This window comes from Vibrio sp. 2304, assembly GCF_033339475.1.
Taxonomy (GTDB): Bacteria; Pseudomonadota; Gammaproteobacteria; order Enterobacterales; family Vibrionaceae; genus Vibrio; species Vibrio alginolyticus.
The window spans coordinates 488,382-546,052 of sequence record NZ_JAWOUQ010000001.1; the positions used below are offsets into that span (position 1 = coordinate 488,382).

50 protein-coding genes and 2 pseudogenes (1 of these 52 only partly in view) are annotated in these 57,671 nt (G+C 44.7%); 24 read left to right on the forward strand and 28 right to left on the reverse strand.

Features of this window, described 5'->3' with window-relative positions; translation table 11 throughout:
• The 5 genes from R7P64_RS02270 to R7P64_RS02290 all read right to left on the reverse strand — a co-directional run.
• Positions 1–1,338: VWA domain-containing protein (locus R7P64_RS02270; protein WP_318123133.1), on the reverse strand; the 1,338-nt coding region annotated here is incomplete at its 3' end.
• Positions 1,331–2,335 (reverse strand): vWA domain-containing protein, encoded by a 1,005-nt coding sequence (locus R7P64_RS02275; RefSeq protein WP_213968270.1) that lies wholly within the window; start codon positions 2,333–2,335, stop codon positions 1,331–1,333. The genes R7P64_RS02270 and R7P64_RS02275, both read right to left, overlap by 8 nt.
• The gene (locus tag R7P64_RS02280; RefSeq protein WP_054574933.1) at positions 2,328–2,804 is read right to left on the reverse strand and encodes a DUF4381 domain-containing protein; all 477 of its coding nucleotides are present in this window, start codon (positions 2,802–2,804) and stop codon (positions 2,328–2,330) included. Before R7P64_RS02280 ends, R7P64_RS02275 begins: the two co-directional genes overlap by 8 nt.
• Positions 2,805–2,841: 37 nt before the next feature.
• Positions 2,842–3,768 (reverse strand): DUF58 domain-containing protein, encoded by a 927-nt coding sequence (locus R7P64_RS02285; protein WP_064354905.1) that lies wholly within the window; start codon positions 3,766–3,768, stop codon positions 2,842–2,844.
• A gap of 13 nt (positions 3,769–3,781) precedes the next feature.
• Positions 3,782–4,738, reverse strand: a complete 957-nt coding sequence (locus R7P64_RS02290) for an AAA family ATPase (protein WP_005383914.1) — start codon at positions 4,736–4,738, stop codon at positions 3,782–3,784.
• A gap of 310 nt (positions 4,739–5,048) precedes the next feature.
• On the opposite strand from R7P64_RS02290, the gene R7P64_RS02295 reads away from it, so the two are divergent.
• The 8 genes from R7P64_RS02295 to R7P64_RS02330 all read left to right on the forward strand — a co-directional run bounded on the left by R7P64_RS02295 (position 5,049) and on the right by R7P64_RS02330 (position 13,949).
• Positions 5,049–6,965, forward strand: coding sequence for a methyl-accepting chemotaxis protein (locus tag R7P64_RS02295; RefSeq protein ID WP_017821859.1), 1,917 nt, complete (start codon positions 5,049–5,051; stop codon positions 6,963–6,965).
• Positions 6,966–7,021: 56 nt separating this feature from the next.
• Positions 7,022–7,222, forward strand: a complete 201-nt coding sequence (locus R7P64_RS02300) for a restriction endonuclease subunit S (RefSeq protein ID WP_005375165.1) — start codon at positions 7,022–7,024, stop codon at positions 7,220–7,222.
• A 246-nt stretch (positions 7,223–7,468) separates the two neighbouring features.
• Positions 7,469–8,137 carry a LuxR C-terminal-related transcriptional regulator gene (locus tag R7P64_RS02305; RefSeq protein WP_021707603.1) on the forward strand — a complete coding sequence of 223 codons (669 nt, stop codon included), beginning with the start codon at positions 7,469–7,471 and terminating at the stop codon, positions 8,135–8,137.
• A gap of 228 nt (positions 8,138–8,365) precedes the next feature.
• Positions 8,366–9,022 carry a LuxR C-terminal-related transcriptional regulator gene (locus R7P64_RS02310; protein ID WP_213986957.1) on the forward strand — a complete coding sequence of 219 codons (657 nt, stop codon included), beginning with the start codon at positions 8,366–8,368 and terminating at the stop codon, positions 9,020–9,022.
• Between the two features lie 206 nt (positions 9,023–9,228).
• A complete protein-coding gene (locus R7P64_RS02315) occupies positions 9,229–9,819 on the forward strand; it encodes a calcium-binding protein (RefSeq protein WP_005375168.1) in 591 nt (196 codons plus the stop codon).
• 152 nt (positions 9,820–9,971) lie between these two features.
• Positions 9,972–11,690 carry a type I secretion system permease/ATPase gene (locus R7P64_RS02320; protein ID WP_005375169.1) on the forward strand — a complete coding sequence of 573 codons (1,719 nt, stop codon included), beginning with the start codon at positions 9,972–9,974 and terminating at the stop codon, positions 11,688–11,690.
• The gene (locus R7P64_RS02325) at positions 11,665–13,005 is read left to right on the forward strand and encodes an HlyD family type I secretion periplasmic adaptor subunit (protein ID WP_005383906.1); all 1,341 of its coding nucleotides are present in this window, start codon (positions 11,665–11,667) and stop codon (positions 13,003–13,005) included. The genes R7P64_RS02320 and R7P64_RS02325 overlap by 26 nt, the downstream gene beginning before the upstream one ends.
• Before the next feature lie 95 nt (positions 13,006–13,100).
• The gene (locus tag R7P64_RS02330) at positions 13,101–13,949 is read left to right on the forward strand and encodes a mechanosensitive ion channel family protein (protein ID WP_158173213.1); all 849 of its coding nucleotides are present in this window, start codon (positions 13,101–13,103) and stop codon (positions 13,947–13,949) included.
• A 95-nt stretch (positions 13,950–14,044) separates the two neighbouring features.
• Here R7P64_RS02330 and fhuB read toward each other — a convergent pair whose 3' ends face one another.
• Genes fhuB through R7P64_RS02350 form a run of 4 tightly spaced genes read right to left on the reverse strand, consistent with a single transcriptional unit; the run spans position 14,045 to position 19,868 of the window.
• Complete coding sequence (gene fhuB, locus R7P64_RS02335) at positions 14,045–16,012, reverse strand: Fe(3+)-hydroxamate ABC transporter permease FhuB (RefSeq protein ID WP_318118372.1); 1,968 nt, start codon at positions 16,010–16,012, stop codon at positions 14,045–14,047.
• On the reverse strand, positions 16,009–16,938 hold the full coding sequence (locus R7P64_RS02340) for an iron-siderophore ABC transporter substrate-binding protein (protein ID WP_052767716.1): 930 nt from the start codon (positions 16,936–16,938) through the stop codon (positions 16,009–16,011). Before R7P64_RS02340 ends, fhuB begins: the two co-directional genes overlap by 4 nt.
• Positions 16,929–17,714, reverse strand: coding sequence for an ABC transporter ATP-binding protein (locus R7P64_RS02345; protein WP_005383893.1), 786 nt, complete (start codon positions 17,712–17,714; stop codon positions 16,929–16,931). Before R7P64_RS02345 ends, R7P64_RS02340 begins: the two co-directional genes overlap by 10 nt.
• Before the next feature lie 51 nt (positions 17,715–17,765).
• The gene (locus R7P64_RS02350; protein ID WP_318123135.1) at positions 17,766–19,868 is read right to left on the reverse strand and encodes a TonB-dependent siderophore receptor; all 2,103 of its coding nucleotides are present in this window, start codon (positions 19,866–19,868) and stop codon (positions 17,766–17,768) included.
• Between the two features lie 145 nt (positions 19,869–20,013).
• On the opposite strand from R7P64_RS02350, the gene R7P64_RS02355 reads away from it, so the two are divergent.
• The 6 genes and pseudogenes from R7P64_RS02355 to R7P64_RS02380 all read left to right on the forward strand — a co-directional run bounded on the left by R7P64_RS02355 (position 20,014) and on the right by R7P64_RS02380 (position 27,178).
• Positions 20,014–21,867 carry an ABC transporter ATP-binding protein gene (locus tag R7P64_RS02355; protein ID WP_031780854.1) on the forward strand — a complete coding sequence of 618 codons (1,854 nt, stop codon included), beginning with the start codon at positions 20,014–20,016 and terminating at the stop codon, positions 21,865–21,867.
• Between the two features lie 237 nt (positions 21,868–22,104).
• Complete coding sequence (locus R7P64_RS02360; RefSeq protein WP_195723049.1) at positions 22,105–23,139, forward strand: ATP-binding protein; 1,035 nt, start codon at positions 22,105–22,107, stop codon at positions 23,137–23,139.
• Positions 23,136–23,834 carry a response regulator transcription factor gene (locus tag R7P64_RS02365; protein WP_154203989.1) on the forward strand — a complete coding sequence of 233 codons (699 nt, stop codon included), beginning with the start codon at positions 23,136–23,138 and terminating at the stop codon, positions 23,832–23,834. Before R7P64_RS02360 ends, R7P64_RS02365 begins: the two co-directional genes overlap by 4 nt.
• Before the next feature lie 151 nt (positions 23,835–23,985).
• Positions 23,986–24,639: a potassium channel family protein gene (locus R7P64_RS02370; protein WP_005375180.1), complete on the forward strand. Its 654-nt coding sequence runs from the start codon at positions 23,986–23,988 to the stop codon at positions 24,637–24,639.
• 1 nt (position 24,640) lies between these two features.
• A pseudogene (locus tag R7P64_RS02375) lies at positions 24,641–26,004 on the forward strand (TrkH family potassium uptake protein).
• 247 nt (positions 26,005–26,251) lie between these two features.
• On the forward strand, positions 26,252–27,178 hold the full coding sequence (locus tag R7P64_RS02380) for a LysR substrate-binding domain-containing protein (RefSeq protein WP_005385892.1): 927 nt from the start codon (positions 26,252–26,254) through the stop codon (positions 27,176–27,178).
• Between the two features lie 93 nt (positions 27,179–27,271).
• On the opposite strand, the gene R7P64_RS02385 is transcribed toward R7P64_RS02380, so the two are convergent.
• The gene (locus R7P64_RS02385; protein ID WP_138939664.1) at positions 27,272–29,008 is read right to left on the reverse strand and encodes a BCCT family transporter; all 1,737 of its coding nucleotides are present in this window, start codon (positions 29,006–29,008) and stop codon (positions 27,272–27,274) included.
• 318 nt (positions 29,009–29,326) lie between these two features.
• On the opposite strand from R7P64_RS02385, the gene R7P64_RS02390 reads away from it, so the two are divergent.
• From R7P64_RS02390 to R7P64_RS02415, 6 genes and pseudogenes are all read left to right on the forward strand, one after another.
• Positions 29,327–30,514 (forward strand): aromatic ring-hydroxylating oxygenase subunit alpha, encoded by a 1,188-nt coding sequence (locus R7P64_RS02390; protein ID WP_017635305.1) that lies wholly within the window; start codon positions 29,327–29,329, stop codon positions 30,512–30,514.
• Between the two features lies 1 nt (position 30,515).
• A complete protein-coding gene (locus tag R7P64_RS02395) occupies positions 30,516–31,952 on the forward strand; it encodes an aldehyde dehydrogenase family protein (RefSeq protein ID WP_318118374.1) in 1,437 nt (478 codons plus the stop codon).
• 142 nt (positions 31,953–32,094) lie between these two features.
• Positions 32,095–32,256: pseudogene (locus R7P64_RS02400) on the forward strand (rubredoxin); the annotation flags it as partial.
• Positions 32,245–33,528, forward strand: coding sequence for an NAD(P)/FAD-dependent oxidoreductase (locus R7P64_RS02405; RefSeq protein WP_318118460.1), 1,284 nt, complete (start codon positions 32,245–32,247; stop codon positions 33,526–33,528). The pseudogene R7P64_RS02400 and the gene R7P64_RS02405, both read left to right, overlap by 12 nt.
• Positions 33,529–33,540: 12 nt before the next feature.
• The gene (locus R7P64_RS02410; protein ID WP_318118375.1) at positions 33,541–34,857 is read left to right on the forward strand and encodes an FAD-binding oxidoreductase; all 1,317 of its coding nucleotides are present in this window, start codon (positions 33,541–33,543) and stop codon (positions 34,855–34,857) included.
• Positions 34,854–35,204, forward strand: coding sequence for an ethanolamine utilization protein EutQ (locus R7P64_RS02415; RefSeq protein ID WP_213961222.1), 351 nt, complete (start codon positions 34,854–34,856; stop codon positions 35,202–35,204). The genes R7P64_RS02410 and R7P64_RS02415 overlap by 4 nt, the downstream gene beginning before the upstream one ends.
• Before the next feature lie 226 nt (positions 35,205–35,430).
• Here the strand turns inward: R7P64_RS02415 and azu are convergent, their stop codons facing one another.
• From azu to norR, 4 genes are all read right to left on the reverse strand, one after another.
• The gene (gene azu, locus R7P64_RS02420) at positions 35,431–35,883 is read right to left on the reverse strand and encodes an azurin (protein ID WP_005375211.1); all 453 of its coding nucleotides are present in this window, start codon (positions 35,881–35,883) and stop codon (positions 35,431–35,433) included.
• A gap of 335 nt (positions 35,884–36,218) precedes the next feature.
• Positions 36,219–36,869, reverse strand: a complete 651-nt coding sequence (locus R7P64_RS02425; protein WP_149191619.1) for an HAD family hydrolase — start codon at positions 36,867–36,869, stop codon at positions 36,219–36,221.
• A gap of 269 nt (positions 36,870–37,138) precedes the next feature.
• Positions 37,139–37,657, reverse strand: coding sequence for a transcriptional regulator (locus tag R7P64_RS02430; protein ID WP_318123137.1), 519 nt, complete (start codon positions 37,655–37,657; stop codon positions 37,139–37,141).
• 399 nt (positions 37,658–38,056) lie between these two features.
• The gene (gene norR, locus R7P64_RS02435) at positions 38,057–39,589 is read right to left on the reverse strand and encodes a nitric oxide reductase transcriptional regulator NorR (protein WP_318118376.1); all 1,533 of its coding nucleotides are present in this window, start codon (positions 39,587–39,589) and stop codon (positions 38,057–38,059) included.
• 190 nt (positions 39,590–39,779) lie between these two features.
• Between norR and norV the strand changes: the two genes are divergently transcribed.
• The 4 genes from norV to R7P64_RS02455 all read left to right on the forward strand — a co-directional run bounded on the left by norV (position 39,780) and on the right by R7P64_RS02455 (position 43,885).
• The gene (gene norV, locus R7P64_RS02440) at positions 39,780–41,282 is read left to right on the forward strand and encodes an anaerobic nitric oxide reductase flavorubredoxin (protein WP_318118377.1); all 1,503 of its coding nucleotides are present in this window, start codon (positions 39,780–39,782) and stop codon (positions 41,280–41,282) included.
• A 10-nt stretch (positions 41,283–41,292) separates the two neighbouring features.
• The gene (gene norW / locus R7P64_RS02445) at positions 41,293–42,441 is read left to right on the forward strand and encodes an NADH:flavorubredoxin reductase NorW (RefSeq protein ID WP_318123138.1); all 1,149 of its coding nucleotides are present in this window, start codon (positions 41,293–41,295) and stop codon (positions 42,439–42,441) included.
• 42 nt (positions 42,442–42,483) lie between these two features.
• Positions 42,484–42,822 (forward strand): DUF1971 domain-containing protein, encoded by a 339-nt coding sequence (locus R7P64_RS02450; RefSeq protein ID WP_318103678.1) that lies wholly within the window; start codon positions 42,484–42,486, stop codon positions 42,820–42,822.
• A 184-nt stretch (positions 42,823–43,006) separates the two neighbouring features.
• Positions 43,007–43,885 carry an NAD(P)-dependent oxidoreductase gene (locus tag R7P64_RS02455; protein ID WP_017821261.1) on the forward strand — a complete coding sequence of 293 codons (879 nt, stop codon included), beginning with the start codon at positions 43,007–43,009 and terminating at the stop codon, positions 43,883–43,885.
• 195 nt (positions 43,886–44,080) lie between these two features.
• On the opposite strand, the gene R7P64_RS02460 is transcribed toward R7P64_RS02455, so the two are convergent.
• The 14 genes from R7P64_RS02460 to R7P64_RS02525 all read right to left on the reverse strand — a co-directional run.
• Positions 44,081–45,520, reverse strand: coding sequence for a catalase (locus R7P64_RS02460; RefSeq protein WP_017821260.1), 1,440 nt, complete (start codon positions 45,518–45,520; stop codon positions 44,081–44,083).
• Positions 45,521–45,812: 292 nt separating this feature from the next.
• A complete protein-coding gene (locus R7P64_RS02465) occupies positions 45,813–46,430 on the reverse strand; it encodes a glutathione S-transferase (RefSeq protein ID WP_318123140.1) in 618 nt (205 codons plus the stop codon).
• A gap of 14 nt (positions 46,431–46,444) precedes the next feature.
• Positions 46,445–47,479 carry an NADP-dependent oxidoreductase gene (locus R7P64_RS02470; RefSeq protein WP_170893371.1) on the reverse strand — a complete coding sequence of 345 codons (1,035 nt, stop codon included), beginning with the start codon at positions 47,477–47,479 and terminating at the stop codon, positions 46,445–46,447.
• Positions 47,480–47,630: 151 nt separating this feature from the next.
• On the reverse strand, positions 47,631–48,230 hold the full coding sequence (locus R7P64_RS02475; RefSeq protein WP_005385858.1) for a TetR/AcrR family transcriptional regulator: 600 nt from the start codon (positions 48,228–48,230) through the stop codon (positions 47,631–47,633).
• A gap of 50 nt (positions 48,231–48,280) precedes the next feature.
• Complete coding sequence (yqfB, locus tag R7P64_RS02480) at positions 48,281–48,601, reverse strand: N(4)-acetylcytidine aminohydrolase (protein WP_005385855.1); 321 nt, start codon at positions 48,599–48,601, stop codon at positions 48,281–48,283.
• A 67-nt stretch (positions 48,602–48,668) separates the two neighbouring features.
• Positions 48,669–49,064, reverse strand: a complete 396-nt coding sequence (locus R7P64_RS02485; protein WP_033906760.1) for a VanZ family protein — start codon at positions 49,062–49,064, stop codon at positions 48,669–48,671.
• A gap of 2 nt (positions 49,065–49,066) precedes the next feature.
• Positions 49,067–50,374 carry an oligosaccharide flippase family protein gene (locus R7P64_RS02490; RefSeq protein ID WP_213867405.1) on the reverse strand — a complete coding sequence of 436 codons (1,308 nt, stop codon included), beginning with the start codon at positions 50,372–50,374 and terminating at the stop codon, positions 49,067–49,069.
• A gap of 8 nt (positions 50,375–50,382) precedes the next feature.
• Positions 50,383–51,414 carry a glycosyltransferase family 4 protein gene (locus R7P64_RS02495; RefSeq protein ID WP_005385852.1) on the reverse strand — a complete coding sequence of 344 codons (1,032 nt, stop codon included), beginning with the start codon at positions 51,412–51,414 and terminating at the stop codon, positions 50,383–50,385.
• Entirely contained in the window at positions 51,411–52,244 is an 834-nt protein-coding gene (locus tag R7P64_RS02500) for a putative capsular polysaccharide synthesis family protein (RefSeq protein ID WP_005385851.1), read from the reverse strand. Before R7P64_RS02500 ends, R7P64_RS02495 begins: the two co-directional genes overlap by 4 nt.
• A 15-nt stretch (positions 52,245–52,259) precedes the next feature.
• Positions 52,260–53,507, reverse strand: a complete 1,248-nt coding sequence (locus R7P64_RS02505) for an O-antigen ligase family protein (RefSeq protein ID WP_318118380.1) — start codon at positions 53,505–53,507, stop codon at positions 52,260–52,262.
• The gene (locus tag R7P64_RS02510; RefSeq protein WP_053303827.1) at positions 53,473–54,525 is read right to left on the reverse strand and encodes a glycosyltransferase; all 1,053 of its coding nucleotides are present in this window, start codon (positions 54,523–54,525) and stop codon (positions 53,473–53,475) included. Before R7P64_RS02510 ends, R7P64_RS02505 begins: the two co-directional genes overlap by 35 nt.
• A 2-nt stretch (positions 54,526–54,527) precedes the next feature.
• Positions 54,528–55,337, reverse strand: a complete 810-nt coding sequence (locus R7P64_RS02515) for a putative capsular polysaccharide synthesis family protein (protein WP_053303826.1) — start codon at positions 55,335–55,337, stop codon at positions 54,528–54,530.
• Positions 55,315–57,495, reverse strand: coding sequence for a polysaccharide biosynthesis tyrosine autokinase (locus R7P64_RS02520; RefSeq protein ID WP_318118381.1), 2,181 nt, complete (start codon positions 57,493–57,495; stop codon positions 55,315–55,317). The genes R7P64_RS02515 and R7P64_RS02520 overlap by 23 nt, the downstream gene beginning before the upstream one ends.
• 15 nt (positions 57,496–57,510) lie before the next feature.
• On the reverse strand, positions 57,511–57,671 hold the 3' end of the coding sequence (locus tag R7P64_RS02525; RefSeq protein ID WP_005375265.1) for a polysaccharide biosynthesis/export family protein. Its footprint extends 373 nt past the window's final position; 161 of the gene's 534 nt are visible here — the last part of the coding sequence; its start codon lies beyond the right edge, outside the window; its stop codon occupies positions 57,511–57,513.

The window sequence follows — 57,671 nt, forward strand, 5'->3', positions numbered from 1 at the left end:
CTGTTTTAGCTTTTCTTCTACAACCGATAGGTTTTTCTTCGCGGCTTCAAAGTTAGGCTTTTCCTCTAGCAGCTTTTTATACAAATCAGCCGCATCTTCTAATTGACCATTTTGAGCGAGCGAGTTGGCGAGGTTATAGCGGCCGTTAAGGGAGGCATCATGAGAAAATGCTTTGATAGCGGCTTCGTAGTCACCTTTTTGATAACTGGCGGCTCCTTTCCAGCTTGGGTTTGTAAATAGGTTTTGCGCCTGTTCATACTCACCTTGCTTGTAGAGTTCCGCTCCTTGTTGGTCGGCATTTAAGAACGGATTAGCTTCTGCATGCGGTGTCCACGTTACTGGGACTACAGTCGCAACTACCATCCAAATCAGGCCGCGTCGAAACAGTAAAGCCGCAGGAAGAAGTAACAACGGCAGTAACCAAAAGCCACTGTTGAGACGAGAATCAGTTTTAACTTCTTCGCTTTGGGTCGCAGAAAGCTGGCTACCAATGTTATTGGTAAAGGCCGCGATGTTTTCAACATCACGGTTGGTGTGTTGAATAGGAACAAATAGGCCACCAGTCTTATTCGCTAGCGTTTGTAGATTTTTCAGATTTGTTTTCGCTACGACGGTTGTGCCTTGTGCAGTTTTTAGCAGAGAGCCATCGGGCAGCGCGATAGGCGCACCGTTAGGAGTCCCGACGGCAAGAACAGAAATGCGAAACTTTGTACCTTGGACTAAATCTAACGCGCGAGACAGCTCTGACATATCAAGATCATCCGCTAACACGATGATATCGCCTTGTTGCGTGCCTGCTTGAGAAAACTGATTGATCGCCAGTTCAATCGCGGCAGGCAGGTTTGCCCCTTGAAAAGGCATCAGCTCTGGTGACAAATTTTCGATAATGCCAGCAAGCGTACTGGAATCAGTTGTCAGTGGACTTAAGTTATAGGCATCGCCAGCGTAAGCAATAAGTCCAGTGGCTCCCTCTTTCCATTTAGGCAGCAAATCGAGCGCCTTATAACGTGTTTGTGCTAGCCGATTGGGTTTGATGTCTGTAGCAAACATAGAGCGAGACATATCAAGCACCAAGATACGACTTTGGTTTAACTCAAAGCTTGGTCGAGCGTTAGACTGCCAGCTTGGCCCCGCTAATGAAATGCAAGTTATTGCCCAAGCTAAACCCCATAGAGTGAAGTAATGCTTAGACTGCGTGTTTTGTCCGAGCATCCGCGCTAGGTGAGGGGCAATCAGTGTGGACTTTTGGGCTCTAAATTTGTGATTAAGCAAGAGTGCGATAGGGAGCACGATGAGCCCCAAAAGCCAATAAGGATTGAGGAAAATAAACTCAGCCATGTTTTCTCCTTAATAGGAATAACAATACCGATAATACAAATGCAGCGCTTAATGGATATGGAAACCATTCAGACTGTGGGCGCCAAGTTTGTGTGTCGCTAGATACGGGTTCTAGCTGGTTGATGGTGTCATAAATCTTTTCGAGCTCTTCTGTATCTCGCGCTCGAAAATATTGTCCACCTGTCACCTCTGCCACTTTAGTCAGTGTTTGTTCATCTAAGTCGGCTGCGGTGTTGACTTTGCGAGTCATGAAAAACTCTTTCACCATCATTTCACCAGCGCCCACGCCCACGGTGTAAATAGTGGCGTTGTATTTTTTCGCAATTTTCGCTGCTTCTAGCGGCTCGAGCACCCCTGCAGTATTGCTGCCGTCACTGAGCAAAATCATGACTCGTTGGGGAGCATCACTGTCTACAAAGGTTTTTGTGCCTAAACCAATACCATCACCAATGGCGGTTCGTTGACCAACCAAACCGATGACGGTTTGATTAATCTGTTGCATGACGCTTTTTCGGTCTGCAGTGAGTGGTGTTTGCAAATAAGCATGGTCGCCAAACAAAACAACTCCGAGACGGTCACCTTTTCTCTTTGCTACGAAATCAGACAGAACTTTTTTGACTGCTGTGAGGCGATCGATATATTCGCCGTTGAGTTCCATGTCTTCCTGCTGCATCGAACCGGACAGATCGACGACTAACATCAAGTCCCGATACTTGGGTTGGAATTCAACGGGATCGCCAAACCAAACTGGACGCGCACAAGCGACGACAAGAAGGCCCCAGATCGCGATTGAAAGTGCTTTTTGCAGCGCTTGCTTAGGCTTGCTGCGATTCTCATTGGTTGGTAAGTACGCCAATTTGATCTCGGCTTGTTGAGATTCTTGTGGCAGGAACTTGTATACCAGCCATGGGATGGGCAAAAAAAACAGTGCCCACCACCAGACAAATTCAATGTTTAGCCATTGGGCAAGATCGGTTATGAGTGTTTGCTCAGTCACGGTTATTTGCCTTTTTCTTTGGTGGCAAAGCGTAGGTTATCCAAAAGACACAATCGTCTACCAAGCTTTGATGCTGCCCTTGGGAAGAATTCTGATACAACGCTTCTTGCCACTGATGTTGTTTGTCTACGAATCGACTTTCTTTGGTATGGCTATCGAGAAATTCATACCAAGCGATTCCGGTTAATGGTGCGATCTCTTCACGCGGAAAGTAACTCAATGCTGCCTGGCGCAATATTTCCAGAGCAGAAGAGGGGGTATGAGGCGCGGTAGGTTGAGTTAAAAGTGTTAATGCTGTCTTTTTTGCGCGTAAGTGTTTTTTACGCCATCTCACATAAAGACAAATGCCGAAAACGAAGAGCAAGGTGGCTGCAAGCACCACCCACCATCCCCAAGCGAGCGGAAACCAATCCGGTGCGTTTGGCAAAATCAAAGGTTCAAGGTTTAGGCTTTGGTTGTTTGTTGTCATTATTATTACTGCTTAATAAATACTGCTTGTCAGTTTGTTAGCTTAATTGTGAAATTAAGGGCCAGCCACTTGATAGCGTGTTAAATGGAATTGCTATTGAATGGCATTGCTGCTTAATGGTTTCTTGATGTTGGGTAAAGTGGCTTTCGAGTTCTCTTCGTTGTCCTTTAGAGCCAAAGTTAAACCATTGACTATGCTGCCCATCCGAAGCTTTCACTTGACCTCTAAAGTCTGTTTCGCCTCTTTCTAACGGATCATAAAACTGAACGGCCCTTACGCTATTGTGTTGTTTGAGTCGACGTAGTTGTGCCAGTTCCGTTGGTGTTACGTGGGCAAAGTCACTGAGCATAATCAATTCGCTGCCTTTTGGGGTGAGCGTATGAAGTGTCTCCAATACTTGTGTATACGGCAGTGTACGAGTGTCGTTGCTTGCAGTACGAGTTACTTGCGCATTATGTATGTCGACTATGGCGTTAAGAATCCGCAGCCCTTGTCTTTGTAAAGAAGAGGGGCGAAATTCAAGACATTGATGTCCGTCATCAATCACTGCGCCGATGCGATCTTTTTTAGCTAGAGTTAGCCAAATTAGAACACTGGCAAAGTGGGCCAATTGAACGGATTTGAGTACATACTTAGATCCAAAATGTAGACTAGAACTTAGATCAAGATAAAGAATGACCGCTTGCTCTTTATCTTCTGCAAACAACTTCGTATGTGCTTTACCGGTCCTAGCGGTGACTCGCCAATCAATGCTGCGAATATCGTCGCCAGGTTGATATTGGCGCACCTCCATAAAATCCATACCTCGCCCTTTTTGGCGACTGGTATGGTTACCACTCATCTGCGACCAGAGACTCTGTGCTGGTGGTAACCAACGTACAGATTGAGTGCGATATTGGAGCAGCTCTTCAAGGGTTAATGTCACCCCATTCGCATGAGGTGGTAATGAATGTGTAGCGGACATATCACTCACCTGTTTATGCACTGCCAACAAGGTTTAGCAGTTTATCGATGACCTGGTTTGCCGTAATGCCTTCCGCTTGAGCGTGGTAACTCAATAATAAACGGTGGCGCAGTACCGGATAAGCCATGGTTTGAACATCTTCCGGAGAGACAAAATCACGACCAGCAAGCCAAGCGTGCGCACGTGCACAGCGATCAAGAGCGATGGTGGCACGCGGACTCACACCCATTGACAACCACTTGTCCAACTCAGTGTCATATTCGTTGGCTTGACGTGTCGCCATAACTAAACGGACGATGTACTGCTCTATCGTTTCCGCCATATGAATATCCAACACTTCTTTACGTGCAGTGAATATATCTTGTTGGCTTAACATTGGGCGTTCAACCTTTACTTCGCCCTTTGCTTCTCCGCGGTTAATACGCAAGATAGATAGCTCATGCTCTGCATCTGGGTATTCCACTTCTAAATGCAATAAAAAGCGGTCTAGCTGCGCTTCAGGAAGGGGGTAGGTCCCTTCTTGCTCTATCGGGTTTTGAGTTGCCATAACCAAAAACAACTCTGGCAGCGGGTAGGTATGACGACCTGCTGTGACTTGTTTCTCTGCCATTGCTTCAAGCATTGCCGCTTGTACTTTGGCCGGTGCACGGTTTATCTCATCCGCAAGAATAAGCGAGTTGAAGATAGGACCTGACTGGAAAGTGAATTCTCCGGTTTCTGGACGGAAGATATCGGTGCCGGTTAAATCGGCTGGCAGCAAGTCAGGGGTGAACTGAATTCGGTGGAAGTCGCCTTCAACACAGTCTGAGAGTGATTTTACTGCACGGGTTTTTGCTAACCCAGGAGGGCCTTCAACTAAAATATGCCCATCCGCAAGAAGCGCAACAAGCAGTTGCTTTACCAGATCTTGCTGTCCGATGATCTGCGACTCTAAGTATTGCTGAAGAGTTTCGAAGTTAGATTTATGCATGCTTTGGACTCTCGGTATCCATGTGATTTTCGTGTTGAGTATTGGTCATTTTCCATGTGAAAAAAGTTCCAATGCTCTATTGCAATTTATCTTTTCAATATTGGGACGCTACAGAGAATTGCAAGTACGTGCTATCTCTGAAAGTGCTTATTTGACAGTGTGTTACATTTATTTTTCATAATATAATGAGAAATGCCTCTAGTTTTGTACATATGAGCCGATAAAGATTCCGTGGTGTGCGTGTCATGAGATATGCACCTGATTCCCCTTGTGGGGCCAATAACAAGTGATTCTTTTAAAAGGTCCGAATATGTTGAAACTTCATTCCTTGAGCATCAAACAGAAGGTTGTACTTGGCATTACGTTTGCTGTTCTAGCATCAACAATCATTGTTGGTGTTATGGCTCAGCGTCATGCGAGAGATGTATTGAGCCATCGTCTTATTGACATCGAGCTACCTGCGATGTTGCAGCAAATCAATACCGAAATTGACCGCGAAGTTGTCGAAATGCAACAAGCGGCAAAACAGCTGGCTACAAACGAATTTATTGTTGAAGCCCTATCTAATACAGACCGTGATCCGTCAGTAGAAGTTCAGTTGGTTCAGCAGCTCAATAACGTTAAATCACAGTATGGTCTTAATGATGCGTCGGTAGCGAATCGTCAAACGGCATATTACTGGAATCAAAACGGATTCTTACGTCAACTTAACCGAACGCAAGATGCTTGGTTCTTTGGATTTACGTCGTCTGGTCAAGAAACGTCCGTGAGTGTGTTCCAAGAGGCAAATGGCGAAGTGAAAATGTTTGCCAATTTCCAAGATCTTAATGGTACATCAATGTCAGGTCTCTCTAAATCTATGGGAGACATGGTTGCTTTGCTCAATGGGTTTAAAATTGAAGATACGGGTTACGTGTTCCTCACTAATGAACAAGGCCAGATTCAAATACACCGCCAACAAGGTAAGAACCAAACTTCTATCACTAAACTATTTGGTAGTGACGCAAGTGCGCTGTTGAACAAAAATAGCTTCAACCTAATTAATGTGGAGTTTGAAGGGCAGGATACTTTTGTTTCTAGTTTGTATGTTCCTTCAATGAACTGGTTTGTTATTGGCGTGGTTCCCGTTGATGAAGTATTCGCAGACCTGAATGCGACAGCTAAAAAAATGCTGTTTACGACCATCATTGTTGCCGTTGTATTCATCCTCATGGGCGTATGGTTGGCAAACAGCATTACGAAACCAATCCGACTGATTGCCGATCGTTTTACCGACCTTGGGCAAGGTGAAGGCGATTTGGCGCAGCGTATTGAAATTAAGGGTAATGATGAAATTGCTCAGCTTTCAAAAGGCTTTAATGGATTTATTGAGAAGATTCATGCCACGATGAAAGAGGTTGCTTTAACCAGTGGCTCATTAAGTCAAGCGGCAGAAAGTGTGTCAACGAAAGCAACATCCACACACGACAACAGCCAAGAGCAGCGTGATCAAACCATTCAAGTAGTTGCAGCTATCAACCAAATGGGTGCGACCATCAGTGAAATTGCATCGAACGCTGCTACCGCTGCTGATACGGCAAATCAGGCTTCAGATAACACTCAAACTGGTCGAGAAGTTGTGATGAAAGCAAAAGAGGTGATCAGCCGCCTAGCCGATGATGTTGAAACAACCAATATTGTTGTTACGCAGTTGGCATCGACAACCAAAGATATTGGCTCGATTCTGGGTGTAATTCGTGACATCTCTGAACAAACGAATTTACTTGCGCTAAACGCTGCAATTGAAGCTGCTCGTGCTGGTGAGCAGGGACGTGGTTTTGCGGTTGTTGCTGATGAGGTAAGAAACCTAGCTTCACGCACGGCCGATTCTACAGAAGAGATTCAGCGCATGATCAATCAGCTTCAAAGTGACGCACAAGACGCGGTAAGTGCTATGGAAGCGGGCAAAGCGGTCACCATAGAAGGGGTTACTTCTACCGATGAAGCAGTCGAGGTATTAATCAGTATTTCTGAACGAATCACCGACATCTCTGATCGTAATACACAAGTTGCAACGGCGACGGAAGAGCAATCCACGGTGGTGCATACCATTAATCAAAATATCGAAGAAATCAACGCGATAAATGAAATGACAACCGCGACAGCAGAAGAGTTGGCGGATGCAAGTCGCGATCTTCAAGCGCTCTCTTCTCGTTTAGACAAGATGGTTGGTAGCTTCAAGTTATAGAGTTGGATAGAATAGGCGAAGTTTAAAAGTTCAATCATTAATTTTAGGTAAGTACTATGAATGACTTCGAAAAAGAACTAGAGCAAATTTCTCAAGAAACCGCTCAGGAGCCAGAAGTAAAACTGCCGTCGCTAGAAGAGCAAAAAGCGATCGTCGCTGAGCTGAAAAAGCTGGAAGCGGAAGGTAAGCTGACGCCAGAAGTGTTAGAACAACACTTTGGTAAGTTTAACCAAAAAAACGCAGTTCCAATCCACTAAGTTAGGTGGTGTTTTGCCTCTAACGTGCGTGATTAAATCACCTGCTCAAACACAAAAAGGGAGTTTATACTCCCTTTTTTAATGTCTGAAAAATGCTAATACCTCTCACATACTTGCCACTTAAAAATTATTGACACTTCAATGAGTTATTAATTAGTACTAGTGATTTTCATACTTGACAATACTACCGCTCTATCTAAATCTATTGCGTATTTCAATAAAAACGACCAAGGGAATGCGATCAGGATGGAGCAGCAAAAAAAAAGAAACGTTATTTTAATCACGGAGGGAAGTCTACAGTCATCTCTGTTGAAAGATGTATTGGAGACCAAACTCGGTATTAGTGTTGCTCTAATCACGCCAGATAATCTGATTCACGGAGTGTTACATGAGTCTCTTGCATCAGCCATTATTGTTGATTGCAGCGTGATCACGGATGAAATTTTTCGCCGTTATGCGGAGTTTAAAGCGGCCAAGCAGAAAGACACGCTTGAAATCTTAATTAATTGTGAGCAATCCATATCGACAGAAGATCTCTTTGCTTGGCGTACTTTGGCCGGTATTTTCTATACCTCTGATGATATAAAAACGTTGCAAGTTGGTATTGGTAAGGTGCTTCAAGGAGATATGTGGTTCAGCCGTAAGTTTTCTCAGCAGTACATTACTTACCTTCGTCGACATTGCAAACCTATAAATAAGAATGTTTCCGCTATTCTGACCAAACGAGAGCAACAAATAATTACCTTTCTTTCCATGGGGGCGTCCAATCAACAAATCGCCGAACAATTATTTGTCAGCGAGAATACGGTAAAAACGCATTTACATAATATTTTCAAGAAGATTGATGTGAAAAATAGAGTTCAAGCACTTATTTGGGCAAAGGAAAATATTTCAGACAACTCGTTAACGGTGTAATGCTATTGCAATATTAGGTTGCCTAATTTAGTAAACTCTTAATAATTTCTGTGACCTGAATGTGTTAAAAGTGTTTCTTTTATGAGAAACACTTTTTTTGATTCTCTTTTTAATAACTTTAGAATTTAAAAAAGTAGCAAATAACTTTACTCTGTGAACTAGCACTTACATATCAAACTAAGTGCTGACGATTAACTACTAATTTAAGAATGTTAAGTCACTGAAAGTATGAGAAACATTATGGAACAGTATATGGAAAAGCCTGAAATCCTAATGCTCACTCAACAAAGTTTACAGAGTGAAAACTTTAAGGAAATGCTTTCTAAAAATACAGAAACTAAAATAACGATCATTGATACTAAAAACCCTAGCTATCATGAACTCATTCCGGAACGCTACTTTTTGCTTGTTGATTTTTCAGTTGAGATTCCTTCCGAAACTTTAGTTTATTTAAAAGATAGTAATAAAGTGCTAGGAACCATAATGCTTAATCTAGGTTATGACTTAGACACAGAAGAACTCGCTTCTTGGCCTCATGTAAAAGGTATATTTGGTCCAGGAGATTCAATGGACAAGGTTTGTCAGGGATTAAAAGCAATAATAAAAGGGGATAACTGGCTGTCTCGAAGATTACTTGATCAGCTAGTAAATTATTATCGAGGTAGAGAAGCAAATAACATTATCGAACCTGCTATTGAGGTTGAGCTTACTCGGCGTGAAGTTCAGGTTTTAAAAATGTTGAAAGAAGGTGGTTCAAATATGGAAATCGCTGATTCTTTATTTATCAGCGAGCATACTATTAAATCACATCTATACAATATTTTTAGAAAGTTAGAAGTAAAGAACCGTACGCAAGCTACAAGTTGGGCTAGGAGAAACCTGTAGTACTAGTATTAACTTGCTGTAATAAAAAGAAAATACTCTATAAAGTACTAAATTTTATATTTATTATTAAAATGTCAGTCTGAAATATCATCCCATATTCAAACTTATTCCTATTCAGTTGACTATTAGACTTCTCATGTCGTGACGAATCTAGTCAGACGTGGAACAGAAGGTCTATTCAATTAATAAGCTAAGAGGGAATAAAAATGAGCGCAAGTGACAATGACACGTATTTAGGCGATGCAGGTGTAAATAACCAATTTGCTGATTTCGATGGCGGCGATGATTTGTTTATCGGTTTTGGTGGTAATGACTCGTTTGTTGGCGGTGGCGGTAATGATTATGTGATCGGCGGCGACGGCGATGATCGCCTAACTGGTGGTGCTGGAGATGACATCCTTAGGGCTGGTACAGGAAACGACTACCTCGGCGGTGGTACCGGTAATGACTTGCTGTTGGGTTTGCTGGGCGACAATAAATTAAATGGTGGTGTCGGTGAAGATATTCTTGTTGCTGGTTCTGGTGACAACGTTTTAGTTGGCGGCAGCAATGGCGATAAGTTTGTGTTCACGGATAAGTTTGGTGGCCATGGCGAAGCCAAAGTTGTTGACTTCACCATTGGTGAAGACTCTTTGCACATCATTAGCGACTCTGTCACTGATTTTGGTGATTTAAGCTTTAGCTACGATGCGGTTGGGAATGCAGTGTTTACCGATGGGGCTGATCTAACAGTGAAACTTATTGGCGTGACTGAAACTGACATCAACACCTATGGTGCTGATCTGTTCGTAATCTAAACGACTGAAAATAACTCTGGATGGGAATTAGTTTGCGTGGCTCTGCCATGCAGAGGTGAACTAATCGGACACTCTAGAGCGATTTGAGGTTACCTTAAGCTAGGCGCTAGTATTTCTGGCGCCTACAATTTTCACGTTAAACGGAAGTAGTCGTGCAAAAAACGGTTTTCAAAGAAGTGAAACAAAAACTATGCACGCTTGCGGGCTTGCTGATCGTTTTTAGCCTTTTTATCAACTTATTGGTTCTCTCGATTCCGCTGTACATGCTTCAAGTGTACAACCGGGTGATATCCTCCTACTCAACCGATACTTTATTCTTGCTCACTGTCATCGTAATTGTCGCGCTGTTAACCATGTCCATCATCGACATTGCACGAGCACAAATGAGTAAATCTTTTGGTTATTGGATGGACACAAAACTCTCCGCTTTCATGCTCAAGCGCACGATTCAATATCAATCACATACCGGGAAGAGTTATACCTCGCAAACTCTGAGAGACATTCAGAACATCAAAAGCTTTTTGAGCAGTCAAGCACCTTATCCACTGTTGGATGCGCCCTGGACACCGCTGTTTATTTTATTTGTGTATTTATTGCACCCGATACTAGGTCACATCGCGTTACTTGGATCTATCGTATTGTTTAGCCTAGGTCTACTTAATGAGCTGATGACGCGTAAAACAATGCAAGAGAGCGAAGTCAGAGCGATTTCTCATATCAACAACGCTGAATTAGCCACGCAAAACTCCAATTCAATTCTCGCAATGGGGATGATGAATGCATTTTTAGAGAAGTGGCAGTCGCGCGTGAGTGAAGTGAATGTGCTTGAAGAGCGAGTTGCAGGTAAGTCTATCTACATGGCTAACTTTTCTAAGTTTGTGCGTGGATCACTACAGATATTTTTACTGGGAGGTGGTGCATGGTTAGTAATCCAACATGAGATAACGGCAGGGGCGATGATCGCGAGCTCCATATTAATGAGTCGGGCATTATCGCCGATGGAGCAGGCGATAGGCACGTGGCGAAGTGCGATGTCTGCTAAAGGCGCCTATAAAAGGTTGAAAGAAATCGATGCGATCGTGCGCCAAGATGAATCAGATATGCCACTGCCTAAACCAAAAGGACACTATGAGCTTACCGGACTAGCCTATCGCCATCCTGGAGCAACCGAACCAGTGCTCTCATCGATCAGCTTATCGATTCCTCCGGGTGTTGCTGTTGGGGTGATTGGCCCTTCTGGTACGGGTAAATCGACGTTTGCTCGGCTGTTATTAGGTACGGTTAAGCCATTAGCGGGTAAAGTGACTCTTGATGGAATGGAAGTCTCCGTATGGGCATCTGAAGATCGCGGCGTGCATTTTGGGTATCTCGCTCAAGAGGTGGAGTTATTTCCTGGCACAATTCGAGAGAACATCGCGCGCTTTAAAGAAGAAGACCCGGTTAAAGTTATCAAGGCGGCGCAACTAGCAGGATGTCATGAATTAATACTCAAGAAAAACAAAGGCTATGATTGCATTATTGGTGAAAATGGCCGCGGTTTATCTGGGGGGGAAAGGCAGAGAATCGCTCTTGCAAGAGCCGTTTATGGCGACCCATCTATTGTGATTTTCGATGAAGCGAATGCCAACCTCGATGGTGAGGGAGAGGCTGCGTATCAACGTTTGATTGCCCATTTAAAAGCACAGAGTACAACGATTATCGTCATTGCCCACAATCCGAGTACGTTACGACAAATGGATAGGCTGTTGTATTTGGCTGACGGCCGAGTCAAGTTATACGGCGCTAAAGATGAAGTATTAAAACGTTTGATGGGCGAAGAAAGAACAGATATCCCAAGGGTAAGAAATGAGCAATCAACTGCCAACCGTTAATCAGAGTTCTACCGAGATCGTATATCGTTTTAGCCCCAAAGCGAGACTAAGCTTTCGAAAACCAATTTTACTTGGTGTGGTGACCTTAAGTGTTTTTCTTGGAGGTCTTGGCTACTGGGCTGCAACAGCCAAATTAGAAAGTGCAGCGATTGCTTATGGTGATTTGTCAGTTCTCACTAAGCGACAAGAAATTCAGCATTTAGAAGGCGGTATTATTGAAAAGCTATATGTACAGGAGGGGGATTTAGTCGAAAAAGGTCAGTTATTAATTCAACTTTCTAAGCGTCAAGCTATGGCTAAGTTGGACTCGTTAAGTGGTCGTTTTATCCATACTCTAGCAAAGGAAAACCGTTTAAGTGCGGAGCTTGACGAGCTTCCAACGATTGTATGGTCTGATGATCTTGAAAGCATTCCCCGTGTCGATATCGTACAAGAAGCACAACTGGTTCAAAACAAGATCTTTGAAGCGAGAAAGCGATTCTTTGATAGTAAACTGAGTATCATTGAGCAGAGTATTTCTGGAGCAAATTTAGAGCTTGAAAACCTTCAGCAAACCAAAGTGATTGAGACGGAACGACTCAACTTTATTGCTGAAGAAATAGACAGCAACCAAGCCTTGGTGCAAAAAGGTTTCTCGGGAAAATCTACTTTACTTCAACTCAAGCGCTTAGCAGCGGAGGTGAGAAGTACCTTAAGCCAGTTAGACAGGCAATCGCTCACCGTTAGAAAAAGGTTAGATGAGAACCTAGCGCAAATTGAAGAGTTGAAGCTTGAAAGGCTGAATGAGATTGTCGAGGAACTACGAAATACCAAAACGGAAATTGTCGCAATTCGGGAAGAATATCGCTCCGCTCAAGATATTGTCGCAAGAACAACGATCAACGCACCTATTTCTGGTCGCGTAGTCAACATGCAAGTGTTTACCGAAAAAGGTGTGATTGGGTCGGGTGAAACGTTACTAGAACTGGTCCCGCAAGACGATAAGTTGTTAGTCGAGGCTCGTGTTAATCCTCAGGATATTGATTTAGTGAATCCAGGCCAGCAAGCGCATGTTCGTCTGACCGCTCTGAATGCACGGACGTTGGCACCTTTAGACGGTACAGTGCTGACGATTTCTGCCGATAAGCTCTCGCAAGAAAACCAAGAAGATTTTTATCTCGCTAGAATTGCAATTTCACCGGAAGATGTGACAAAACATCGTTTAACCTCAGGCATGAATGCCGAAGTGCTTATTTTATCTGAGCCACGAACGCCATTGAGCTACCTAATAAAGCCAATTACAGAAAGCATGAATCGCGCCTTCAGAGAGGAGTAATTTCAAAAAGACTTGAGTGAGCACGGACAACAGACAAAATAATTTGTTATCGTTAGCTGTTACTGAGCCGTATTTTTATTCGAGGGAGCCGTGGAATGGAGAAAGTGCAGTTAGTTGTCGATTTTCTTCTCACTCATAAATTGATTTTTACCGCACTGATCTTTGCGATTATGTGGTTAATTCGTCGTGCAATTTTATCGATGATTCGTGGTGATCACGCTTTTCTCTCAGAAGATCAGCGTAGTTGGATGTCCAGAACTAAAAATGGCACCTTTGCTGTTACATTACTGATTTTATTTATTTTATGGCAATCAGAAATTAACGAGTTTGCTCTGAGTGTAACTGCGATTGCCGTTGCCATTGTAGTGGCATCCAAAGAAATCATTTTGTGTTTTACGGGTTCGATTCAAAGAGCAAGTTCGCGTTCTTTTCGCGTTGGAGACTGGATTGAGGTCGGAAAGTTGTGTGGTGAAGTGATTGAGCACAATATGATGGCGACGGTGATTCAAGAGATCGACCTGCATCACGGGCAATATCATTACACCGGCAAAACAGCGACATTGCCTAATAGTATGTTCTTTACCTATCCAGTAAAGAACCTCAACTTCATGAAGCGGTACGTTTACCACAACTTTTCTGTAGTGGTGAAAGACTTCGTCAATTTGTATCCACTGTTACCGATTTTAACTGATAAAATTGAAGAACATTGCAGTTACTTTGCTGATGTTGCACATCGTTACAATGCGATGATTGAAAAACATGCCGGTGTTGACCTTCCTGGTTCTGAGCCACATATGCATATTTCTAGCAACATTAATGGTGAACAAATTATGCACGTGATGATTTTCTGCCCAACCGATAAAGCGAACCACTTAGAGCACTTAATTCGTAAGGACTTTATGGAACTTTATGAGCAACGTTTTCCTGTAGTGCGAGAAGAATAGAGCATCGTACTTCGCCTTTAATTTCAAACCCCGCTATCAAAATAGCGGGGTTTGTTTTTCTTAGCGTATTTTTAGGCTGTAACAATATTCCCAACTTAGCTGAATTTACTCTTCAGCATTAAAAATAGGAAGTAAGTGCTGCCTATAATAGCGACCAACGTGCCAGCTGCGACCTGACTTGGATAAATAGCGATTTGTCCTAGCCAATCTGCCCACAACATTAGGGTTGCGCCAATTAAGGCACCGACACACAGTTGCTCTTTCACTTTTCTTGCTCCTAACATCATCGCCATATGGGGAGCGACCAAGCCAACAAAAGATATTGGACCAACTGTAGCGGTAGAAAAGGCGCATAACAAAGCAACGATGGTGAGCATAAGCGTATTGGCTACGGTAGGGTTAAGCCCTCGTGCATTTGAGAATTGTCGCCCGATGGAAATTAGTGTTAGCCAACGAGAAATCGAGAATACAGCGGCAAGCATAACTATTATGGCCAAACATAGCATCAGTGCGGTGTCGGCTGTGACTCGATAAATAGAACCAGTTAGCCACAATAAAATTTTGTAACTGTCACCTGAGCCTTGAGCTAGCGAAAATTGAACGAGGGCTTCTAATAGTGCCGTTAGTGCGATGCCGGACAACACGAAGTTAGATGGATTAAAATGGCTTCGTTTACCGATAATCAGCAATAACATCAATACGGACATACTTCCGAAAAAAGCGATACCCCAGCTAAATGCGGAGAGAAGCGACCCAGCGATGACTCCTGTCGTTATAATGGCAAACGTGGCTCCGGAAGACACACCGAGAATATCGGGACTTGCCAGAGGGTTGTAAACAATGCGTTGCAAAATGATTCCGGCAACGGATAGCGCAATACCGACAGAAAGTGCGGTTAACATTCGCGGCCAACGCAATTGCCATTGGAACTCACCTGGCACAGACCATTGAATTCCGTTTATACCATGGGTAACGAATGAGTAAGCTAGAATCCCAATCAGACTGAATAGCGCAATGCTGCATACCGCGCGTTTAGAAAGTGCCGTTTTTCTTTGGCTCATTGAAAGGTTAAGTTGATCGGTTGCCGTCAGCTTTTTACGAGTAAACCAAATTAAAGCGGGAGCGCCAATAGCTGCAGCCGCTACGCCGCTAGGAATGGTTTCCTCTAACCATAAGCTCAGCGAGATAGCGGCAGAGTCTGTGATGATTAGTAGCATTGCGCCCAAAAGCATGCTGCTGATCAATTCGTCGCGCGGTGTTCTTGCCCCCATTGCTCTGGCAATATTGGGTGTCAGTAATCCGATGAAGCTGATAATACCAACTGCGGTGATTGAGGCAGATACCAGCCAAATACCCATCACCATTAACGCACCAAACGCGGGTAATACCGCTAAGCCTCGGGCTGCTGCGCCTTCTTGTCCTAGTTTCATTAAGGTCAGAATACGTGGTGCAACGATCAAAATTACGATTGCGATAGCGCAGCGAGGCAATAACCACTCAAACCAATCCCAGCTGTATTGAGAGAGGTCTCCGGCTCCCCACATAAAAATATTCTGTGCGAACTGGGCGTTTAAAATAATAATGGCTGTGGCGATAGAACCGAGCAAGATATTGATCACCATCCCCGAAACGACCAGCGGCAAACCTGTCATATTACGCACACCGGCAATTGATACGATCAGGCCAAACGCCACTAAAGCCCCAACCATTGCGGCTAATGCAGAGTAATCGGCGACCCAATCGACGAACCAAATGTTTACCACGACTAATGCAAGCCAAGCACCAGAAGAGGTGCCAAGAGTCAACGGCGAGGTGAGGTTATTCTGCGTTAATTGCTGCATTAAGCTGCCGGTGAGACCAAGCATGGCACCAACAAGCAGGGTCATACTTAACCTAGGAAGCTGCGCTTGCGTAAAGAATACGTCACGAAACTCGGTTGCTACCTCTGGTTTTGTTAATAATTGCCATTGTTCGAAAAGTGATAAATTAGTATCAATTTGTAGGCTAAAGACGCTAAGTAACGTAATCAGCGCCAGATAACCAATATAATGTTTCGTTCTCATTGTTCTGGTGCCAACTCTATTAGACTGTCGGTAATCGCTTCAGCGGTGTATTGCAAAGACATGGCACCGCCATACGCCCACACTGCTCTGACTGAATTTACCCGCTGCTTTTTCACAAACGGCATCGCTTGCCAAAGTGGCGACTCTTTCAGTTTTCGTTCTTCTGGGAAAGGCTGTACGTAGAGAACGTAGCTGTTTTTGAGGCCCTGAAGCCGATTGATTCGATCTTGCTTTACTCCCCACGCACGTGGGTCCTCTTTAATTGGAGCCTGTAATCCCAGTTTTCTAACCACGTAGTCAGTGGTGGAGTTTTCGGTTGCAAGTAATACAGTATTCGGGGTTGAAAATCGCATCACAAGAACGCTGAGTGGAGCAGAGTAATAGTGGCGAATTCGCTGGCGCATCTGCGCAAATGAAGCATCTAATTCTGCCAGTTTCTGTTCAGCAAGTGCCTCTTTATTGAATAGCTTGCTGAGCGTACGAAAGTGACGAATGGCCGTTTCAGCTGCGGCCTCATTTTCAGAAAAATTAGGTAAATAGATTACCGGAGCAATTTGTTTGAGTAACGGAATCAAGTCTTGCTGTGGAGACGCAGCAAGGATGACATCTGGTTTCAAACTGGCTATTTTTTCTAAGTTGGGCTCTGCTCGGGTTCCAATATCTTCAATTGACTCTGGTGCAGTTGGATTGACGACCCATTGGCGGTAGCCTGGTAAATTTGGGGCTGCGATTGGTTCTACGTTTAGCGCCAAAACTTGTTCTAAGATGTCCCAGTTTAAGGCAACAACGCGTTGTGGCGCGTGCTCAAAACTATGCTCACCATATTCATCGGTAACGGTGATGACTGCATGTGCATTGGTCATAAAAAATGCGAGGAGAAAAGCAGATTGTGTAACCACGGTAAGTAAACGAGCCATTATGCGCATACAACAGCCACCTTTTGGCTCGCTAATGTGTTAGCCGGGCTTGGGTGCTCAATCAGCTTAATTGGTGACTCATATAGTTTAGAAAGGCGTGCCTCGTCTAACAACATGTCGGCGTTGCCTTCGAAGGCAATTTTACCTTTTTTGAGCGCAACAATGTGGGTGGCGTAGCGCAGTGCTAAGTTCAGATCGTGCAGGATCACGATAATGCCTACATTCTCGGTTCGATTCAGTTCTGCCAGCAGCGCCATTAGTTGAAACTGATGGTGAACATCGAGCGCCGAGGTTGGCTCATCGAGAATTAAAATTGGCGATTGTTGAGCCAGTAGCATAGACACCCAAGCACGTTGGCGCTCACCGCCCGATAAGTCATCCGCCAAAGCTTGAGCAAAAGGTGTAACCCCTGTTCGTTCCATAGCCTGCGTGATGATCTGTTTGTCTTCGGTTTTCCAACGACCAAGTGCCCCACGCCACGGAAAGCGACCTAAGCGCACTAGCTCTTCTACCGTTAAACCAGCTGAAGAGGGCAGCTTTTGTGGCAAATAGGCGATCTGTTTTGCCAACTCTTTGGTTTTGAGTGATGAAAGGGAAGTATCGTTTAGTGTTACCGTGCCTTTATCTGGTGGCATTTGACCAGAAAGCAGGTTCACCAGTGTCGACTTACCTGAACCGTTATGGCCTAAAACGACCGTTAGCTCATTTGTTGGGATGTTAAGTTGTTCGATGCCGAGGATCTGACGTCCACCTCGCACGATCTCAATATTAGACAGTTGAAACATGGATGGCTCTTAGGAGAAAACTCCCCTCAATAGAGGGGAGTAGAAGTACAATTACCAGCGGTAGTTTGCGTTTAGCATAACAGAGCGAGACTGGCCGTAGTAACACCAGTAATCGCAACCTGAAACAAACTCTTTATCTAGGATGTTGTTCACGTTTAGCTGTGCTTGCCACTGTGAAGTGATGTCGTAAGTGACTGACGCATCCCAAAGAGTGACTGAAGGAACCGTTAGGTTCGAGCTCTTAGGGTTATCTTTTGACTCACCTACGTAGCGCACACCAGTACCGATATTGAGGCCTGGAATCAGGCTGTAGGCGCTGTAGTCTACCCATGCAGAAGCTTGGTGCTCAGGAATAAGTGCGGCTTGTTTTTTACCTTGGCCAAAGCTCTCATCTGTTTTCGCTTTAGTGTAGGTGTAGCTTGCCATCAGTTTTAGATCGTCGGTTAGCTGCGCCGTGCTTTCTAGCTCAACACCTTGAGATGTCACTTCACCTGTTTGTGTCGCAATCCATGTTGATGGGTTTGTGACCAACGCGTTCTTTTGCGTGATGTCGAACCATGCAAGGTTGATAAAGCCATCCATAAAGCTTGGCTCATACTTTACACCCACTTCTACTTGCTCGCCTTCCAGCGGTTTGTAAAGTTCATTGGTTGCCGCATCAATAGTGCTGATCACTTCAAGCGACTGAGAGTAGTTTACGTAAGGTGACAGGCCATTGTTTGCAAGGTACATCACACCCGCACTTAGAGAGAGCTGACCATCATCACGAGATTCACTTTGATCAACGGTAGCGCCTTTGCCAGAGTTTTCTGTTTTCACCCAGTCGTAACGAGCACCTATGTTACCAATCCACTGTTCATGCAGTTTCAATTGGTATTGTGAATAGAGACTTGCTTGAGATTTCTCAATCTCACGTTTCACGTTGTTGGCAGGATCAAGAGGGGTGAAGTTGCCGTAAACTGGGTTCCACGGGTTGATAGTGCCAAATGCATAGTTGTCTTGCTCGTCGCCATCGGTTTTGTGGAATTGCAGATCCATACCGATAAGCACTGTGTGCTCTGCGTTGTCTGTCATCCAGTTGCCGACAGCATTGTTATCGAACGTGATGCTCTGGTTTTTTCCGTCACGGAATACGATGCCTTGCGTTAATTCTTCTCTCGCTGGATCGTTGTTTGAGAACGCGTAAGAGCTGCGCAAGTACAACTCATTCGAACCGTAGTTGAGGTTTTGCGAGAGTGACCACGTGTCATTGATGTCGTGCTCTAGTAAGTAACCCAGAGAAAACTGCGTGCGTTCGTATTTATCGTAGTTTGGCTGACCAAGGTTAGTCGAAGGATCGATTTTGCCAAAGTTAGAACCAATCAGAGTACCTGCTGCTGGGAAGAATGGGTTAGTTGGTACACCGTCATCACGAAGGTAAGTTGCCAAAACGGTCAGCATTGTACGGTCAGAAATGTCGAACTCGACACTTGGCGCTAGGTAGAAACGCTCGTTGTTTGTGCCGTCCAGTTCACCATCTTGGCTTGTCATCAAGCCAACCAAACGATAGCGCACAGTGCCTGCGTCGTTTGCTTCGTCAGCAATGTCAAAACCTACGGATTGGTGTTGGTTGTTGCCAACTTCGACTTTTACTTCGCCTTGAGGCGTAAACGTTGGTTTTTTCTGAACAGCATTCACGATACCGCCTGGTGCCGATTCACCAAACAGAATAGCCGATGGACCTTTAACGACTTCTACACTTTCTAGGCCGTAAGGTTCGACCAACCATGTGTAGTAACCATCGCGGAATAGGCGGTTGCCGTTTAGGTAAGTCGCTGCATCAAATCCACGAACTTTGAACCAATCAGTGTCGTTGTCTGCGCCATAAGGTTGAGCGGTTACACCAGACGTGTAGCGTAATGCTTCATCTAGTTTTTTCGGTGCACGAACACGAAGTTCATCTTCAGAAATGATAGATACGCTACGCGGCGTTTCTGCCGCAGGGGTTTCTACTTTAAGTGCTTGCGCGGTGACCGTTATGGTCTCCATGGCAATCACGTCATCTTGTACGACGTCTTCTTGAGCTTGTGCTGTGAATGCAACCACTGCAGTAGGTGCTAAAGCACAAACCAACGCGTTGCGGATAGCGATGGTCAGTGAGTTATTCTTTTGCATAAATCTATTCCCGATAATTATGATTAACGCTAAGCTTAATTGTAATTATTATCATTTGAGCTTTTGTTTCGGTATTTTACTGACTTTTGTATCAAAAGATAGTAAAACGTTCGCAAATTCATTCGCGGTACCTAAAGTCATTGTTATGTTCAATTGGTTTGAAAAGCTGACCCAACCCTTTCCCCAGATGGAAACCGAAAAGCCACCGAAGACGCTATTTGGCTTTTGTCGTTTTTACACTCGTGGCTTTGAAGCCCCTTTACTCGTTATGGCTGTGTTCAGTGCGCTTATTGCCATTACTGAGGTGACGCTGTTGCGTTATATGGGCGAGCTCGTCGATATTCTCTCTAATCAAGATCGCGCAACATTCTGGCAAGACCAGGGTGATCGCATGCTAATGATGCTGTTCTTAGTGGCGGTTGTGATGCCAGCTCTCGGTTTTGTCCACTCAATGGTGATGCACCAAACGTTATTGGGTAACTACCCGATGTCTATCCGTTGGTTGATTCACCGTTACTTGCTAAAACAAGCGGTTGGATTTTTCCAGCGTGACTTTGCAGGCCGAGTTGCGACCAAAGTGATGCAAAGTGCGTTAGCGGTACGAGAAACGGTCATGAAGCTGGTGGATGTACTGGTTTATATCAGCGTTTATTTTCTTTCGATGCTCTGGATGATGGGCGAAGCCGATGGTTTGCTAATGTTACCTATTGTGATTTGGATAGGAATGTACGCGGTTATCCAGTTCTACTTTATCCCTAAAATGAAACAAGTAGCGACGGACCAAGCGGATGCTCGTTCTGTAATGACTGGGCGCATTGTCGATTCTTACACCAACATATCTACCGTAAAGCTATTCGCGCACTCGCAACGAGAGTTGGAATACGCAGAAAGCAGCATGAAGCAATTTTTGGTGACGGTTTACCGCCAAATGCGCATGGTGACTTGTTTACTGTTTAGTGTGGATGCCATCAACTATTTGCTGCTGATGTCTATTAGTGCCATTTCGGTTTATCTATGGCTAGATCACGCTGTAACAATTGGTGCTATTGCGATTGCCATCAGTATTGCATTGCGCGTACAAGGTATGTCGAAGTGGATCATGTGGGAAGTTAGCGCACTGTTTGAAAACATCGGTACAGTAGTAGACGGTATTAATACGATTTCAAACGATGTTGAAGTGAAAGACGTACCAAATGCTAAGCCTTTGCAAATCTCCCAAGGTGAGATCTGCTTTGATCACGTAGGTTTTAACTACAGTGACGAGAAGGCGGTATTTGAGAACTTGAACCTGACTATCAAACCGGGCGAAAAAGTCGGCATTGTCGGTCGTTCTGGGGCAGGTAAATCCACGTTGGTCAACTTGTTGCTGCGTTTTTACGACGTAAATAGCGGTAAGATTTGTATTGATGGACAGGACATTTCTCAAGTTGAACAAGAGTCGCTTCGCCAACACATCGGTATGATCACGCAAGACACCTCTTTGCTGCATCGTTCAATTAAAGAGAACATTCTTTACGGTGATCCAGATGCTTCAATGGATGCCGTTATCGCAGCTGCTGAGAAAGCACATGCTCATGATTTCATTCAATCTCTACGAGACGAGCAAGGTAACGTTGGCTATGACGTTGAAGTGGGTGAACGCGGTGTGAAGCTGTCTGGTGGTCAGCGTCAACGTGTGGCGATTGCTCGCGTGCTGCTGAAAAACGCGCCAATTTTGATCATGGATGAAGCAACGTCTGCACTTGATTCAGAAGTAGAATCGGCAATTCAAGAAAACCTTGAAGTTCTGATGGAAGGAAAAACAGTGATTGCGATTGCTCACCGTTTATCAACGATTGCCGCGATGGATCGTTTGATTGTAATGGATGACGGCAAAATCATTGAGCAAGGATCGCATTACGAGCTGCTGCAATTGGGTGGTGTTTACGCTCAGCTGTGGAAGCATCAAACCGGCGGCTTTTTGTCTGAGCAAGGTGATGCTCAACTACAAGTCATCTAATATGACGCTACACGAAAGAGGAGCAAATGCTCCTCTTTTTTGTGTCTGTCGTTTATACCGAGTAAGTAGGCGTTAATGGGCAACGTTAACTTGTGATTATTCATTGAGTTAGGCCAACTTAATGATGATTATGTTTATAACTCACTGTCGTTATTGAATTTTTTACGCTTTTTTTACGCGAACTCCGAATGGGCTTTTGCTAAAGTTTTCTACATCGAATTTTGGTTGATGTATTTTATGTTTGTTCAATGGCGAGATAACACCTTTCTCTTTTCTACTACCGTGATTGTTGGCGCGGTTGTGGTCTCATGGCTGTTAGACCAACTGTTTGGCTCTACAGCCGCAGTCCTGCTGATTTTACAGTTAGCAGTCGTGGTAGTGGCGTTTCAATGCAACTCGCGATTCGCTTATGCGGCGGCGGCGATCGAAGCGTTGAGCTTCAACTTCTTTTTCACGACGCCTCGTTACTCTTTGCAGATGTTTCGTCCGGAAGACATTTTTAATTTAGTCGTGTTTATGGTGGTGGCATTTATCACCAGCACCTTTGCGGATCTTTATCGTCGCCAGCAGGGAGAATTAAAACAAACCAAGCTGCAAAACAGCATCCTGCTATCGGTGTCCCATGACCTACGCACGCCGCTGGCAACCATTATTGGAACACTGACCACACTCAACGAGTACATGCCCAAGCTCAATGACTTAGAGCGCAAAGAATTGCTCGACAGTGCGACTTCAGAAAGCCACCGCTTGCATCAATATATAGAGAACCTCTTACAGGCGACTAAGCTCCAACACGGCACATTAAAAATTACCAAAAAAGATGAGCCTATTGCGAATATTGTGCGGGATGCGGTTTCTCGTTTGCCGAATTACACCGAGAAAGTATCCATGAATATGGATGATGCCGTTGGCTATTTGTCAGTAAGTCGTTCGCTCATCGAACAAGCGATTTTTAATGTGCTGGATAATGCCATGCGATTTTCGACAGAGAATGAATCTGTTGAGGTTTCACTTTCTAAGCAGGGTTCGTCGTGCGTGATTGATGTTCGGGACATGGGGATTGGCATCAAAGCTGAAGATGCGGAAAAAATATTCAGCCTTTTCTATTCCGGTGTGAACAACAAATCGGCCGATTCAGGCACCGGAATGGGACTCGCGGTTGCCAAAGGCATCATCACCGCACACCAAGGAGAGATTCAATCTATGCCAGTATCAGAAGGGACGCTGATCCGCATTCGACTTCCACTCAATCAAGGAGCAGAGCAGGCGTGAGTTACAAAGTTTTAGTCGTGGACGATGAGCCTCGCATTCATACCTTTATTCGAATTTCGCTGTCTGCTGAAGGGTTTGATTACATTGGCGCGAGTACCATTGCAGAAGCCAAAGCGTGTTTCGAAGCGCATTCGCCGCACGTAATTTTGCTAGATTTAGGCTTGCCCGACGGCGATGGGGCGGAGTTTCTCACTACGCTTCGTCAGACGTATAAAACGCCAGTGCTAGTGCTGACAGCTCGCGATCAAGAAGAGGAAAAAATCCGCCTTTTAGAAGCGGGCGCGAATGATTACTTAAGCAAGCCTTTTGGCGTAAAAGAGCTCATCGCGCGCATCAAAGTGCTGGTTCGAGATTTGGTGGATGAGAAATCCATCGCTGATGAGCTGGTGGCTGGCCGAGTCAAAATCATCAAAAGCACCCACCAATTTTGGTTGGATCAGAGGGAAATTCCACTCACCAAGAAAGAATTTTCTTTCATTGAACAGTTGATTCTCAAGCCGGGAAAACTCATTGAGCAAACTCATTTGCTAGCGGTGATTTGGGGAAAAAGTCATGTCGAAGACACTCACTACTTACGCGTGTTAGTGAGTCAACTACGCAAAAAACTGAACGATAGTGCTGACGAACAGCGGCTATTAAAAACCGAGCCGGGGCTGGGTTATCGTTTAGTGCTTGAGACGTCCAAGCACCACTAAATTCCAAATTTAATCAACGTTAATGCCAAGGTTTAGTGCTGGTTATCGGCACTCGAACAGGATTCGTGTTGCCTATTTTTCGTGACGGAAAATCAGCCTAGCCCTTAGCGCATTAGCATTTTCTATACATAAAACACAGTTAGGGATTGATATGGCTCACTTTACAGTAATTGGTTTAGGGCGATTTGGCGTTGCCGCTAGCTTAGAACTTATTCATCTTGGACACACCGTAACGGGGGTGGATAGCGACCCGAAAATCGTCGAGAAATACGTCGAAGAGTTAACGCAAGCGGTCATATGTGACGCAACAGACGAAGGTGCACTCAGAGAGTTAGCGTTAGCGAACAGTGATGTGGTGTTGGTGGCGATTGGCGAAGACATGCAAGCCAGTTTGTTGTGTACGCTGGCGCTGAAAAATCTGGGTGTGAAATCTATTTGGGTCAAAGCGAGCACCAAAGCACACCACACCATCGTGTCTAAGCTTGGTGTACAACGCATTATTCATCCGGAAGAGGAGATGGGCGTAAGAGTCGCGCAGGCACTCAACTATCCGATGGTGAACAACTATTTGGAAATGGGGCATGGTTTGTATGTGGTGGAAATCCACGTTAAATCCAATCTGCACGATACGCCGCTTTCTAAGTTGATCAGCCGAGGCAGTTACAACATTCAGCCTATCTTGGTGAAGCGCGAAGAAGCCGTCTACACCAATATCAATGATGAGTTTGTGCTTAATGAGTTCGACACGCTGTTGCTTTGCGGTAGTCGCGCTGAGCTGAAATACGTCGCTCCAAGGTTGGTGTAACATGGTTTTGTGGCATCCCTCTGTTATCCCAATCGAGCGAAAACCCAAAGCGGGCAAAAAATTGTTGGGCGCACCGCCATTAATACTTAGCCTCAGCTTTGCGTGCTTGATCATGCTCGGCACGGTCTTACTCAAACTGCCGATTGCCACCACAGAGCCCATCACTTGGATTCAAAGCCTGTTTACTGCGACATCGGCCATTACGGTGACGGGATTAGTTGTGGTAGACACGGGCACGGCGTTTACGCCTTTTGGGCAAGTGGTTATTGCTTTCCTGATTCAATGTGGTGGCCTAGGTTTGATGACGTTTGCTATCGTGACCTTGCTGGCTCTGGGCGGAAAAATTGGCTTTTTGGAGCGAGCAGTCGCGAGAGAGGCGTTCAACCAGACTGATTCATCGACACTCATTGCCACCGCTAAATCTGTATTGATGTTCGCTCTGCTCGTTGAACTTATTGGTTTCACTATTTTGAGCGTTTATTGGAGTGAAGAGCTGGGCTGGGAAACCAGTTTGTTCCATGGTTTCTTCTACACCATCAGTGCGTTTAACAATGCAGGTTTTGCGTTGAGTGCCGATAGCTTAATGCCTTACGTGGACGACCCGGTCGTTAACTTCACCATTACCAGTTTGTTCATTATTGGTGGTTTAGGCTTCTCGGTTTGGATTGACTTAAAACGCAATCGCCGTTGGCATCGACTCACCGTTTACAGTCGAATGATGATCTTAGGCACGATGATCATTAACGTGGTGGCACTTATCGCGATTTATCTGATTGAATATGACAACCCCAACACGCTTGCCCCGTTGAGCGAAGCAGGGAAATGGTGGGCATCGTGGTTTCAAGCGGTGACGCCAAGAACGGCAGGGTTCAACACTTTAGCTATCGATCAGTTGGAAGATGCCACAACGGCGATCATTCTGGTGTTGATGTTTATCGGCGGTGGATCATTGAGTACGGCAAGTGGCATTAAAGTTGTGACATTTATGGTGTTAGTCTTGGCAACTTACAGCTATTTGCGTCGCGATGAAGCAACCTATGCCTTTCAACGCGAGATTCCCAAAGAGACCATCAGCAAGGCATTGGCGCTGACTCTGATCTCGGTGGGGTGACTTGGTTTGCCATATTCACGCTGTTACTGACAGAGAAAGCGTCTATGTTAGATATTATGTTCGAAGCAGTCTCGGCACTGGGTACGGTTGGTTTGTCGCGAGGCTTAACGGGCAGTTTATCCGAACCGGGTGAGTTAGTGATCATCTTCATGATGTTTATGGGACGATTAGGCCCCCTTACTTTGGCGTACTTCTTAGCCAGTCCAAGAAAGAAAAAAGCGCGTTACGCGAGCACTAAATTGGCAATAGGGTAAATGGGCTAACTCGAAGAAAGTGAGCAAAAGGCTAGGCAAAAGAGGAGTAACTGCTCCTCTTTTTGTGCTCGTTGTAGCCACGAAACTGTATACGGCAGTCTCTCTCACAACAATTTATGATTCATCTCTATTTTTTATCATTTATAAATTGTCGTTTTTGGGGTGTTGTCCAGAATGGCATTATCCACGTGCAACATAAGATTGCCGGGAATAAAAATAATTACAATACTGCCTTACTGGAAGATACATGAAAATCAAACCCCTCCCACCTTTAAATAGCCTCGTTGCGTTTGAAGCGTCGGCGCGGCACTTGAGTTTTACGTTAGCCGCTGACGAGCTAAACGTGACCCAAGGTGCTATCAGTCGCCAAATTAGACAATTAGAAGAATACTTAGGCAAGGCTATGTTCACGCGAGCCAATCGAAGCATTAATTTAACGCCTACAGGTCTTCAATATTATCAAGCTGTCAGCCAATCTTTGCTCGATATTGCTCAAATCACGGGTGAAGTGAAGAAGTGGCAGGGCGAACAAAAGATCACGGTTGCGACGACAAATGCAATGGCAGCCTTGTGGTTGTTGCCTAAGGTTGCTCAATTTCAAAATGAACATGATGACATCGATATAAGAATATTGGCCTCAGATAATGTGTTGGACTTACGCCGATTAGATTGCGATCTCGCCTTGTTTTATTGTCGCACTCCACCTGCGGAAATGGATGTGACAACGCTATTTTCAGAAGAAGTATTCCCTGTGTGTAGCCCGCTTTATTTAGAGAAAATCGGCCAGCCTAGTGAGCCAGAAGAAATCTTCAATAAAACGTTACTCTATCTGGAAGAGTCTCAAAGAGATTGGGTGAATTGGGAGCAGTGGTTTGCGAGTGTAGGATTGCCAAATATTTCGCCTCGTAATCGCATGAACATCAATAACTATCCAATGCTGTTACAAGCGGCAATTAATGGTCAGGGAATCGCGTTAGCCTGGGGGTCATTAGTGGACGACTATTTACAAAGCGGTGCTTTAGTTAGGCCAGTCGAACACGTGCTTTCAACACCTTCCAATTTCTCTATGCTTGAACCTAAAAATAGAGGTTTAATCCCAGCAAGCGTCAAGCGTTTTAGAGAGTGGCTTTTGCAACAGTTGCCAGATGAGGTGGGTGATCGAGGTTTAGCCTAAATCAATAAGCAGAGAAAATAACAGAGTTTGGTCATGTTAAAAAGCGGGAGTACCAGTTCCCGCTTTGTTTTAATTGATTGATGAAACGACGCACTAACTTAGTACTGGTCCCTGATTGAGTGTGGAATCACTTTTTTGTGAGGATCTTGAAGCGATAGGCTCGGAAGCCACTGTTTTGCTTTCAACAAGCGGTTCAACAGGACCATCAAGTTTCTCTTGCTCTGGGTGAACATGCTCAGGCAGCATTGCCCATGGCTTAGGTTCGCGTCGAATACTATGAAACAGCGTTAAGCTCATCACCGCGATAAAAATGGCGATAGGGAAACCGGCAATAATGGAGGCCGTTTGCATTGCTTTTAACCCTCCTGCGTATAGAAGTACTCCCGCAATGGCTGCGATCATGATCCCCCACAATACGCGTATAGAGGTAGGAGGCTCACTGTGCCCAGCGGCATCGAGGGTACATAGAACCAAGGTACCCGAGTCTGCGGAGGTAATGAAATAAGTACCGAGCAATAGACACGCAAGTACGCTAAGTAGTTTACCAAACATACCTGTATCTAGATTGTCGAATAGCGTAAACAAAGCGCGTGTCGTATCGGCTTTAGTCGCTTCAAGAATCGGGCCGCCAGAAAAATCCGCAGGTGGTGTTTGTTTGGCTTCTTGTGCCGCAGTGACTTGCTCTTGATGAGCAACACGAGCGTCTTGCTCTACCTTCAACGCTGCACCACCAAATACTGAAATCCATAAGAACGTGATCAGCGTGGGTACGATGAGAGCACCGCCGATAAGTTCACGTATTGTGCGTCCTTTAGAGATACGAGCCACAAACATGCCAACGAAAGGTGCCCAAGTCATCCACCAAGGCCAGTAATAAGCCGTCCACCAGTTTTGCCAGCCAGAGTCATTCTGTGCATCGCTCCATAAGCTCATACCGACAATGTTTTGTGCATAAAGCCCCGTACTTTCGAGTAGCGTATTTAAGATATAGCGAGTTGGACCAATGTAAAGTACGACTAGCACGAGTGCGAGTGAAAGCAGCATGTTCCATTCTGATAAACGGCGAATACCTTTTCCTACACCAGATAGCACCGACGCAACCGCACAAGTACAAAGGGAAACGATAATAAAGAGTTGAATCCCCAAACTAATGTCTAGACCAAAGGCTTGATTCAAGCCAGAGTTTATTTGGATAACTCCCATCCCCAAGGTTTGAGAGATACCGAAAGCTGTCACCGCGACTGTTAGGATATCAACCGTGTGCCCGATAGGCCCATAAATACGATCGCCAATCAAAGGGTACAAGATAGAGCGTAGGGTAAAAGGCAGATCTTTACGGTAGGAAAAGTAGGCTAATGCGAGTGCAACAATAATAAAGACAGACCAAGGATGTAGACCCCAGTGAAAGAATGTCAGTTTCATTGATGTTGTTGCGGCTTCATTGGTCAGGCCTTGAGTAAATGGGTTGTCAGCGTAATGCCACATCGGTTCGGCGACCGACCAGAAAATTAAGCCTATCCCCATGCCTCCGGAAAAAAGCATGGATACCCAAGACAAATAACTAAACTCTGGTTTTTCGTCATCTTTACTCAAACGAATATGCCCATATCGACTAACCATAAGGTAAAGAAGAAACCCGACAACGAGTGAAACAAGTCCGATGTAAAACCACTTCATATTCTGCAGCAAAATGCCGGAAATCGTTTCGAAGTATTGGCCCGCTTGGTTGGCGAGAATGGCGCAGAAAAGTACAAAACCGATAACGACGATCTTTGATGCGATAGTCACAGTCGGATTGAGTCCTTTCAATATCCCAGATGTTGCTCTCATAGGCATCCCTCACAGTGCGTTTGTTTTAGCGTTATTGTTTGTTGCGTTATTGTTAATTTTTGAAAGAGAGTAGAGAGAGGGCTTTTGTGTTTCAACTGATTAATACTCATCGGTTAATGAGTATTAATCATGACAAGAAGATCATTGTTAATTAAAAGGTTGTTTTTTGTTCGAGATCAATGCATGAATGACAAAAACTCATCCAAGCCCGGCGAAAAAGTCGTTTGTTTGTTGCCGGGTTGTTAATCAAAATCATCTCCACTAACACAACACGATGTTGTACGCACTGGATGCAACTTGACTCTCGGAGATAAGAATATGAGCAATGTCAACCAAACCATTATTCCTGTTGAACTTGTTGATAATGTACTGAACCCAATCAGTGAAGCAACAGGAATGCCGAATCAGGCCTACACCAGCGAAGAGTATTTTACTTTTGAGCGTGATCAGGTGTTTGGTAACACTTGGGTATGCATTGGTTTTGCATCAGACCTGCTTAAAAATGGCTATGTGATGCCACTTGATTTCATGAATCTTCCACTACTCATGATGAGAAATCGTCAAGGTGAAGTCCAAGTCTTCCACAACGTGTGTAGCCACCGAGGTATGAAGCTGGTTCATGAGGCAGGCGAAGTTCAAGGCATGATTCGCTGTCCTTACCATTCATGGACGTACGATCTTGACGGCAATCTAAAAGGCACACCACACATCGGTGGTATCGCAAAACACAAAGATGACCGATTTAAGTGTGAAAAGCATGGCCTTAAGCCACTTCGTTCAGCCGTTTGGATGGACATGGTATTCGTCAACTTATCGGGCAAAGCAGAAAGCTTTGAAGAGCATATCGCGCCGCTAGAGCAACGTTGGCAGCAATTCTTAGGTGAAGAAGGATTAGGGCTTCTTCGCCGCGTGAACATGGGTGGCAACTTAGAGATAGAAGTGAAAAGTAACTGGAAGCTTGCCGTAGAAAACTACTGTGAAGCTTACCACTTACCTTGGGTGCATCCGAGTTTGAACAGTTATTCTCGCCTAGAGGATCACTACAACATCATGTTTGCAGAGCGTTTTGCTGGCCAAGGTAGTCTCGCATACAACCTCTCTGATACTGCAGGAACACACTTACCTAAATTTCCAAGCTGGCCAGAAGATAAACTGCGTCATGCAGAATATGTTGCACTCTTTCCAAACGTGTTGCTTGGTATTCAAGCCGATCATGCCTTTGCGATGATGATTGAACCAATCACTGCGAATAAGAGTGTTGAGCACCTACGTGTTTTCTATGTGGGTGATGAAGCAACGAAAGATGAGTTCGCTGCGTGCCGTACTGCTACCGTTGAGTCATGGCGAGTCGTATTCGGCGAAGATATTGGAGCGGTCGAAGGCATGCAGGAAGGTCGTTACTCACCTGGCTTTGGTGGTGGTGTGTTCTCACCAGAAATGGATGTTCCGACGCATTTCTTCCAAACCTGGTTGGCAAAGCAAGTGAAAGCGGCACTGGAGCAGTAATATGATGCATTACCTTAATTATATTGATGGTGAGTGGTGCGATTCAGAGCAAGCGCTGACCGTTATGAACCCTGGCACAGCCGAAGCGTATGCGACGATAGCAGAAGCCACTATCATCGATGCCGATCGCGCAATGGCAGCGGCACGTCGAGTAGTCAATCAAGGCCTTCTTTCGGACGTTCGTCCAGCCGTCAGAACCGAGTGGATGTTAAAAGCCGCAGCGGCTATTCGTGAAATGGTTGATGAAGGTGGGTTAGTTGCCTGCCGTGAAAATGGGAAATCTTTGCAAGATGCCAAAGATGAGTTTTTAGAATCGGCACGTTACTTCGAATACTACGCTGGCATGGCCGACAAGCTGGAAGGCACGTCAATTCCGTTGGGTAAAGATTATGTCGATTTCACCCAATATGTGCCGTTTGGTGTGTCAGTGCAGATTGTGCCGTGGAATTTCCCAGTTTCTATTTGTGCACGCTCATTAGCACCTGCATTAGCTGCTGGTAACGCAGTGGTGATCAAATCGCCAGAGATTTCCCCACTCGCTATGACGTTGTTGATTAAAGCGATTGAAAAAGCGGGCTTCCCAAAAGGCACGATTAACTTGCTATGTGGCAAAGGCTCCGTAGTTGGCAGCCACTTGGTGCAGCATCAAGACGTTGATCAAATTGTCTTTACAGGTTCTGTGCCGACCGGCCAACGCATACTGAAAGATTCAGCGCAACGCGCCACACCATCTGTGATGGAGCTGGGTGGTAAATCGGCCGCTATCGCACTGAAAGATGTGAGTCTCGAAACGCTTTTACAAAGCGTTCAAGTCGGTATTTTCTTTAACGCTGGTCAAGTTTGTTCGGCAATGTCTCGTTTGCTAATTCAAAAAGAGCGTTATGAAGAAGTAAAAGCGGCGGTAGTGAAAATGGCGCAAGACCTAACCATTGGTCAAGGTGAAAGCCAGCCGGATATAACACCGTTGGTATCGGCTGATCAACAAGCGCGCGTGCTAGAAATGATAGAACAAGCAAAAGCCGACGGCGCGAACATCCTAACGGGTGGATACGCCCCTGATTTGTCGGGTTACTTTGTGGCACCGACGGTGATTGAAGCCTCACCAGATATGCGTATTGCTCAAGAAGAAGTGTTTGGTCCTGTACTGGTAATTACGCCGTTTGAAACCGATCAAGAGGCTGTTGAAATCGCGAATGGCACCGATTTTGGCCTAGTCGCTGGTGTCTTTGGTGAAAGCCTAAACCAAACATTGCGTGTGGCACAGCAACTGCGTGGTGGACAAGTGTTCATCAATGAATGGTTTGCTGGTGGCATCGAAACACCATTTGGTGGCGTGGGCTTGTCCGGGTTTGGGCGAGAAAAAGGACAAGAAGCGATTTATAGCTACGTCCAGACACGCAATATTGCCATTCGTTTGCAGCAAGACAGCAACGTATAGCTACCGTGTAACTGTATTTTCATCACCTCGTACCGGCTTGGATTTCAGACCACAAGCTAGGGCGAGGTTGATGGAATCACAACAAATCTGACAGCGGTTTGTAAACACGGAAATTCTGAACAAGGTAGTTGGAGTATAAGTGATGAGAAAGTGGCTCTGTATTATTTGCGGCTTAATCTATGATGAAGCACAAGGTTGGCCATCCGATGGCATTGCACCAGGAACAGCATGGGAAGATGTACCGGATGACTGGTTATGTCCTGACTGTTTAGTGGGTAAGGCCGATTTTGAAATGATCGAAATTACCGACGACGCGCCACTAGAAGAGGTTGCAGCGGTGTCTTCGGTGTCGGTAGAAGCGTCTGTTCAGCCAAATACTGCTCAGCCTCTTCCATCTGAAGTTACTCAACCTGTATTCTCAAATGACCCTATCGTTATCATCGGTAGTGGCCACAGTGGTTACCAGTTGGCGGCGGCACTTAGAGCACAATCCGAGACGGTTGCTATCACCATCTTTACCGCTGATGATGGCGCTTTGTACAGCAAACCAGCATTGTCTAATGCACTGGTCATGAACAAAGACGGCGACGCGCTACAAAGTGAGAGCGCGTTGGAGTGGGAAAGCCGTCTCAATATCCGAGTTTACCCGCATACCCGTGTTGAACAGATCGATCGTGCCAATTCAACGTTACATACCTCCATCGGTAAATACGCCTACAGCCGCTTGGTACTGGCAACAGGTGCATCACCGATTGAAATCCCAATTGAGGGCGATCGCTCTTGGGTTATGAGTGTGAACGACTTAGTTGATTACCGCCGTTTCAGAGCGGAGCTGCAAGACAAAAAGCGCATCGCGATCCTAGGTGATGGCTTAATTGGCTGTGAGTTCGCGAATGACCTGATCGAAAGCGGTTATGAAGTGACAGTTATCGGGTTGGGTCAATGGCCAATGGAGCGTTTGATCCCGCAAAAGTTGGGTGAATCATTACAAAGCGCACTTGCCGAACGAGGCGTGCAATGGGCTCTACAAGACAGTATCGCCAGAATCGAGCCAAGGTCCGAATCCAGTGCGGTTTTACATCTGAACAGTGGCAAGCAGATTGAAGCAGACCTAGTGCTAAGCGCGGTTGGACTCAAACCAAATGTTTCTCTGGCTGAGCGCGCGGGGCTCGAAGTGGGCCGCGGCATTAAAGTGAATCAATTCGGCCAGACGAGTGATGAGAGTATTTACTCGCTAGGCGACTGTGTTGAAACGGAGCAAGGTTGGCAGCCGTATATTGCACCGATTAATCAAATGATCCCCTCTGTAGCGAAAAGCTTGCTAGGCGATGTCGCCCCTATCTCGTTAACACCAACTCCAGTGATTGTAAAAACGCCGATTCTTCCACTCACGATTTTCCCGGTAGCCGCTGAAGAACAGGGACAATGGTACATCGAGAACCAAGCAGATGAATTGACCGCTGCGTTTTATTCACCAGAAGGAGCAATGCTCGGTTTTGCGTTGCTAGGAAGAAAAGTACAGTCATTACGCGGCCCTTGGCTAGATCAATTGTCATTGAAACTGTCAGCAGCGTAGCGGAGAAAAAAGATGATTCATTTACCCAATGATGACGTGACGTGTGGTTGGTACCATGTGTTGCCAAGTATTCCAGAAAAATCGGCGTTAAAAGGTAAACAAAGTGCTGACTATGCCGTGTTAGGTGCCGGTTTCGCAGGCCTAGCTATGGCAAGACGTTTAGCTGAACTTATGCCTAATGCACGAATTATACTGATTGATGCGCAACGTATCGGCCAAGGGGCTTCAGGAAGAAATTCGGGCTTTGTTATCGATTTGCCTCATAAGTTTTCACTTGAGCATCCCGACCCTGAGCACAAGCAAAAGTTATTATCACTCAACCGTTCTGCGATTGCTCAGCTAAACACTTTAGTGTCGAAGCACAGTATTTCTTGTCAGTGGTCAGCAAAGGGCAAATATCAAGGAGCCGTAGGGGCGCGCGGTGAAGCGTATCTCGATCACTTTGAGCACCTAATGAAAGACCTTGGCGAACCATACTTCCATGTTAATGGCAGTGAGCTGGCGAGAGTCTTGGGAACAAACTACTACAGCCGCGCAATTTACACGCCAGGTGGTTATTTAATGCAACCTGCTGCTTTGGTGCGTGGGCTAGGGGAAAGCCTTCCAGAGAACGTCGAGGTGTTAGAGAACTCGCCAATCCGCAAGCTCAGTAAAGAAAACGGTTGCTGGGTATTACATGGAGATAGTGGCTCTGTTGAAACCCCTGAACTGCTGCTTGGGACCAGCATTTTTACTCGGGAGTTTGGTTATCTTAAAAACAGACTACTTCCAGTGATGACGTTTGCAAGCTGGACGCGTCCATTGACCGACGCAGAAATGCAACGATACGGAGGTGAGCTGAATTGGGGGTTAACTCCAGCTGATCATGCGGGAACGACGTTACGTATGACCGCCGATCGACGTATTTTGATCCGCAATACTTACAAACACGTGCCGAAATATGGCTCAAGCATGAACGATAAAGTCAGAGAACAAATTCGCGACGATCATCGTCAGGTCTTTCTGGCGCGTTATCCCGAGCTGGCCGACGTACCATTTACTCACACATGGGGTGGGGTGTATGCAATCTCTCGTAACTTTACTAACTTTTTCGGTCAATTAGATGAAGGTGTTTATGCCAGCGCTTGTGACAATGGTGTTGGTGCTGCGTGGGGAACCATTTCTGGAACACTGTTAGCTGACTATGTCGTTGATGCGACATCTAAATCATTGGATGACATACAGCAAGTGACAGGAATGCCTTGTTTGAATCCGCCAGAGCCTTTTTTAGGTTTGGGAGTAAAAACGCGTATCCAATTAGCAAAATGGCAAAGCCGGAGTGAATTATGAAGCCAGTCAAACTTGTTGATAGTAAAAGTCTAGATTTCAATGTTCGTGGTGAGACGCCAGGAATGGCGTATGTTGCCAGGGCGTTAAGCCCAGAAATTTCACCAAACATAGGCGTAGGCTTTGCTAAATGGGAAGGCGCTAAAGTGGCTTGGACAGTGCTTTATGATGAGGTTATTTTCGTGATTGAAGGCTGTTTCGAGCTGACCGCAAATGGTGAAACACATTTTGTGCACCCAGGTCAGATGCTGTGGATACCGGAAGGGACTGAATTGGTTTATGGTGGGCATGCTCTGTTCGGCTATGTGGTTCATCCAGGAAACTGGAAAGAGTTACATGGTATTGAATGACTTTTATCATTTAGTAGTGTTTCGGAAAGGCAAAACAAAAATCCGATTTTTACCCATGAGTTTTCGTAAAAGAACTTAATCTCAATGGAGCAAGGGTTTCTTACTTGCTATGTTTCTTGGTCACGTTTCCAGACGTGTTAGACCTTTCTCAATTGCTATTTTATCTATCAAAAAGGGAAGCCTTGGCTTCCCTATAATGAGTCTTCTTTTGGCTTGGCTAAATCTTTTATTTTAGCTCAAATTTACCCTGCATGATTGCCCAGTGACCCGGGAACGAACAGAAGAATGAATAGTCACCGCCGGCTTTCATTTTCTCAGTACTGAACGTAATGCTGGTGCTTTCACCGCCACCAATTACTTTTGTGTGAGCGTAGACGCGATCATCATTTGGTTTTACGTAGTTATTTTCTGCTCCAGCTGCCATGCCATCAGTACCGACTGCTTGTAGGTTGGCAGTGTCAGAGATGACCACGTTGTGACCCATCGATTGCGCTGGCATCTTACCTGTGTGATTCAGCGTCAGTTTTACCTCTTTACAAGTGGCTGGTACGCTCAATGTTTTAGTAGAAAACTGCATCATATCGTTAGCATCTAATGACACTTCACACTCGGCACTGGCTTGGGCACCAAAGCTCATTCCTACTAATGCGAAGGTTGTTGCTAATAAACGTAAAGACATATAACACTCTCCATTTTGTATTTTAGGCTGACTTGGATTGATCTTATCCAATAGTTCTCATTATCAGCCAATTTTCACTCCAAAAACGTGCTTCAATCGGTATATTGACGTTTTGTTGCAAGCTTGTACTGGTCAGTTCCGCTATTTGATCACTCAAATGCCTTATTTCATGCGATTGCGTGAGTTAAATCAAAAGTCGTGATTAGCCAGAGTTAAGGTGAAATTAATCTCGCTAAACGGGTGGCAAAATCGTTTGGTTTTAAGGTATTGGAGAGGTTTCGAGAAAGAAGCTCAGCTAGACTGCTGAGCTTCTAGAGAACAGATGACAAGTAAACCTAGCGAGTTTGTTTTAACGTGTGCAGCACATCATGCAGTGAAGGTGCGACGGTATGGCCTAATTGTTTTATTTCGTTGCAAGGCTCAACCAAATCAGGAATTTGATAAGTGATCATGTTCGCTGCTACCGCAGCACGCACGCCATTATTTGAATCTTCAAAGGCGAGACATTTGGTTGGATCTACGCTTAGACGACTTGCTGCAAGCAGGTAGATCTCTGGATCAGGTTTGCCGTGTGACACTTCACAGCCCGTCGTTAAGTTGTCGAAATACTTGCTTAGGCCCGCTAACTCCAACTTCTTCTGTGCCACTTCTTTTGCTGTAGAAGTGGCGACTGCAATTGGCAACCCTTGGCCTTTCAACCACTCAAGCAGCTCAATCACCCCTTCTTTTACCGGTATCGCTTGGTGCTTAACCACAGCGTCGTAACGGTCGCGCCACTCTTGGTGTAAGCGGTCAAGATCATCCCCATAAGCTTTACGAAAAATCACTTCAATGCCCGCTGCATTGCGACCAATGATTGAAAGGTAAACATCTTTATAGAAGGGTAGGTTCTGGGCTTCACATGCTTCTTGGAAAATATGCATACAGACGCGCTCGGTATCAAGGAGCAAACCATCCATATCAAAAATAGCAGCTTGGTAGTTCATTACATTAAGACTTTTTGGTTGGGATGGCGCATTTTGACACAAGCAGACCGGTTTTTCTTCTAAAAATTAGAACTTGATTTTGATCCTATGAGTTCACATTGCCTCTGAACACACTATACATAGAGTCTATAAATTAGGTGTTAAATATAATGTTTTTAAAATTAGAAAAATTTCAGTTAAATAGATAAAACTCTATCTTAATATAAGCTAGAGTTTTATTAATATTCTATTGTTATTTTAACTATTGGATGATTTATTAATAGTTAAAATTAATAATAAAATAATACCAAATCACGATTGTTTACGACTGCATGAGTGTACCAGCTCTTGACTTCAGATATTTGTTGCTCTGATAAGCCTCCGAAGTCAACGTTATCTTGGTGAATATCTTGATTTTTTATCATAAAAACAACAGGGAAATCGTCAGGGAATGGGAATTTTATAGGATAATCGGTATTAGTGAATGGAATTTCGCAGAAATCGTTTACATCGCAAGGATACCAAGAGTTATTGGATAAGTAATAACCAGTTATCTTACATATAGCTTCAAGCAAGTAAGCATAGGCGTAACCCAAGTGACTGTATTTTATCTCTTCAGACAACATTTGCATAAGAAGCTCTTCAGCTTGGATGCTTTCGCCACTACTTTCCAGCATTTCATTAATCACCTTAAAGGAGTCTTGACACCTTTCCATTATGGCTTTTTCTAGCTCTGGATTACGCTCATTCTTTAGTACGTTAAAAACCTTTTCAGTATCTAATGAATATACTGTCGCCCCATATCCCATATTTTATTCTCCTCACTTTTATACAGTTAAATTCATTTAAGTGTTTTTTATCGAAGGGATTATATTTTGATGTTTTTTGAAGGTAAAGTGTATATATAGAGGTTGTATTTATTATGATGAACTTTGAAAGTTTAGATTCTTAAAATAAATACTATATATTTAATTTTATTAGATCTAGCTCATAAAAATACCTTAACTATTATTGTGTTTATTGTTAAGGGTTATTAAATCTGTGAGGTGGTTCAAGACAATAAAATTTAGAAGAAAATACCGTCAAACTTAGGTAGCTATTCTATCTGAGCACTCAGCCCACTACTTATGGTGGGCTGAGTGCGCGGTTGGGCATCAGGCACATTATTTGGCGATGAATATGCCATATTAGGTGATATTCGTTAGTGTCTATTTTATCCCTAGGCGTTTTGCTAAGCGGTGTAAATTACCGTTATCTAATTCAAGCTGACGTGCAGTTGCTGCCCAGTTACCTTGGTTCTCTTCCAGAGCTCTAACAATCATCGCTTTTTGGAAGGCATCTGTGGCAGGCTTCAATCCGCCTTCTGGTAGCTCAAGCCGAGAGTTTTGTTCCGCTTCTTCAATGTTCTTGATGTTCTGATTCGGCGTTCGGATATCAAAATCTTGCTCAACCAACTCAATGTCCAAGGCGTGAGTACGCGCTTTTGCCAAAACACCGGCACGTTTAATGACATGTTCAAGCTCTCGCACGTTGCCTGGCCATGAATAGTCTTTAAGTGCCAGCACCAAAGCAGGAGACAAACGAATGCTGTTTAATCCCAATTTGCTTCTTAAGCGTTCGGCGAAAAAGCCTGCGAGTAACACCACATCGTCTTCACGTTCACGAAGAGGTGGAACATGAAGCGGGAAGACGCTTAGACGATGATACAAGTCTGCTCGGAAGCGACCAGCAGTCACTTCTTCATGCAATATACGGTTGGTGGCGGCGACAATGCGTGTGTTGACTCGAATATGGCGGTCATCACCCACACGTTGAATGTCGCCGTATTGTAGGGCTCGAAGTAACTTAGCTTGCAGTTCTAACGACAGTTCGCCGACTTCATCCAAAAACAGTGTGCCGCCGTCGGCTTGTTCGAACTTACCTTTACGATTGCTGATCGCGCCTGTGAATGCGCCTTTGATATGGCCGAACAACTCGCTTTCCGCGACTGATTCTGGCAGCGCCGCACAGTTGAGGTAAACCAAAGTATTGTTCGATCGGCTAGAACGATGGTGAATAGCGCTGGCAACTAACTCTTTACCTACGCCTGTTTCTCCCATGACCAACACAGACAATTCCGTATCCGCGACGGCATCAATCTGCTCTTGAAGATTCCTCATACCCTGAGAGTTGCCAATGATTTCGTTACTCAACGTGCGTTTCTCAGCGTAAGAGTCACGTGGCAGGCTCGCTTGAGTTTCTAGTTGCTCTAGCAGAAGTGCAGTGTGCAAGCCACCTGCTGCCAACGCGCTGACAAAACGTAACTCTTGGTTGCGTAGCCCATCAAATTGGTTGGGGTCGAAGGCGTCAATCGTAATGGCACCAATCAGTTGATCGTCGATCAGCAGAGGTAAACCAATGCAGGAATGGACATGCAGTTTGTCATCGTGGTTTGGAATCAAGCCATCGTATGGATCAGGTAAGTCGCTGTCAGAGGGAAAGCGCACGATATCGCCCGCTCGGGCAATGGCTTCTAATCTTGGGTGCTGCTCAATGGAGAAACGGCGTCCAAGCACTTCTTTCGCCAATCCATTGATTGCTAAAGGTTTAAAGTGCTGGTCTTCATATAAAAGAAGGGCAGAAGAGTCACACTTCAATACCTCTCGAATCGTGGTTAATAACGTATCGAAGCGAGCCTGTTGAGTGAGCGCCGAGTTAAGGTCTTGCGTGATGTGTAGCCATTGCGCGATTAAAGAAGTCATAGCCAATACCGATTGTGTCAATATGACTATTGTAGTGTCTTAATGACAATTTTCAACTGTGTCTAAATGACAGCCATTAAAGTTGGGTTTTAATTAAGATATTGAAATATATAGCAATTAAAAGTTGGCACGCCCAGTGCAATACAAGAAGAAATTATTTTTGTTTATCTCGTCATTCAAGGTAGTAATTATGACAATTCACGTAAAAAACAACATCCACTGGGTAGGTCAACGCGATTGGGAAGTTCAAGACTTCCACGGTACAGAATACAAAATGACAAAAGGTACCAGCTACAACAGTTATCTAATTCGTGAAGAGAAAACCGTATTGATTGATACGGTCGATCACCGATTCAGTCAACAATTCATCCAAAATTTAGAAATGGAAATCGACCTTAAGTCTATCGACTTTATCGTGGTAAACCATGCTGAAGAAGATCACTCAGGCGCATTGTCGGCATTGATGGAGAAGATTCCGAACACGCCAATTTACTGTACAGAAGCGGCGATTGACTCCATCGTTGGTCATCACCACCATCCCGAGTGGAACTTCAAAACCGTAAAAACGGGCGACAGCATCGATATTGGTAACGGTAAGCAATTGGTGTTCGTGGAAGCGCCGATGCTGCATTGGCCAGACAGCATGATGACTTACCTAACGGGCGATGCAGTGTTATTCAGCAATGACGCATTTGGTCAGCACTACTGCGATGAACGCTTATTCAATGATGAAGTTGACCAAAATGAGTTGATGGAACAGTGTTTGCGTTACTACTCAAACATCCTAACGCCATTCAGCAGCTTGGTAACCGCTAAAATCAAAGAAGTGCTGAGCTTTAATTTGCCTGTCGATATGATCGCAACGTCACACGGTATTGTATGGCGCGATAATCCAGTTCAAATCATCGAGCAATACTTAGCATGGGCAGACAATTATCAAGAAGATCGCATTACGATTTTCTACGATTCTATGTCAAACAACACCCGAATGATGGCCGATGCAATCGCGCAAGGCATTCACGATGTCGATCCTAGTGTGGCAGTCAAAGTCTTTAATGTCTCTAAGCATGATAAGAATGAAATTCTCGCCAACGTATTCCGCTCAAAAGGCATCTTGGTTGGTTCGTCTACCATGAACAACGTCATGATGCCGAAGATCGCAGGCATGCTAGAAGAAATTACTGGTTTGCGCTTTAAAGCGAAGAAGGCCGCTGCATTCGGTAGCTACGGTTGGAATGGTGGCGCGGTGGATCGTATCCATGCTCGATTGACTGACGCAGGTTTTGAAACCGCAGTGAGCTTGAAAACCAAATGGCGACCAGATGGTAAAGCGATGCGTGAGTGCCGTGAACATGGTCAGAACATCGCGAAATTGTGGGCGAAGCATGACCTGACAAGTCCTGTTATTTCTCCGGCAATTGCTGCGTCTGCACCACAAGTTCAATCACAACCCGCTGCGCCAGCGACAACACAGGCGGTAGTCGATGCTGCCCCTAGCAACCCTAGTACCGAGGCGCATCCTGCAGATTGTCAATGCATGGTTTGCACCGTTTGTAATTGGGTATACGACCCAGCTAAAGGCGAGCCTAACCAAGGCGTTGAGCCGGGTACGGTATGGTCTGAAGTGCCAGATTACTTCTTGTGCCCAGAATGTCATTTGGGTAAAGACGTCTTTGTCGAATACAATGGGTAAGGGGGCGAATATGCAAGCACCTATTGTGATTATTGGTAGCGGCTTTGCTGCTTACCAATTGGTGAAAACAGTGCGTCGAATGGACGCACATATTCCGCTGCAAGTGTTTACTGCTGATGATGGCGCGGAATACAACAAGCCCGATTTGAGTCATGTATTCAGCAACAAGCAAACCGCCCGAGACTTGGTAGTTAAAAGTGGTGAGGCGTTTGCACAGGAACACAACATCGAACTGTTCGCCCATACCAAGGTTGAGCATGTCGACGTGCAAGCTCAGCAAGTGGTTGCCAACGGCCAAACCTATCCTTATTCCAAACTGGTGTTTGCGACAGGCGCGAAAGCCTTTGTGCCGCCAATATCTGGTGGTGCAGCACCTGAGGTGATAACGCTGAACTCGCTACAAGAATATCAATTAGCGGAAGAGCAAATTAGCCGCGCGGAACGAATTCTAGTAATGGGTGGTGGTTTGATCGGCGTCGAGATCGCCATGGATCTCGCAACCAGTGGTAAAGCCGTTACGGTGGTTGAGCCAAATCCCCGTTTGCTCGCTAACTTGATTCCTGAATTTGTTGCATTGCCGCTGGAGAATCAACTTAAGCAGCAAGGTATTCAACTTGCCTTGGAGACTGGAGTTGCTGCGATTAATCACTCAGATGATTCGCTGGTGGCAAGCTTGAGCAAAGGTAAGGAAATCGAAGCCGATGCAGTGATTTCAGCGGCGGGTTTACGTGCTAACACTTGGTTAGCGAAAGCTTGTGGGTTGAGTGTCAATAAAGGCATCGAGGTGGATGCTCGATTACAGACATCAGCAGCCAATGTGTTCGCATTAGGCGATTGTGCTGAGATCCAAGGTCGAATGATGCCGTACCTCCAACCGATCGTGCTAAGTGCCAATGCTTTGGGCAAACAACTACTGGGGCAAGAAGCAGAGTTGAAACTACCGCCCATGATGGTAAAGGTCAAAACGCCGAGCTACCCGATTCAATTGGCAGGCGATTTTAGTTCGGTGACGAACTGGAGCGTGCAGATTTCTCAAACTGGCATTGCCGCGAAAGCAGAAGATGAAAATAGCCGACTCATGGGCTTCGTCGTGACGGGAGAACAAGTTACGCAAGCATTTCCATTGCTTCGAGAGTTGTCTCAAGCCGGTCAGGCTTAACCGATTTAAACGAAAAGAATTGTAATTAGAGAGGGTATTATTATGTCGCATCTACGAATTCCTAAAGACTGGACTGCTCAACGTTCAACGCCTTTCTTCACTAAAGACAATGTGCCACCAGCGCTACTGACTCATCACAATACCGCTGAGGGTGTGTTTGGGCAGCTGTGCGTCATGGAAGGGCAAGTGACTTACTACGGCTTTGCTGATGAAAATGCCACAGAAGCAGAAGTAGTGGTGGTGATTAATGCAGGCCAGTTTGCTACAAGTCCACCGCAGTACTGGCACCGCATTGAGATGAGCGATGATGCTCAGTTCAACATCAATTTCTGGTCGAACAAGGACAAGAGTGGGCAAGCGATGTTCCATGCTAAGCAGTAGTGAACCTATGTAAGTGCTTTGACTGTTACGCTAATCGTCAAGTAAAGGGGTGTAGAAGGCGCAATAAACGGACTGCAATGCAGGATCATCGAGACCGAGGAAAGAGAAATCACGAGTAATGATTTCAATTCTTTAGTAGCATGTTACGAAACATTTCAGTCAGGTGAACTAAGGGAAGCGTGCAATGGAAAAACAACGAGTAGCATTTATTGGTCTGGGTGTGATGGGATACCCAATGGCTGGTTACCTAAGTAAAGCGGGCTTTGAAACCAAAGTATACAACCGCACAAAAGCGAAAGCCGACAAATGGGCTGAAGAATACCAAGGCGTAGCTTGTGAAACACCACGTGAAGCGGCGGAAGGCTGTGACATCGTTTTTACCTGTGTGGGTAATGATGATGACGTTCGTAGCGTTGTTTACGGTGAAGAGGGCATTCTGGTCGGCTTGAAAGCGGACGCAGTGCTAGTCGATCACACGACCACTTCTGCAGACCTAGCGGTTGAGCTGGCTGAAGCGTGTGTTAAGTACGGTAATCACTTTATTGATGCGCCAGTTTCTGGTGGTCAAGCGGGCGCAGAAAATGGTGTTCTAACCATCATGTGTGGTGGTGAACAAAGCATTTTTGACCGTGTGTCTCCGGCGATGGATGTGTACGCGAAGCAGATGACGCTACTGGGTGAAAACGGTCAGGGTCAACGCTGTAAGATGGTAAACCAAATCTGTATTGGAGGCGTTTTACAAGGTCTGAGTGAAGCTTTGTTGCTAGCACAAAAATCAGGCTTGGACATTGCTCAAGTTGTAGAAACACTTAAGCATGGCGCTGCAGGTTCTTGGCAGATGGAAAACCGCGCAAATACGATGGCTGAAGACAAGTTCGATTTTGGCTTCGCTATTGATTGGATGCGCAAAGACTTAGGTTTCTGTCTGCAAGAAGCTGAGCGAGTGGGTCTAGAACTTCCACTGACTAAGAAAGTGGATGAGCAATACGCAGACCTTCAACGTGATGGTTTAGGTCGCATGGATACATCAGTACTGATCAAAGCGGTAGCTAAAAATCAGTAGTTGATGAATCAGTAATAGATAAACAGTTCTTTGGTATCAAAGAGCTTAAAGAAATCTAAGTTAATCATAATGAATCACCTTGAGCATGTTTTGTGACTTGTGATTAAGGATTAGTGATTTGAAATCAGGAGGTACTGTAGAGTACCTCCTTTTTTTCGTCTTTAAATCACACAGTGTAATGATTGCAGCGTTCGCTTACTTGTTTAAGCCTAGTGCAATTTCAAGACCTTTGCCGTACGCTTCGTCCGCTTGGTATGCGTGTTGAACGTGGCGCTGTTGGATGAACTCTGGTACACCGTCCATTGCGCGAGCTGTGTTATCGAACAGAGTTTGACGTTGCTCTTCGCTCATCAGACGGAATAGGTCACCCGCTTGGCTGAAGTAGTCTTCGTCTACACGATGATCGTAGTGATCAGCGTTGCCATTGATGCGTAGAGGTGGCTCAGAGTAATCTGGTTGCTCTGCCCATTCTTGTTTGTAGTTTGGCTCGTAACCTAGTGTTGAACCAAAGTTGCCATCAACGCGCATTGCGCCATCGCGGTGGTAGCTGTGAACAGGGCAACGAGGTGCGTTCACTGGGATTTGATGGTGGTTCACACCTAGACGGTAACGCTGAGCATCGCCGTAAGCGAACAGACGACCTTGTAGCATCTTATCTGGTGAGAAGCCGATACCAGGTACTACTGCTGCTGGGTTGAACGCTGATTGCTCAACTTCTGCGTAGAAGTTTTCTGGGTTGCGGTTCAGTTCGAACTCACCAACTGGGATCAGTGGGTAGTCTTTTTGAGACCATACACGTGTTAGGTCGAATGGGTTGAAGTTGACTTCATCCGCTTCTAGCTCTGGCATGATCTGTACGTACATCTTCCATTTAGGGAAGTCTTGACGCTCAATCGCTTCGTAAAGGTCACGGTGATGGCTTTCGCGGTCTTTACCTACGATTGCTTCTGCTTCTTGGTCAGTTAGGTTTTTGATGCCTTGCTGAGTTTTGAAGTGGAATTTCACCCAGTAACGCTCGTTTTCTGCGTTGATGAAGCTGAATGTGTGGCTACCAAAACCATGCATATGACGGTAAGAAGCTGGGATACCACGGTCACTCATTACGATAGTCACTTGGTGGAATGCTTCTGGTAGTGATGTCCAGAAATCCCAGTTGTTGGTAGAGCTACGCATGTTAGTGCGAGGGTCGCGTTTTACTGCGTGGTTTAGGTCTGGGAATTTTAGTGGGTCACGTAGGAAGAATACTGGTGTGTTGTTACCAACCAAGTCCCAGTTACCTTCTTCAGTGTAGAATTTTAGTGCGAAACCACGGATGTCGCGTTCTGCGTCTGCTGCACCGCGCTCACCAGCTACAGTAGTGAAGCGAGCGAATAGTTCTGTTTTTTTGCCGATGTCAGAGAAGATCTTAGCGCGAGTGTATTTTGTGATGTCGTGCGTTACTGTGAACGTACCGTAAGCACCAGAACCTTTTGCGTGCATACGACGCTCAGGGATCACTTCGCGGTCAAAGTGTGCCAATTTTTCAAGGAACCAAACGTCTTGTAATAGTTGAGGGCCACGAGGACCTGCAGTCATAACGTTTTGGTTATGTGCGACAGGGCAACCTGCTGCTGTAGTCAATTTCTTGTTTGTCATTTTTCTTCCCCCTCCAGGGTTCAATACCTTAGAAACTGTAGAGGAGGTTATTACGGAAAAGCTGGGGGAGAAAACTGATATTGCTTATCAATTCAATAGATGGTGACTATGGTCGAAACTATATTAGAATCAGAAATTTACTACATTAGCTTGATTGACATAACAATCGGCGTTCTCGAAAGCGATTTACTGGGGGGGGAGCGCTATCCAGTTAGCGTGTCTGCGATGCTAGTAATATCGCCCCTTAAATGAAGTTTTACGTGTCATCAAAGGGGCGAAAGGGGGGAAGTAATTAAGAGTACTTCACTTCAAGTTGTTCAGCTTTTGCAAATGCTGGGTGTGTCGCGAGCTGTTTCCCATAACGTTCAATATTAGGGAAGTGATTAACTAAACCAAACTTTTGAACCAATTCGACAATGAAAGACATCATGATGTCAGCGCCAGTCAGACGCTCTTCTACTAGGTAAGTTTTGCCTTCTAAGGATTGCTCGAAGTAGCCTAGTACATTCATTGCTTCCTTGTCGGCATAGCCTGATAAAAACTGAGTTTCATTTGGCTCTTTGCTTACGAAGGTTTTTAGCAGCATAGGTAAAATTGCAGAGCTTTCTGCAAAGTGCATCCATTGCAAATATTCTGTGTGTGCTTTTGTACCGCGCTCAGGAGCAAAGGCTCCGTCACTGTATTTCTCAATCAAATATTCGGTCATTGCACCTGACTCAATGATAATCTCGCCGTTATCTTCAAGAACAGGTGACTTTCCTAATGGGTGAACACTTTTTAGTTCTGGCGGTGCCATGAAGGTCACGGAATCACGGACATAGGGTACAATTTCGTAATTTACATCTAGCTCTTCAAGTAACCAAATGATGCGCTTTGAACGAGACTGATTGAGGTGGTGAAGTTTAATCATTTACATATCCCTTTTTATAATGGGTCATTAATCTGTACTACAAGTTTGCCGAAATTCTTACCTTCCAACAGACCGATGAATGCTTCTGGCGCATTATCCAGTCCTTGTACTAGATGTTCGCGGTATTGGATCTTTCCTTCTGCCAACCATTGATTAATATCTTGCGCAAATTCACCGTAACGATGTCCGTAATCATCAAAAATGATGAAGCCCTGCACCTTGATTCGTTTGGTCAGGAGCTTACCCATTAGTAATGGAAGATGGTCGGTACCTTCAGGCAGCTCTGTCGCGTTGTACTGAGAAATCAAACCACAAAGTGGGATACGCGCATTTGTATTCAGAAGTGGCATTACAGCCTCGAATACTTTGCCACCTACGTTTTCGAAGTAAACATCGATACCTTTGTCACAGGCATTTTTCAGTTGTTCTGCAAAGTCTTCAGCTTTGTGATCAATACACTCATCGAAACCAAGCACCTCTTTAGCGTAACGGCATTTTTCTTCTCCGCCTGCTATACCAACAACTCGGCAACCTTTGATTTTACCAATTTGACCAACTGTTGCGCCTACAGGCCCCGTAGCAGCTGCTACCACGATGGTTTCCCCTGGTTTTGGCTGACCAATGTCGAGTAAACCCATGTACGCGGTAAATCCTGGCATACCTGCAACGCCTAGCGCGTAAGAAGGATTTTTCGGTTCTTTACCAAGTTTAATGACCATCTCACCAGTTGAGATAGCGTAGTCTTGCCAGCCAACAGTGTAGGCAAGAACCCATTCACCTGCTTCGTAATCTGGGTGGTTTGATGCTTCTACCTGACAAACTGTACCACCGACCATTACGTCATCAATTGCAACAGGGTCAGCGTATGATTCGGCATCACTCATGCGACCACGCATGTATGGATCTAGAGATAAATAAACCGTTCTCAATAGCATTTCACCCTCTTTCGGAGTCGGTTTCGTTACCTCTTCTAAACGAAAGTTTTCTTGTGTCGGTGCACCATGGGGACGTGACGCGAGTACTATTCTGCGATTTGTTGCGTTAGTCATATCTATCTCACTTGTTGATTAGACCGGTCGTCTAGTGTTTGTTTCAAAATATCCCGCTTATGTAAAGCGGGAAGGTTTACTGTGTTAACACTGACGCTTTTTCTGACAGTGAAACGTGTGTAGGGTGTTCATTCTGCTTCCACGCCGCCCGTTATGGGCAAGTGCGCGTATTCTGCAGTAAGTGTTGAGTATAGGTCAGACTTTGCGTCAATGCTGCCTGATCTTGATAAAGTTTGTTCAGCAAGCTAGCGCCATTCCAAAGGTAGTATATCTGCCTTGCTAATAACGCACTGTCACCATTGGGGATTGAGCCATCTTGAATGCCGATGTCTATGCAATCCGCTATCGCTTGAATGGTTTTGTCTGCTCCTTGGCGTAATGCCAAGCGCATTGACTCAGAGAGATCGGAGACTTCTGCACTTAACTTAACCAATAAACATTTGTTCGCATTACACACGTCGTCTTCTACTTTGACCATTTCTTCGAAATAGCTCATTAGGCGTTGGTAGCCACTCAGTTCAGTATTTGTAAAGCGTGCGTTTAAACGCTCAAAATACTTAGTAAAGTAGTCTTGAATCATCGCTTCACCAAATTGTTCTTTGGACTTGAAGTAATGATAAAACGAGCCTTTTGGCACTGCGGCCTTTTTTAATAGCTCTGAAAGACCAACACTCGTGAACCCTCGGTTTACGATCAACTCGTATCCGACGTCGAGAATATGTTGGCGTGTGTCATTCGTCTTTGCGTTCATGGAGTGTACTATAGAATGAATTAGACCAGTCGTCTAGTATTTGTTGTGGGTTATTTAATCAGCTCATACTCAATAACAAAGAGCGTGTCGGTATTTGGGTAGATTTCTCGAATTAACTGCTTGAGTTTTGGTAGTTCGATGGCTTCTTGTTCTGCATGAAACTCATTAATATCTTCAAAGTGAAGTGGTTCTACAGAGCGTATCTTGATATCGCAGACTTTACGATCCGTTTCTAAGGTAAAAACTTCGACTTCTGTATTGGGAACGTAATGGCTTTCTGATTCATCTCGAATCGTTATCGTCTTTTTGCCTGACGTGATCAACGGGGTTAAGAATTCAAAAAAAGTTATCTTGGTTGGATGAGATGGCATGATGTACTCGTTAGTCTGGTTGTTTGGCGTAATTATATACCCAAATACCCCAGATATTCCTGTTTTACTAGAACGATCGAGCGCGGATGAAGCGAATTAACTTGGCACTAAAGTAACCTGAGATAACGCCTATCCAGTTGGTGCTGAGATCATCAAAACTAAATGATCGATTTGGAATAAAAAGTTGGCTTATTTCTTCCATTGAAACGATAGCTAACAGCAGTAGCAAAAGACGAATCCCAAAAACGTCGGTTTTATTCGAGCTCACCAGAGAAGGGAACGTGAAGACCGATAAAAAGCCGATCAATAAACTGAAAGTAAAGTGAAGCGTACTTGATCCGCCTAAGTAGGTTTCCATTTGCAGGTAAGCAGTATGGTGTAGGTCAGAGCTTTTCCACAAAGAGAGTGAAGCGGTTAGCATCAGGACTAAAACAAAACTCGTGCGTGCCAGTATTAAAGCCATAATTAACCTATTGGAAAGAAGCCTAAGTAACGTTTTACAAAGTACAGTGCAGCTAAATTCTGGATAGCCATGCCAATTGCCATTGCCCACGCTGCACCAATCACACCAAACATTTGACAAAGCGTAACAAGTAGGCAGATGGACACCGTACCGGAGGAAATTGTAATGTATTTCATGGTTCTCTCATGACCACTCATTAATAATAAAAAACCTACTGAACCAGTCGCAACATTGACTAACTGCCCCAGAGAAAGGACGACTAATAGTGGTGCCGCGGCGAGAAACTCCTCACCAAAAAACTGCATTACAAACTCGGGGAAGAGGGTGCAAATAATTACGGGTACAATCGCTAAACCAACATTGGCTCGGCACGCCAAGCGGCTCAGGTTCTGCAGTTTGCGCATTTGACGCTCTTTGTAGAGAGAGGCAAACATCGGGGCGACCACAAAGTTAATGGTAATCAGCACAAAGCCAATCAGTAGTGATGTGCGTTGGGCTGCGGCTAACAAACCGATTTCCGCTGTTGAGATAAAAAAGCCCGCAATAACAAGGCTTCCCCATTGAAGAACATTCGTGAAGATACTGCCAACCCAGACTTGCTTGGCAGAAGCGACCATTTTTTTGTTTGGTACGAAAGCCGATGTTTGATATTGATCTGAGCCAAGCCAATTGGCACTAGATATGACCGCGACGCCTATGCTCGCTAAAAGCAGTGCGGTCATTAGATTGTTGATATTTTGCTGACCGATATAGTCTAGGGCAAAGACAAAAATGACCATCAACATGCTTACCCCAAGCTGCAACGCAAACAGAGATGATACGACTTTTCTACATGCTTGAAGCACCCGACTGTTGGTTTGCGCAAGCACCAAGAAAGGTATACAAAGCAAGCATAAAGTAATCGCATACATTGGTGATTGAGTCTGGTTTAGCTGTTCTGGAAACAGATTAAACCCTGCCAACAAAACGCCTATGGCGAGCAAGCAAAATGCCATACTTCGATAAAGTGCGGTTTTATAGTTTTGGCTTTGTTCAAGCTTCTCTTTGTTATTAAAAGCGATCGCATTGTAACGAACTAACGAGACATCAAAACCTAGCTGAGAAACAATAGCGAGTAGCGAGACTAGGTTGAATAAAAAGAAAAATTGACCGGCCGTCGAAGCGTCACTGGTCTTCGATACAATCAGAGTCAGTAAAAAAGCAAATAGCGCACTCAACACACGCGTGATTGCGGTTTTTAATCCAGTAGATAACAAGCTTTTTTTACCGCTGGGCATCAACAGTAATTTTTGTTGAACAGTGTGAAACATAGGGGCATTTAACCGTAAATATTATTGAGTGCGAGGCGCTGTTTTTCTTCACTGAAGGCATCGTTTAATTCTGCTGTATATTGGCGAAAATCGATCTCTTCATAATGATTGACACAATGCGCGATCTGCTTGGCCATTTCTTCAGGTGTGAGCGCTAAAAACGGGTAGTTGAGATCTTTGGTTGCGCCGATGGTCCGAATAACCATAGGAAGATGTAACTTGGATGCTTCTAGAATGGTTAACGGCATCCCTTCCCATGCTGCAGTATGTAGATAAAGGTCTGAACCCTTGAGCTTTTCAACTACCTCATCGCGAGGCAGCATGCCCGTTACATCCACATTTTCAGTGCGTAATTTCTGTTCGAGTACGTGGTCACCGCCACCTATCCATGTGATCTCTATCGGGCGGTTAAGCGCATACCGATTAAGGAACTGCAATGTGCTGATAAGAAACTGAGGATCTTTTTGGGGCGCGACACGACCAAGTACAACGAGCTTCAGCGCTTCTTGCTTGTTTCGCTCTATACGATCTTCACTTTGATAAGACACGTAGTTGTTGAGCAGTTCGGCACGTTTCGCACCAATGCTAATGGCTAGGTCACACTCTCGTTGGCTACAGCCTGCAACCACATCAATTTTGCTCAGTTTTACTTTCTCTAGTGCTTTATAGATCTGGCGTGCAAGCTCTGAGATATCTTCACGTTCGAAGGCATAACAGTGCGGTGTGTAAACCAAGCGTGCCTTGCCAAGCTTTAGAAATCGGCCGAGAAATCCTGCTTTACTCGAGTGCAAATGCACGACGTCGGGGCCAAGTGATGCAATCATGTGGTTTGCATCGCGAATAAATTGAAGCAAGCCGCCTTCTACCCACTTTGTCTGTACGAAAATGTGGTGGTTGTTCTCATTGGTCAAGTCGTTTTCTCGGGCTCTGGCTAGCAAGAAATGCTGATAAGGCTCGTCTCTGGATGAGTGAACATAACTATAGAGGGCGGTTTGAACGCCACCTCCAAATGCTTCTGTAACATGGAGCACTTTCTTCATGATGATTTTGTCCCTGGTGTTTGCATCCATTTGTGTTTAAAAGCATCACGCTCTTGCTCTGAATAAACGTGGCGATACAAGGGAAGATCGTACATATAGAACAGTTTTGAGAAGTCGTAGTGATTCTTAAAGTGTTGGTGGATATTGGAGTACCACTTGTTTTTCGCTTCGTTGCTGTTTTTCAGCACGAAGTCTTGCAACTCAAGAAACTCACCGATTTCTTTATCAAGAGAACTGAGCTGTTCGCATTTGATTAGCATGACGTTGGCCTGATCGTTCTGGAATGTGAAGAAAGGGTGAGTGTTGTCCAGCTCTTGGCGCATCACATCGATATTGAAATTACGCTTTAACTCGTTGTCGAACCAGTCCGCAAAATAGTTGAGATTGATATAGTTATCAAAGCAATGCTCGAGGTGCTGATACGTGACTTCCATATCTCGGTGAATTGCATCGTTCTTTTTGCCTTCGATAAATTGCAAATGGAGATCTTGAAAGAAGCGAGAAAAGACAGTTGCGATTGGATCGCGGACCAGCGTAACGATTTTAATCTGCTCGCGTTTTTGTAAGATACGTTTTCGCTGCTTGAGCACTAAGCGATAGAGTGCGCGGTTTCGGAAGTCGAAGAATTTACTCACGTCTTTTTTATTGTGATACATGTGAAATTCTTCGTGATCATCAAAGGTGTGGATGTGATAGCTCGGGATATTTTTCTCCCCTAGCGTGTGCTCAATTGATGAGGAGCCAACTTTACCCATTTGGTAAACTAAAACAAAATTATCAGCTTGGAGTTCTCGGTTCTTTTCAAATTGTCGAGAGATTGAATACTTCATCTATCCTATCCTTGATTATTCATATTCGTGGTGATGGTTTACCGGAAAAGTATGAGCTATGGCCCTTGAGTCGTTGCTCATGCTGATCATGACGGGTAACAAGAGTATTAAAATTATGGTGGTGTTTACCGCAACGAAAAACACCATGATGAGGGCGTATATCGCAAGTAATAGGCTTTTTCTGTTTTCATTAAGACTACGGAAGCAAAAGCGAATAAAAAGAAAATAACCACCAAACAGCAGACCAATACCAAGCAATCCGTATTCAATTGCGGTATCTAACACAAAGTTGTGGGTGTAGATCGCCAGCTCATCATAGTTAAAGTAACTGATCATAAAGTTGGGTAACATTTTCGCGCCGACACCTAACACTGGGTGTTGAAGTAAAATATCTAGCCCATTGGCAAGTAAAAGTTTTCTATGAAGATTCGATACCCAGCGGGCTTCACTTTGGTTGGCAAATAAGACGTCTTCTTGGGTTATTTCCAATGTGTCTGCTAGAGTTTCAAACCCAACGTAGAGTGTGGTTGTGACGGCAGTAAACACAATGAAGCTCAAGGCTAATAAAATCGCCCACGTGTACGTTTCGCTGAGCGATTTTCTCATTAAGTTTTTTACGAGCAGTTGGTCAAAGAAGAAAAGCAGACAAAAACCAAGTAGCGCTTTTCTTTCTTGTGACAACACCAGTAATACTAAAGCTACGAGCATCAAAAGGTGGAAAGCGCGAATTTTATCTCGATAAAGGTACAGTAGTGAGCACAGTACACCGAACCCGTATTTACTTACCCCGAGTAACTTAAACCCACTTTGATAGCCCTGAGCAAAGTGCCATAAGGCAACGAGCGAACAGATGAAAAACAACAGATACGTGAAATAAACCATTACCCGTTCGTCATCAAACACGCCATAGGCGTACATTAGGCTCAGTAGGCACAAAATCGCTAACCATTGCACAGTTTCTATAACTAGCGGCATTAAAGGGACGCGATTTAGCAGACCATTTATGAACACATACCCAGTGAACAATACGAGGAACCCCATACAGGGATGTATGAGTTTTTCAGCTTTTCTTTCCAATACCACTAATGCAGTAAAACCAATAGACAAAAGGCTTGCGATGTCAGATGGGGCTAGCGCTATTCCTCCAGCACGAAACTTCATTGGAATAAAGAACAATACTAATAGGCATGCTGCAAGCAATGAGGCGCGATGGCTCGATGGCGCGGAACTATTTGTTGGCGCAAAGCTGCTGGTAGATTCCATAGTAACCTTCACGAAATTTATCGATGGTGTAAAGAGAGGCCCTATTGACTGAGTATTGACTTGCAGCGTCATACCGCTCAACACTTTCACACAGTTGGAGAACTTTTTGGCTCAGTTCAGTGGCGTTACCAACTTGAAATAAATATTCGGCACGTCCGGTGACGTCATCCAAACCAGGTACGTCCGACGATAGTACGGGTAAGCCTGCTGCCATCGCCTCAACCGCCGCCAAACCAAAGCCTTCGACGTGCGACGATTGCACGTAAATATCCATGTCGTTCAAAAAGGCTGGAACGTCAGAAACTACGCCATGAAAGTGAACACGTTGCGCGACGTTGATTTTTGTTGCCAATGCTTGCAGTGACGATTTTTTTTCTCCATCTCCCGCAAGGTGGAGTTCGTATCGTCTTGGTAAATGGATAAGTGCTTGGATAAGCGTTTCATGGTCTTTATGTTGGTGAAGTCGGCCCACCATTCCAATCTTGATAACTGGTTTGTCGATTAGGTGGCTGGCGAATCTTGGCGTCATAGAAAACCTTTTTAAATCAACGCCATTGTGCACCACGTGATATTTATGTTGATAGCGAGGCATGAACTTCACCAGTTCATCTTGTACTTTTTCACTAATACTGACCGTCAAGTCGTGGCCCCAATATAAGACGTATTCCATGAACTTAAACAGCGGATAGTCACGTCGACGGTTATAAGAACAGTGCTCAGTCTGGATTCGTTTTTTACCTACCGCCAATAGCGCTAGGTAAATGGAAGGGTAGAGGTGCCCGTGAACGACATCCGGCCAACGCAGCAAAGAGAATTTCTCACTCAATGACAATGTGCGCCAGTTAAAACACTCTACCCCTTGGGCGGATAGCATTGGTAAGTAATCATTTTCATCACACAAGACCAAAATTTTGATTTCGTATTCAGGCTTATGTTCTAAAACAAGGTCGACTAAGAACTTCTGAGCACCGCCGTTCTGAGAAAGATCATTGATAATATGTAGAATCTTGGTTTTCATGATTAATTGGTCAGATATTGCTGTTTAAGGTCGGTGATTTCTGTATTTGAGAAAAAGTGCTTCGTCAATTTAGAATTCAGCATTTCTTCAACGTACTCGGGTGTAGGTTGAAATTGCGTTTTGAATTCTTTCATTAGTGGCGAGTACCATTTGTTGTCTGATTGATTTTCATAAACAACATCCACGGGGTAACCTAAAAAGTCTTCAACTGCGGAGTTAGCCTTCGTTAGCTTGTCACTTCGAATGACCAACAGTGAGAAGTTATTGTTATGGTATGTTTGATAGCCTACTTCGTGATTAAAAGACTCGTTAAACACATCAATCCCTGTTAGTTGTTTGATCTCGTTGTCAAACCACTGCAGCGCATATTGATGATTCATGTGCTTATCAAATGCTTCTTGGAGTAATTGCGGTCGTTCGGTACGTATTGCGCTGTCATCCTTTAGATATTTGTCCGCCATCCAAAAAGGAAGTGCTTGAAAGAACATTGAGACATTTCGTCCGATCGGTTCACGCACCAGCGAGATAATTCGAACTTTTTTCTTACGCTTTAACATGCGGCTCATCGTTATGCGCTTTAGTCGTCGCTTTAACGCATTGATCTGAGGCTTATGCAATTGCGCTCTAACGGGGGATATTTGTTTTTGCGCATCGACGGTCATAAGGTCGTGCAAGTGAATCGAGTCAGGAATGGAATGCTCTAATGCACTCGAACCTACTTTGCCCATTTGATAGATCAATACCGGCTGTTCTTGGCTTTTCAACGTTTGGTACCAAGATAGGTTTACGTTAGTAGGCGTATTTCTGGACATAAAGCGTCTCTCCTTCCTTGGCCTTGGCTTGTGTGATTAAGACGCCAAGAGATGGAACTGAGTGTTGTATTTGTTTAGATAACGCAAGGTTAACCAGTGATGATTTTGTTGATTCTGAGCGAATGACGGTGATCAGACCATTGGCATACTGACCAAGAATAAGTGCGTCACTCACTGACAGTAGGGGTGGTGTATCGATAATGATCCGGTCATACTTATTTTGAAAATGTTCGAGCAACTTTTTAAAGCGATCAGAAGCCAGTAATTCCTGTGGGTTTGGCGGAATTAGGCCGGCCGGTAATACATCTAAGTTGGCTTCTTTTATATGTGTAACACAATCTTTGATTGGCGTATCCATAGTCAGGATATGCGTTAAGCCAGGGCTTGATTCAGCAATACCGAATCGCTTTGCGATGGAAGGTCGACGTAAATCGCAGTCGATGATCAACACCTTTTCCATTTTTGAAAACGACACCGCCATATTGATACTGGTCGATGTTTTTCCTTCTTCTGGAATAGCAGAGGTAAAGGGCAATATCTTTTGCTTCGTGTTGGTTAATCTGAGCAGAAGCGAGGTTCTGACCGAGCGGCAAGCTTCACTAAATAGTTTTTCTTCATCATCTAAATACGCGGTATAACTGACGCCGTTTTTACGCAAATTGCGTTTTTTGACCATAGGAATCACACCTAAACACGTAACACCAAGTTTTTCCTGCACATCGGCTGCGCTTCGGATAACTTCTCGCATCGTTTCTAAGATGATGACTAGAGCGCAAGCAATGGCAAAGCCAAAAAAGGTGGCAATTAGTACCAGTTTGATTCGTTGTGGTGCCACCGGGAATAGAGGAATGATGGCTTTATCAGTAAAGCGAGCAGTGACATTCTTGTAGTCGCTGGTGGCGTTGGTCTCTTTCTCACGATTTAAGAACGCTTCATAGAGTGCCTTATTGGATTCAACCTCGCGTTTTAACTGTTCGTAACGCGCTTTTTGTGACCCTAACGATTGGAAGTCTGACTTTTTGTTATCGAGTTCTGCTCGAAGCATGTCCTCTTGCGCTTTTGCAGCAAGAAGGTCTTGTTGCTTACTGAAGGAAATGTCACGGATGAGTTGCTGGGTTCTTGATTGAATTTCAGTAAGCTGTGCTTTCGCCTGAATCATTCGATCATGCTTAGGTCCGTAGCGCTGTGCCAGTTCAGAGAGATTTTTGGCTGCCTGTGCTTCCGACAATTTTAGATCGCGGATTTGCGCTTGATTAGCGAATTCATCAATTGACAACAAGCTGTCTAAACTTTGCGAAGATTTACGTCGTAACAGTTGGATTAACGTCTGCGCTTCAATACGCTTATTAACAGCGATATTCAGCTTGCGAGTGAGTTCTTCTAGCTCATTTGCGTAAATTTCATCAATACCGTTTATATCGATCAACCCTTCTTTTAACAAGAATTCTTGCAGCGCTTGCTCCGAGTTACGTAATCGCTCCTCCAATTTTTGAGAGTTATTTGTCAACCAAGTAGCCGCATTTTGTGTAACGACCAATTTGGCTTCAAAATTTGCGTCAATATAGGCTTGGCCGACCGCATTGGTGATTGTCGTAGCAAGCTTAGGATCGGTAGAACGAAAGCGAATTCTGACTAATTGGGTGTTACGTACTGGCTCAATATCGAGTTTACTTCTGAAAGCTTGAAGTGCCTGATAATAGGACTCTGAAAACTGCGCGGTTTCTTTTGGGCTTGGTGCCACATTCAGTAGGTCTTGAACAAAAGGAATCGACTTTATTTGGTCGATTTTTTTATTTACCCCCCCTGAGCTTGTGAATTCAGGTAATTGGGTGAGGTTCAGCTCCCTAATGACCTTATCTGCAATATGATTCGATTTTAAAATGGCGATTTGCGTTTGAAAGTACTCTTTTTTTGTCGTGTCGACGCCATATACTTCCTCGATTGAAAGGGCGCTTTTTTGCTCCTCTTGGATGAGTAGCGTAGCTGTAGCTTGGTATATCGATGCTTTGGAGTAGATATACCAAGTACAAGTTAATGAGAACAGAAGCGTGAATGCTGCGATGCTTAGCCAATTCTTTTTAATCGCTTTGAAGTGATGGCCAAAACGAATCAGTTCTACTTTGTTCATCTGGAGATTATTTGGATGAGTCCCGTTCATTTGATTCCCTGTCACTTAAAAGAAGCTCTGGTCAATAAATACAATGTCACCAGGTTCAACGTTGCGGTGCATACTGACCCCCTCCATCGTTTGACCTGTTTTATGCTTGGTGAGGTTAATGCCTTTGCGTGAGGCTCTGTCGGTCAAGCCACCTGCTAGAGCGATGGCCTTCTCTA

Coding starts and splice junctions, on each gene's coding strand:
- R7P64_RS02405 (WP_318118460.1), top strand. CDS start 32,245: ATGATCGAAATTACCGACGACGCGCCACTAGAAGAGGTTGCAGCGGTG.
- R7P64_RS02345 (WP_005383893.1), bottom strand. CDS start 17,714: ATGTTTCAACTGTCTAATATTGAGATCGTGCGAGGTGGACGTCAGATC.
- R7P64_RS02380 (WP_005385892.1), top strand. CDS start 26,252: ATGAAAATCAAACCCCTCCCACCTTTAAATAGCCTCGTTGCGTTTGAA.
- norR (WP_318118376.1), bottom strand. CDS start 39,589: ATGACTTCTTTAATCGCGCAATGGCTACACATCACGCAAGACCTTAAC.
- R7P64_RS02385 (WP_138939664.1), bottom strand. CDS start 29,008: ATGAGAGCAACATCTGGGATATTGAAAGGACTCAATCCGACTGTGACT.
- R7P64_RS02395 (WP_318118374.1), top strand. CDS start 30,516: ATGATGCATTACCTTAATTATATTGATGGTGAGTGGTGCGATTCAGAG.
- R7P64_RS02290 (WP_005383914.1), bottom strand. CDS start 4,738: ATGCATAAATCTAACTTCGAAACTCTTCAGCAATACTTAGAGTCGCAG.
- R7P64_RS02305 (WP_021707603.1), top strand. CDS start 7,469: ATGGAGCAGCAAAAAAAAAGAAACGTTATTTTAATCACGGAGGGAAGT.
- R7P64_RS02455 (WP_017821261.1), top strand. CDS start 43,007: ATGGAAAAACAACGAGTAGCATTTATTGGTCTGGGTGTGATGGGATAC.
- R7P64_RS02460 (WP_017821260.1), bottom strand. CDS start 45,520: ATGACAAACAAGAAATTGACTACAGCAGCAGGTTGCCCTGTCGCACAT.
- R7P64_RS02300 (WP_005375165.1), top strand. CDS start 7,022: ATGAATGACTTCGAAAAAGAACTAGAGCAAATTTCTCAAGAAACCGCT.
- R7P64_RS02430 (WP_318123137.1), bottom strand. CDS start 37,657: ATGGGATATGGGGCGACAGTATATTCATTAGATACTGAAAAGGTTTTT.
- R7P64_RS02510 (WP_053303827.1), bottom strand. CDS start 54,525: ATGAAAACCAAGATTCTACATATTATCAATGATCTTTCTCAGAACGGC.
- R7P64_RS02370 (WP_005375180.1), top strand. CDS start 23,986: ATGGCTCACTTTACAGTAATTGGTTTAGGGCGATTTGGCGTTGCCGCT.
- R7P64_RS02410 (WP_318118375.1), top strand. CDS start 33,541: ATGATTCATTTACCCAATGATGACGTGACGTGTGGTTGGTACCATGTG.
- R7P64_RS02285 (WP_064354905.1), bottom strand. CDS start 3,768: ATGTCCGCTACACATTCATTACCACCTCATGCGAATGGGGTGACATTA.
- R7P64_RS02390 (WP_017635305.1), top strand. CDS start 29,327: ATGAGCAATGTCAACCAAACCATTATTCCTGTTGAACTTGTTGATAAT.
- R7P64_RS02280 (WP_054574933.1), bottom strand. CDS start 2,804: ATGACAACAAACAACCAAAGCCTAAACCTTGAACCTTTGATTTTGCCA.
- R7P64_RS02315 (WP_005375168.1), top strand. CDS start 9,229: ATGAGCGCAAGTGACAATGACACGTATTTAGGCGATGCAGGTGTAAAT.
- R7P64_RS02340 (WP_052767716.1), bottom strand. CDS start 16,938: ATGCGCATAATGGCTCGTTTACTTACCGTGGTTACACAATCTGCTTTT.
- R7P64_RS02485 (WP_033906760.1), bottom strand. CDS start 49,064: ATGGCTTTAATACTGGCACGCACGAGTTTTGTTTTAGTCCTGATGCTA.
- R7P64_RS02495 (WP_005385852.1), bottom strand. CDS start 51,414: ATGAAGAAAGTGCTCCATGTTACAGAAGCATTTGGAGGTGGCGTTCAA.
- R7P64_RS02505 (WP_318118380.1), bottom strand. CDS start 53,507: ATGGAATCTACCAGCAGCTTTGCGCCAACAAATAGTTCCGCGCCATCG.
- azu (WP_005375211.1), bottom strand. CDS start 35,883: ATGTCTTTACGTTTATTAGCAACAACCTTCGCATTAGTAGGAATGAGC.
- R7P64_RS02415 (WP_213961222.1), top strand. CDS start 34,854: ATGAAGCCAGTCAAACTTGTTGATAGTAAAAGTCTAGATTTCAATGTT.
- R7P64_RS02355 (WP_031780854.1), top strand. CDS start 20,014: ATGTTCAATTGGTTTGAAAAGCTGACCCAACCCTTTCCCCAGATGGAA.
- R7P64_RS02295 (WP_017821859.1), top strand. CDS start 5,049: ATGTTGAAACTTCATTCCTTGAGCATCAAACAGAAGGTTGTACTTGGC.
- R7P64_RS02475 (WP_005385858.1), bottom strand. CDS start 48,230: ATGAACGCAAAGACGAATGACACACGCCAACATATTCTCGACGTCGGA.
- R7P64_RS02310 (WP_213986957.1), top strand. CDS start 8,366: ATGAGAAACATTATGGAACAGTATATGGAAAAGCCTGAAATCCTAATG.
- R7P64_RS02490 (WP_213867405.1), bottom strand. CDS start 50,374: ATGTTTCACACTGTTCAACAAAAATTACTGTTGATGCCCAGCGGTAAA.
- R7P64_RS02425 (WP_149191619.1), bottom strand. CDS start 36,869: ATGAACTACCAAGCTGCTATTTTTGATATGGATGGTTTGCTCCTTGAT.
- R7P64_RS02330 (WP_158173213.1), top strand. CDS start 13,101: ATGGAGAAAGTGCAGTTAGTTGTCGATTTTCTTCTCACTCATAAATTG.
- R7P64_RS02520 (WP_318118381.1), bottom strand. CDS start 57,495: ATGAACGGGACTCATCCAAATAATCTCCAGATGAACAAAGTAGAACTG.
- fhuB (WP_318118372.1), bottom strand. CDS start 16,012: ATGAGAACGAAACATTATATTGGTTATCTGGCGCTGATTACGTTACTT.
- R7P64_RS02325 (WP_005383906.1), top strand. CDS start 11,665: ATGAGCAATCAACTGCCAACCGTTAATCAGAGTTCTACCGAGATCGTA.
- R7P64_RS02360 (WP_195723049.1), top strand. CDS start 22,105: ATGTTTGTTCAATGGCGAGATAACACCTTTCTCTTTTCTACTACCGTG.
- R7P64_RS02515 (WP_053303826.1), bottom strand. CDS start 55,337: ATGTCCAGAAATACGCCTACTAACGTAAACCTATCTTGGTACCAAACG.
- norW (WP_318123138.1), top strand. CDS start 41,293: ATGCAAGCACCTATTGTGATTATTGGTAGCGGCTTTGCTGCTTACCAA.
- R7P64_RS02350 (WP_318123135.1), bottom strand. CDS start 19,868: ATGCAAAAGAATAACTCACTGACCATCGCTATCCGCAACGCGTTGGTT.
- R7P64_RS02450 (WP_318103678.1), top strand. CDS start 42,484: ATGTCGCATCTACGAATTCCTAAAGACTGGACTGCTCAACGTTCAACG.
- R7P64_RS02500 (WP_005385851.1), bottom strand. CDS start 52,244: ATGAAGTATTCAATCTCTCGACAATTTGAAAAGAACCGAGAACTCCAA.
- norV (WP_318118377.1), top strand. CDS start 39,780: ATGACAATTCACGTAAAAAACAACATCCACTGGGTAGGTCAACGCGAT.
- R7P64_RS02465 (WP_318123140.1), bottom strand. CDS start 46,430: ATGATTAAACTTCACCACCTCAATCAGTCTCGTTCAAAGCGCATCATT.
- yqfB (WP_005385855.1), bottom strand. CDS start 48,601: ATGCCATCTCATCCAACCAAGATAACTTTTTTTGAATTCTTAACCCCG.
- R7P64_RS02470 (WP_170893371.1), bottom strand. CDS start 47,479: ATGACTAACGCAACAAATCGCAGAATAGTACTCGCGTCACGTCCCCAT.